Here is a 56,117-nt window from a genome sequence, read left to right on the forward strand (position 1 = left end):
TCATAGAACATTCCGCGGGAGTCCGCGGCAAGACACCCCTTTACCGCCATCTCTATGTTCAGGTGCTGGCGGCCATCGCCGCGGGCATCCTGCTCGGGCATTTCTATCCGGATATCGGCACGGAGCTCAAACCTCTCGGCGACGCCTTCATCAGGCTCGTGAAGATGATCATCGCGCCGGTGATCTTCCTGACGGTCGCGACGGGCATTGCCGGCATGACCGATCTCGCCAAGGTCGGCCGCGTCGCCGGCAAGGCGATGATGTACTTTCTCGCCTTTTCCACCCTCGCGCTCCTCGTCGGCCTCGTTGTCGCCAACATCGTGCAGCCGGGCGCCGGCATGCATATCGATCCGGCCTCGCTGGACGCCAAAGCGGTCGCGACCTATGCCGAAAAGGCGCATGAGCAGTCGATCACCGGCTTCCTGATGAACATAATCCCGACGACGCTCGTCGGCGCCTTCGCCGAGGGCGACATCCTGCAGGTCCTGTTCATCTCGGTGCTCTTCGGCCTTTCGCTGGCGACGGTCGGCAAGAAAGCCGAGCCCGTGGTCGATTTCCTGCAGGCGCTGACGCTTCCGATCTTCCGGCTCGTCGCGATCCTGATGAAGGCCGCGCCGATCGGCGCCTTCGGCGCCATGGCCTTCACCATCGGCAAATACGGCATCGCCTCGATCGCCAATCTCGCCATGCTGATCGGCACCTTCTACCTGACGTCGTTGCTCTTCGTCTTCGTCGTCCTCGGCGCGGTCGCACGCTATAACGGCTTCTCGATCCTCTCGCTCATCCGCTATATCAAGGAGGAGCTGCTGCTGGTGCTCGGGACCTCCTCTTCCGAGGCGGCTCTTCCAGGCCTCATGACCAAGATGGAAAGGGCCGGCTGCAAGCGTTCGGTCGTCGGCCTGGTCATTCCGACCGGCTATTCCTTCAACCTGGACGGCACCAACATCTACATGACGCTTGCGGCCCTCTTCATCGCCCAGGCAACCGATACGCCGCTTTCTTACGGCGACCAGATCCTGCTGCTACTCGTCGCGATGCTGAGCTCGAAAGGTGCGGCCGGCATCACCGGTGCAGGCTTCATTACGCTTGCCGCAACGCTTTCGGTGGTTCCATCCGTGCCGGTCGCCGGCATGGCGCTGATCCTCGGCATCGACCGCTTCATGTCGGAATGCCGAGCCCTGACCAACTTCGTCGGCAATGCAGTCGCGACGATCGTTGTGGCGAAGTGGGAAGGCGAGCTCGACCAGGTACAGCTGTCCGCGGCCCTCGGCGGCGAGGCGCAGGCCGAGACCATTCCGGCGCTCGTCCAGCCCGCCGAATAAGCTTGCCTCCCAAGGCGGGATCGCACTGCGGTGCGGTTGGCGCGGCCTGGTTCTCCAGGCCGCGCTTTTTTGCACGGTGGTGTGCGGCATTACCCCTCTCCGCGCTTTCCGGGAGGGTCCGCCGCCACGGCATGGCCAATCAAATCCCGTGCAGCACCTGCGTCGCCTTCACGGCCGCGGAGGCCCGGTTTTCGACGCCGAGCTTCACGTAGATCTGCTCGAGATGTTTAGTGACGGTGCGCGAGCTCAAGCCCAGGATCTCGCCGATGTCGCGGTTGGATTTTCCCTTGGCGATCCAGAGCAGCACCTCGGACTCCCGCTGGGTGAGCCGGAAGTGCTGGCGCAGCGTTTCGTCGTCGCTCATGCCGTTCTCGGCCGTCAGCCGGAAGAGGAACTCATTGGCGCCGATCGCGCCGAGATAGGAAATCTGCAGCCCTGTCTGAGCCGCATGCTGCAGCGTGAATGAGCCCTTCCTTTCGGCCGGGCTGTTCTCCCGCTCCCGCATCCATTCGCCAATGCGTCCGGCGACGAAGCCTAGACCCTCGTCGCTGCCGGTGGCAGCGTTGACGAGGCGGGTCGCCTGCGGCGTCGACCAGCGCACGGTTCCGTCGCCGCGCACGGCCAGCAGGTGCCGCCCGGCCGCGTCGAGCGCGACCCGGGCGCTCTGGGCAGAGCGCGCATTGGAAAGATGGACGCGGATGCGGGCACGCAACTCGTCGATGTTGATCGGCTTGGTGAGGTAATCGACACCGCCGGCTTCCAGCGCCCGCACCACATGCTCGGTCTCCGTCAGCCCGGTCATGAAGACCACGGGCACCTGGGCGACGGAAGCATTCGCCTTCAGCCGGCTGCAGGTCTCGAAACCATCCATGCCGGGCATGACTGCATCGAGAAGGATAATGTCCGGGGTGATGCGATCGGCGATGTTGAGCGCCGCGTTGCCGGAGGTGGCAATCAATACGGAGAAGCCCGACTGTTCCAGCGCTTCGGTCAAGAAGCCGAGCGCCTCCGGTGAATCGTCGACGAGGAGTACGATGTCGCGCGCGTTCGCTGCCTCAGGCACGGGCATTCGCCTCCCCGGCGAGCAGGCGTCTGAGGAAAGCGTCGTAGCCCGCAAGGTCGAACGCCAGGACATAGGCGCGCGCCGCCTCGGCGAAGGCTCGGTTATCGGGGTTCAGGGCGATCTCCGTCAATTTGGCTTCGATGCCCCTCACGTAGCCGATTTCGCCGAGCTCGATCAATTCCCTCACGTGATCATGGCCGGGGCTCGCCACCGCGGCAGTCCCGTCCTTGCCGGAAGTTTCCTTCGGGCCATCGTCGTAGATCCAATCGAGTTTCAGGTGGATCGCGAGCTTATCGGTGAGCTGGCGCAGGCCGAAGGGTTTGGCGAGCGTATCGTTGTGGCTGAAGGCGCCGGCGGCCGAGCCGTCGCCGATATTGGCCGAAAGCATGATCGCCGGCGCGCTCTGCCCGGCTTCCCTGAGCCGCGTCACCAGGTCCCAGCCGCTCATGCCGGGCATGGAGATGTCGATCAGGAACAGGTCCGGTTTGGCATGTCCGATGAGCGCCAGGCATTCCGTGCCGCTCGCCGCCGCAAGGACGGTAAAATCGAGCGGCGCCAGCACCTCACGCATCAGGTCGCGGTGTTCCGCATTGTCGTCGACGACGACGATCGACCGGCGTGGTCCGCGGTAGGACTTGATCTTTCGGACCGGGTCCTTGAGCGCGGCCGGCCGGTCGACGGCAGAGAGCATCAGCCGGACCTTGAAGGCCGTGCCCCTGTCCTTCTCGCTGATCACCGAGATTTCGCCGCCGAGCGTCTGGGTGAGCAGCCGCGTGATGGTCAGGCCGAGGCCGAGGCCCGGCATGCGATACTCCGCCTCGCCGCGCTGGAAGGGCTCGAAGATCTTCGGCAGGTCCTTCTCGCTGATGCCGCGGCCGCTGTCCTCGATGGTGAAGCTCGCCACCTGGCTGCGATAGGCCACGTCGAAGCGGATCCGGCCCCGTTCGGTGAACTTCAGGGCGTTCGAGAGCAGGTTGACCAGGATCTGCCGCAGGCGCTTGTCGTCGGTCCGGACATATTGCGGCAGCGAGGCCGCGCGATTGTGCTCGAAGACGATGCCCTTGGCCTGCGCCTGCGGGCGGAACATGTCGACGATCTGATCCAAAAAATCCTGAATGTTGACTTCGTTGGAATAGACCTGCAGCTTGCCGGCTTCGATCTTTGAAATATCGAGCAGACCGTCGATCAGACCGGAGAGATGGTCGGCGCTGCGCCTGATCGCCTTGATCGCGCCCTGTCGCGAGGGCGGTATCGTCTCGTCGCGTTCGAGGATCTGGGCGTAGCCGAGCACCGCATTGAGCGGCGTGCGCAGTTCGTGGCTCAGGCCCACCACGTAGCGGCTCTTCGCACGGTTGGCGGCTTCCGCTCTCTCTTTGGCGTCCTGCAGGGCCGCGTCGGTCTTCTTGTGGGCGGCGATCTCTTTCAGGAGAGCCGTATTCTGCCGGGAGGATTCCTCTTCCGCAACGACGCGGCTGTCATGGGCAAGCACGTAGAACCAGGACACGACGCCGGCGAGAATGGCGAAGACGAAAAAGACGATGGCGATGGTCCGCTCGACGACGGCGGCTGTCTCGGGAGAGGCGACCGTGGTCTGGTGAGCGATCATCGCCAGAATGACGCCGATGCCGGTAATCGAAACCACCGCCGAAATCGCATAGCGGCCGAGCCTTGTCGCGAGCTTTGCGACGATCGTTTCGGGCAGCACCGCCTTCGCCACGGTCGCCACCTGCGTGTTCAGCCGCGCCTTTGGCTTGCACATGTCGTGGCAGCGGCTGTCGAGCGAACAGCAGAGGGAGCAGATCGGCGCCGCATAGGCCGGGCACCAGGCCATGTCTTCCGGCTCGAACGGGTGTTCGCAGATCGAGCAGGTGATCTCGCTTTCGGAGAGCCAGCTCTTGCGCGGCTTACGGGCGAGATAGAATTTCCCTTCCGTCCACCAGGCGATCAGCGGCGAGACGACGAAGGCGGAGACGAGCGCGATATAGGGGGCGAGCGAGGCGGCGATTTCGCCCGTCGCGCCGAAATGCGCGACAAGTGCGAAGAGCGTCGACACGCCCATGGTGCCGAGACCGACGGGATTGATGTCGTAGAGATGGGCGCGCTTGAATTCGATACCGGGCGGGGCGAGCCCGAGGGGCTTGTTGACGAAGAGATCGGCCGAGATCGTCGAGAGCCAGGCCATGGCCACGATCGAAAAGATGCCGAGCGTCTCCTCGAGCAGGCGGTAGATGCCGAGCTCCATAAGGAGGAGCGCGATCGCCACGTTGAAGACCAGCCAGATGACGCGGCCCGGATGGCTGTGGGTGAGCCGCGAGAAGAAGTTCGACCAGGCGAGCGAGCCCGCATAGGCATTCATCACGTTTATCTTCAACTGCGACACGACGACGAAGGCGGCCATCAGCAGGAGTGCCGCCGTCTCGGAAGGGAAGATATAGCCGAAGGCCGTGTAATACATCTGCGCGGGATCGGCGGCCCGAGTCGAGGGCACGCCGGTGCTCAGTGCCAGCACGACGAGAAAGGAGCCGGCCAGCAGCTTCGGCGCCCCGACGACGACCCAGCCGGAGCCGGCGAGAAAGACGGCGATGCGGTGGTGGAGCTTGCGCTCACCGTCCGGCGGCAGGAAGCGCAGGAAATCCACCTGTTCGCCGATCTGCGCCATCAGCGCGAAGATGACGGCGGAGGCTGCGCCGAATTCGACGAGATCGAAGGGCGCGACGGTGCCGGGCGGGCCTGAAATGTGGTGAATGCCCGCATAGGCGAGCCACAGCCCGACCTTCTCCCAGTCCGCGAACGCGATGAAAGCGAAGGGCAGGATGTTCAGGACGATCCAGAAAGGCTGCGTGACGAGCTGGAACCGGCTGATCAGCCTGACGCCATGGGTGACGAGCGGTATCACCATCAGGGCGCTGACGATATAGCCGATCCAGGGCGGTATGCCGAGCGCGAGCTCCAGCGCGCCGGACATGATCGAGGCTTCGATCGCGAAGAGGATGAAGGTGAAGCTCGCATAGATGAGCGAGGTGATCGTCGAGCCGATATAGCCGAAGCTTGCGCCGCGCGTCAGAAGGTCGATGTCGACGCCGTGACGTATGGCATAGCGGCTGATCGGCAGGCCGACGACAAGGATCATCAGGCTCGCGACGAGGATCGCAACGATGGCGTTGGTGGTGCCGTAGGACATGGTAATGGCGCCGCCGATGGCTTCCAGCGCCAGGAAGGAGATGGCGCCGATCGCCGTCTGCGAAATGCGCGCGGAGGAAAAGCGCCGCGCGCTCTTGGCGGTGAAGCGCAGCGCATAGTCTTCGAGCGTCTGGTCGGCGACCCAGCGGTTATATTCTCGTCGAACGGGAATGATGCGCTGGCGTGCCGCCATGGTCCCTCGTCATCTCGCAATGCCGGCCGAATGCGCCAGCCGCTCATGTCGTAACACGGACAAGCGCGTCGGGAAATTGCTGCATTGCGGAAAAAGCATCGGTCGCTCAGATCGCCTTGGACCTTGCTGACGCTTGACAGCAGGATGCATCTCTGTAATAAACCGTCAAGTTAATTAACTTACTGGCTAACTAAATGGATCAGCTCAGCAGCACCCTTTCGGCATTGGCCGACCCCACTCGCCGCGCCATCATTGCGCGCCTCGCCGCGGGTGAGGCGACGGTGAACGAACTTGCTGCTCCGTTCGATATGAGCCTTCCGGCGGTTTCCAAGCATCTGAAGGTGTTGGAACGCGCAGGGCTGATATCCCGCGGCCGTAACGCCCAATGGCGGCCCTGCCGGCTGGAGGCGGCGCCGTTGAAGGACATCGCCGACTGGGTCGAGCGGTACCGCCACTTCTGGGAGGGCAGTTTCGACCGGCTCGACAACTATCTTCACGAACTGCAGCGCAACAAATCGGATCAGGACTGAACCGGGTTCGCCCGACCGCAAGGGAGAAGACCATGAATGCCCCGTCGACGAAGGAGCAAACCGGCCTCACCATCACGCGCATCTTCAACGCGCCAGCCCACGTCGTTTTCGAGGTCTGGACCACACCGGAACACCTGGCACGCTGGTGGGGGCCGAAAGACTTCACGGTACCCGCGATCACGACGGATTTTCGTGAAGGCGGCGCCTGGCGCGGCTGCATCCGCTCGCCCGAAGGCCAGGACTACTGGGCGCACGGCAGCTATCGCGAGATCGTCGCCCCGAGCCGTATCGTCCTCAGCTTCGCCTGGGAAGAGGAGGGCGCCATCGACACGCTGATCACGGTGACCCTCGAAGAGGTGGCGGACGGCACGCGTCTCACCTTCCACCAGGCGCCGTTCACGAGCGCCGAGAGCCGCGATTCTCATGCTGAGGGATGGAGCGAGTGCATGGACCGGCTCGTTTCCTATGTCGCTGCCCGGAAGGAGGAAATGCAATGAAGAAAAGCTATCACGGAAGCTGCCACTGCGGCGCGGTGCGTTTTTCCGCAGATATCGATCTTGCGCCGGAGGGAAAACGTTCCGCAGCGGCGCGACCGGGCGTGTGGTGGACGACGACCTTTCGCTGCAACTGTTCCTCATGCCTGAAGACGCGGTTCTGGAAGGTATTCGTCACGCCAGAGGATTTCTCCTTGCTGTCCGGCGAGGAGGCCTTGGCGGAATACCGCTTCGGCGAACGCATGATCCGCCACGTCTTCTGCCGGCACTGCGGCGTCCGCCCCTTTGCCAGCGCCGATTTCGAGATCATGGGCGGGCCGTTCCATGCGGTAAACATCGCCTGTCTCGACGACGCGACCGACGAGGAGCTGGCGAATGCCCCGATCGTCTACGAGGACGGGCGCCATGATGCATGGGACCGGGCACCCGCGGTGACGGGCTATCTGTGAGGAGCCGTGCCGCTCCTTCGCGTCTGCCGCGGCAGCGATTTGGATCCGCGGCAGAAAACTCCCGGGCAGTAAGCCCAGGCTTCCTTCTTCCCCCCGCCGCCTACGTAAAATGACGTATGTGCACTGCAGCGCGGCTGCCCGATGATCCCCGAGCAACGGCCACGGAGAACGGCCACTTGCATCGCGGCGATCAGAACAAGGGGGTTCAATCAAATGACTATCAAGGCACGCGTCACGGGCGCATTCCTCGCTGCCGTCCTTTCGACGACTGCGTTCAACGGCGCCTTCGCGGCGGAGGACACGATCAAGGTCGGCATCCTGCATTCGCTTTCGGGCACCATGGCGATCTCCGAGACGACGCTCAAGGATGCCATGCTGATGCTGATCGAGGAGCAGAACAAGAAGGGCGGCCTGCTAGGCAAAAAGCTCGAAGCGGTCGTCGTCGATCCGGCCTCGGACTGGCCGCTTTTCGCCGAAAAGGCGCGCGAGCTGATCTCCGTCGACAAGGTCTCCGCCGTCTTCGGCTGCTGGACGTCGGTGTCGCGCAAATCCGTGTTGCCGGTCTTCGAGGAGCTGAATTCCATCCTGTTCTATCCCGTCCAGTACGAGGGCGAGGAAAGCCAGCGCAACGTCTTTTATACGGGCGCCGCTCCCAATCAGCAGGCGATTCCCGCCGTCGACTATCTGATGGAGAACGAGGAAGTCGAGCGCTGGGTGCTCGCCGGGACCGACTATGTCTATCCGCGCACAACCAACAAGATTCTCGAGGCTTACCTGATTTCCAAGGGTGTTGCGCCCGAGGACATCATGATCAACTACACGCCCTTCGGCCATTCCGACTGGCAGACGATCGTCTCGGATATCAAGAAGTTCGGCTCTGCCGGCAAGAAGACGGCGGTCGTCTCGACCATCAACGGCGACGCCAATGTGCCGTTCTACAAGGAACTCGCAAATCAGGGGATCAAGGCCGAAGATATCCCGGTCGTCGCTTTCTCGGTCGGCGAAGAGGAGCTTGCCGGTCTCGATACCGGGCCGCTCGTCGGGCACCTCGCTGCCTGGAACTATTTTCAATCGGTCGACAACCCGGCCAATGCCGAGTTCATCGAAACCTGGAAAGCCTATACCAAGAATGACAAGCGGGTCACCAACGACCCGATGGAAGCCCACTATATCGGCTTCAACATGTGGCTGAAGGCAGTCGAAAAGGCCGGCACCACCGATACTGACGCCGTGCTCGACGCGATGGTCGGCGTCTCGGTGCCGAACCTGTCGGGTGGCTATTCGACGATGATGCCGAACCACCACATCACCAAGCCGGTGCTGATCGGCGAGATCCAGTCCGACGGCCAGTTCGAAACGGTCTGGGAAACGCCCGGCCTCGTCGTCGGCGACGAATGGTCGGACTACCTGCCGGACTCGAAGGACCTGATCTCCGATTGGCGCGCGCCCATGTCCTGCGGCAACTTCAACGTCGCCACGGGAAAATGCGGCGGCAAGGGTTCCTGATTTCATAACGAAAGACTTGCTCGGGGGAGCGGCCCGCGTCGGGCCACTCCCGCAACGCCGCTTTTCATAATGAACCGCTAGCTCGAAATACCTCCGTCCGAAAGCTTCCCTTCGGACGGAGGACCGCAAGAGCGAGAGACGAATGTACCGCATCATCCAAACCGTGCTGATTGCACTGTTCCTCGTCGTTGCGATGGCTCCGGGGCTTCGCGCGCAAGAGGGACTGCGCGATCTGGTGAACGCGCTCGGCGACGCAAAATTGTCCGACATGGACGACCGCATCGCGGCACTGGCAAAGACCGGAGAGCCCGAAGTCGTTGTGATCCTCGAGGCGCTCGGCGAAGGCAATCTCTATGCCCGCAAGGCGGACGGCCAGGTGTTCCTGACGAAAGAGATCGGATCGAAGCTGACGCTCACCGATCCGATCTCCGGCGACGGCGCGGGCGAAGCGCCGAAAGCGGCACTTTCGAAGATCAGGGTGAACAACAGCGTGCGGCGCGCCGTTCGAACCGCCCTCGGCAGCCTGACGCTCCTCAGTCCGGATCGCAATCAGCGCCTCAAGGCCGCGCAATCCGTCCTGCAATCGCCCGATGCCGACGCACTCGGCGCCGTCGAGAATGCGCTCGCCGCCGAGAAGGACGGAACCGTTCGCGCGGTTCTCGAACAGGCGCGCGCTGGGATGCTTCTTCTCACCGACCGGCCGGTCGAGGACAAGAAGGAGGCGGTGCGGCTGCTTGAGGAAAACGGCAGCCGTGACGCGCTGCCGATCCTTTCTGCCGCTCTCGGTTCCGCCGACGAGAGCCTGAAGCCCGACATAGAGGCTGCGCTCGCGAGCATCGAACAGGCGCAAGCCTTCTGGAATGCGGGTCAGAACATATGGTACGGCCTGTCGCTCGGCTCGGTGCTGCTGCTTGCGGCGATCGGGCTGGCGATCACCTTCGGCGTCATGGGCATCATCAACATGGCGCATGGCGAGATGGTGATGCTCGGCGCCTATACGACCTTCCTGGTCCAGGATGTCGTGCGCACCTCCGCTCCCGAACTGTTCGACTGGTCTTTGGCGATCGCGCTGCCGCTTGCCTTCCTGATCACCGGCTCCGTGGGTCTGGCGTTGGAACGCGGCGTCATCCGCTTCCTCTACGGACGCCCGCTCGAGACGTTGCTTGCCACCTGGGGGATATCGCTCATCCTGCAGCAGTCGGTGCGGACCATCTTCGGCCCCACAAACCGCGAGGTCGGCAATCCGTCCTGGATGTCCGGCGCCTTCGAGCTCGGCGGCCTGGCGATCACCTGGAACCGTCTCTGGATCATCGTCTTTGCGCTTGCCGTCTTTGCGGCACTTCTCTTTCTGCTCAAGAAGACGCCGATGGGACTGCAGATGCGGGCGGTGACGCAGAACCGGCGCATGGCCTCCTCCATGGGCATCCGTACGCCGTGGGTCGATGCGCTGACCTTCGCGCTCGGCTCCGGCATCGCCGGCATTGCCGGTGTGGCGCTTTCGCAGATCGACAACGTCTCGCCGAACCTCGGGCAGGGCTACATCATCGACAGCTTCATGGTCGTGGTCTTCGGCGGCGTCGGCAATCTCTGGGGCACGCTCGTCGGTGCCTTCTCGCTCGGCATTCTCAACAAATTCCTGGAGCCCTATGCCGGCGCCGTGCTCGGCAAGATCCTCGTGCTCGTGCTGATCGTCCTCTTCATCCAGAAGCGGCCGCGCGGGCTTTTCGCACTCAAGGGCAGGGCGGTGGAAGCATGATCACTTCGTTCCTCGTCAAATCGCTGGATCGGACGATCGTCGCCGCAGTAGCAGTCCTGCTGCTGCTTGCGGTGGTCGTCCCGGCACTCAATCTCATGACCGCGCCCGACCACCCGCTGCATGTGCCGACCTATCTGGTCTCGCTCTTCGGCAAGTACCTGACCTATGCGCTGCTCGCACTGGCGCTCGATCTCGTCTGGGGGTTCTGCGGCATTCTTTCGCTCGGGCATGCGGCCTTCTTCGCGCTCGGCGGCTACGCCATGGGCATGTATCTGATGCGTCAGATCGGAGCACGCGGCTCCTACGGCAATCCGCTGCTGCCGGACTTCATGGTGTTTCTCAACTGGAAGGAGCTGCCCTGGTTCTGGTACGGCTTCGACATGTTCTGGTTCGCCGCGCTGATGGTGGTGCTCGTACCGGGCCTCCTTGCCTTCGTCTTCGGCTGGTTCGCCTTCCGCTCGCGCGTCAACGGGGTCTATCTCTCGATCATCACGCAGGCGATGACCTATGCCCTGCTGCTTGCCTTCTTCCGCAACGACATGGGCTTCGGCGGCAATAACGGGCTGACCGACTTCAAGGATATTCTCGGCTTCAATATCCAGGCCGATGGCACCCGCGCTGCGCTCTTTGCTGCCTCCGCGCTGGCGCTCGCCGCGTCGGTCGTCGTCGCCTCGGGCATCGTGCGCTCGAAATTCGGAAAGGTGCTGGTGGCGCTGCGCGACGCGGAAAGCCGCACACGGTTCCTCGGCTATCGCGTAGAGCACATGAAGCTCTTCGCCTTCACCGTCTCGGCTATGATGGCGGGTATCGCCGGCGCGCTCTACGTGCCGCAGGTCGGCATCATCAACCCGGGAGAGTTCGCTCCGGCCAATTCGATCGAGGTGGTCATATGGACGGCGGTCGGCGGCCGCGGCACGCTGATCGGACCGATCCTCGGCGCGATCCTCGTGAACGGCGGGAAAAGCATCTTCACTGCCGCCTTCCCCGAATTCTGGCTCTTCGCGCTCGGCGGGCTCTTCGTCCTCGTCACGCTTTTCCTGCCGAAGGGCGTGGTCGGCACGGCGCAGGCCCTTCTCGCACGCCGGCGCGCATCCCGCGCGGCGGCCCGAAAGGAAAGCGAGAGCGAAAAAACGGCCAGCCTTGCGGCCGCCGAAACGATGGCCGCGGAGTGATCGTCATGACCGGAAAGAAACCCAGAAGCCTGCTTTATCTCGACGGCGTCTCCGTCTCTTTCGACGGGTTCAAGGCTCTGAACTCTCTCTCCTTCGTCGTCGAACCGGGTGAATTGCGCGCCATCATCGGTCCCAATGGCGCCGGCAAGACGACGATGATGGACATCATCACCGGCAAGACGCGGCCCGATGAGGGCGAGGTCTTCTTCAAGGGCGATATCGACCTTACGAAGAAGGACGAGGCGGCAATTGCCGAACTCGGCATCGGCCGCAAATTCCAGAAGCCGACGGTGTTCGAGAACCACACGGTCTGGGACAATCTGGAGCTGGCGTTGAACCGCAGCCGCGGCGTCTTCCCGACCCTGTTCTACCGGCTGACGGCAGAGGACAAGAGCCGTATCGAGGAGATTCTTTCGACGGTGCGGCTCACGGTCCGCCGGGACGATCTCGCCGCCAATCTTTCTCACGGCCAAAAACAGTGGCTGGAGATCGGCATGCTGCTCGCCCAGGAGCCGGAACTTCTGCTCGTGGACGAGCCGGTGGCGGGCATGACCGATGCGGAGACGGCGGAAACGGCGATCCTCCTTAAGGAAATCGCCAAAACGCGGTCGGTGGTCGTCGTCGAGCACGATATGGGCTTCATCCGCGATCTCGGCGTCAAGGTCACCTGCCTTGCGGAAGGCTCGGTGCTGGCGGAAGGGTCGATCGATTTCGTCAGCAACGATCCGAAGGTGATCGAAAACTATCTCGGCCGGTGAGCGGGAGGAGTTGAACCAATGTTGAACGTGGAGAACGTCGACCTGCATTACGGCGCCGCTCAGGCGCTCCGCAACGTTTCCTGCAAGGCGGAGATGGGGAAGATCACCTGCGTGCTCGGTCGCAACGGCGTCGGCAAGTCGAGCCTGCTTCGGGCCGTTGCCGGCCAGCACAGGGTGACGAGCGGCTCGATCTCTTTCAACGGCACGCCTCTTGACGGCATGGCGCCCTTCCGGCGCGCCAGGCACGGCGTAGGCTACGTGCCCCAGGGGCGGGAGATTTTTCCTCTGCTGACGGTGAAGGAGAATCTCGAGACCGGTTTCGCCCCTTTGCAGCGGGCCCAACGCTCGATCCCCGACGACATCTTCAGCCTGTTTCCGGTGCTTCAGACGATGCTTGGCCGGCGCGGCGGCGATCTTTCCGGCGGTCAGCAGCAGCAGCTCGCGATCGCCCGCGCTCTCGTCACGCGCCCCAGAATCCTGGTGCTGGACGAGCCGACCGAAGGCATCCAGCCATCGATCATCAAGGATATCGGCCGCGCGATCAAATATTTGCGCGACTCGACCGGCATGGCCATCCTGCTCGTGGAGCAATATCTCGATTTCTGCCGCGAGCTTGCGGACTACGTCTATATCATGGACCGTGGAGCTTTCGTGCACGAGGGGCCGCCGGAGACGCTCGACACGGCGCAAGCGCGCCGTCATCTAACCGTTTGAACCCGATCGGGGCGGGCGGACTGTTTTCCACAGGACTGCAGAATAGCCAATTATCAAAAGGGGTTATGCCGGATACGGGATATCGGTCTCGCGTGGAACGGAAAGAAAAATCCACTTCTTTTGTGGATTGCATTTGCCCGCTCGAGCGCTTTGACCCATACTGCGCATGCATACTGAATGATTGCTCCTGCATGACCTTTCGATCGGAACCGACTGAAAGGCTACACCATGCAGCAGCTCGAAGTGTCACGGCGCGTTCCATGTCTCTGAACGACGCATGGTGCCGTGGCGAGTCTCGAAATCAGATCTCGCTGACAGAATTGGCCATTTCGTGTTTCCGGCCTATCCAATCGGAGGAGACCCTAATGACGAATTTCCTGCCCGCCCTTCATGAAGGGCACGCCCCCATTACGCTCCAGACGCTCTTCAAGGATGCTCTCGAAGCCTATGACGATTGGGAGGAGGGCATGCCCGAACCCACCGTTTCCTTCGAAGGCAAGGTGCTGGCGGTCAGTGCCGTTTTCGAATGGATGAGACCCTGCACGGATCTCATGCCGGCCAATATGATCGGCATTGTCACCGACCGGCTGACGAAGCCCTGGAGCGGCGCCGGGCCGATGGACGCGATGACCTTCTCGACCGCCGCCCGCGTCATGTCCGTCCTCGTGCGGCGGCGTCTGAGGCGCTTCGGCCGCGGCTCCATCGAGGCCTTCGCCGAGCGTTTCAGCCAGCCGGTGCATTCGGCGCACGAAGGCTGTGTGCCGCCCATGGCCGAGGTTTGAGGCGACCGTCAGGGGTTCAGCCGGCACCCTTCAATCCTCTGTCATGAAGGTGCGATAGGGCGTCGCAGATGACGACGCTCCAGCAAATCGCCTTTCATGCCGGCTGTTCTCTGGCGACGGTCTCACGCGTCTTGCGGGGGGAGGGACCGGCGAGCGGCGAAATGGTGCGCCGGGTGCGCCGGGCAGCCGCCGAACTCGGCTACCGGCCGGCGCCTCCCGCGGGCGCAAACGGCGGGCGTAGCCGCCCGGTCGTCGGTGTGCTGGTGCCCAGCGTGACGAACCCTGTCTTCGCTGCGTCGCTGGCCGGCATACAACACCGCATGCAGACTGCCGCCCACGGCGTTCTGATCACCCAGTCGAACTACGATCCTTCGGCGGAAGCCCGAGCCGTCGCCGCCCTGCTGGAGCAGCGCCCGACCGGCCTGATCCTTACCCTGTGCAATGCCGAGACGAGCGACGCGCTCTCGGCCGCCCTGCCGCCGACGATCCTGCTCAACAATCGTCCCGTCCCGCGCTTTCCAGCCGCCGTGACCGTCGACAATTACCGGGCCGGATACGAGATCACCAAGCACATCCTCGCGCATCGTCATTGCCGTATTCTGTTCGTCTCCGGCTATTTCGCCTCGTCCGACCGCGCCCGTCTGCGCTACGAGGGTCATTGCGCGGCGATGCGGGACGGCGGGTATTGTGCGCTTCCCTCCCTCGAGGTCCCCTTCGTCGACGGCTATGAACATCTGGACCTTTCCGGCGCGATGGAAAGATATGAGCCGACGGCAATCATCGCGTCCAACGACCTGCTGGCGCTTGGGGTGATCGGGGCACTCCGGCGGGAGGGTCTGTCGGTCCCCGAAAACGTCTCCGTCGCCGGATTCGACGGGATCGCGATTGGCCGGTTGATGAAGCCGTCGCTCACGACTGCGGCAATGCCGGATACCGATATGGGCGTGGCGGCGGCTGCCATGCTGCTCGACATTGCCGAAAACAGCATGCAATACCGCCACCTTTGCCTCGACCACCGGCTCTATCCCGGCGAGACCGTGAGAATGGCGGTCTCAGGAATCTAGAGCGGGATGAGGAAAAGTGCGTGCGGCTCCCCGCATTCCGCGTCTCGACTTACTGGAATCGACCACCTTCATGATCTCGGGCCGACCCACCTGAAATCATCGTTATTACTGGTTCTTCACGAAGGCAGCATGCCACTTGGCGAGCACCGACACCGCTTCCTCTATGACGGACGGAGGGGTGCCGGGCAGGAACTCGATCCTTGGCGCTTTTCCGTCGCGCTTCAGCCGCGCGAAAACGCGGCCCGTGGCATCCTTCAGTTCCTCCGGCTTTGCCGGCTCGGGTTTGTCGCTTTGCGACAGGCGTTTGAAGACAAGCTGAAAGCGCTGGTCTGAATCGGCGGCCCGGAAGCGCGGTGAGGAGATTTCCTCTTGGGCTCTGGCGCGCGCCTCTTGCCCTTCGAGCAGCGCGCCGATGGCCATCCAGCGCTCGCGCCCGGCCTTCGGCGCCGGGCCGATCGCGCGGGCGACTTCGTGCGGCACGCCGTCCGCCACCTGCAGGAGACGCGAGAGTTCGCTCTTCTGCACCGCAAGCGCATCGCCGATCACCTTGCGCTCGAAACCGCGCGCTGCGAGCGCGGCGGCGAACAGCGCGCGTTCGATGAAGGAAAGATTGCGCCTTTCGGCGTTCTCCTTGCCTTGCGCAAGCACGAGTTCGTCATCGCTCAGCGGCCGGACGATTGCCTTCACCTGGAGCTCTAATCGGCGAACCGCCTTCAGGCGGCGATGGCCGTAGGCGGTCTGGTAATGGCCCTGCTTTTCCGGGTGCGGGCGCACGAGGATCGGCGATTGCTGACCGTTCTCGCGAATGCTCTCGACGAGCGCGAGGAAATCCGGATCGTCTGTCTCGCCGTCGCTCAGCCGATCCTCGACGAAGGAGCTTTCGACAAGCGCTGGATCGAGCGAAACGACGCGTTCGCCCTGGGTCAATGCCTCCCTGAGCGCCCGCGCTTCTTCGGCTTCACGGGTGATGCTGCCGAGAGAAAGCCCCATGGCCCTCACTGCGCCAGAAGCCGCACGAGGCACGTCGAGAGGGGCGGATGGCTTCGCGTTGACAGGTGTCAACTCACGGGGCGTCGCTTCGGCGGGGGCTTGCGGACTGGCGGCAGGCGCACCTCCCGAAAACAGCGCCCGCAATTCATTCTTCCGGTTATTGCCAGCCATGACTTAGCGCCCCCAGGCCGCGTGAATGAGAGCCTCGATCTCGCCGTTCACGGCATTCAGCGACTCGATCGCCCGGTCATAGGTCGCCCGGGTAAAATTCTCCCGGCCTACCTCGTAGAGCGTCTGCTTGGTGAGACCCGCATCGGAGATCGCGGTCGACTTCACCATCGCCGAGGTCAGCACCCGGTCGCCGAAGAGCGAGCGCATGAAGCCGACGATCTGCGCCTGCGGTCCGTCATTCGGCTCGAAGCGGGTGACGAGGTAACGCAGGAAGTCGAAATTCAGCTCGCCGCCGGCCTCCCGCACGACACTCAGGAGGTCCGAGGTCATGTAGAGGAACTGGTTCATCGAGGCGACGTCGAGCATCTGCGGATGCACGGTGACGATGACCGAGGTCGAAGCGCAGAGAGCCGAAAGCGTGAGATAGCCGAGCTGCGGCGGGCAGTCGATGACGACGACGTCGTAATCGCCGGCGACGCCTGCGAGTGCCGCCTGCACTCGGGCGAAGAAGAGCGGCCCGGCATCGGCGCCGCTCTGCCGCGCGCTGAGCGCCTGCGGCGTCGTGTGCTCGAACTCCTGCAGTTCCAGGTTGCCCGGCACCAGGTCGAGTCCGTCGAAATAGGTCTTGCGGATGATGTCCTTCAGCGGCCGAGCCTCGGCATCGTAACGGATCGCGCCATAGAGCGTGTCGTTGCCGGTCAGGTCCAGTTCCGGCTGGTAGCCGAACAGCGCAGAAAGCGACGCCTGCGGGTCGAGATCGACCGCGAGCACACGGTGGCCGGTCAGAGCGAGATATTGTGCGAGATGGATCGAGGAGGTCGTCTTGCCGGATCCGCCCTTGAAATTGGTGACCGAAATGACCTGCAGATGCTCGTTCTTCACGGCATCGCGCCATTTGAGATAGCCGCGGGCCTTGGTGCCGTTGCCCTTGGCGATCGCCTGTTCGGCCAGATGCCGGCGCAGCGCGTTGATGTCCGACAGCGAATAGGAGCGTCGGCCGCCGGCGCCGGTGTCGGGCTGCGGCCCTTCGCCAGCCAGGGACAACTGGCGCAGGTATCCGTCGGAAACGCCGATGAGTTTGGCGGCCTCGCCGGAGGTGAAGCTTCTGAGCGTCTTCATTGCAGTGGGCGCAAAGAGCCGGTCGCGCATCGCTTTCAGCTGTTCGGAGAGCGCTCGGGCATCCGCGGCGATCGCCTCGTCTGCCGGTCTGCGCACAGTCCCGCCGGTCGCGCTTGCCGCCTCCGATGCCGTCATCATATCCATGGTCAAATCCCTCGTGCCCGCATGGCGCGCTGCCGCCGTGCAGATGCGCCTGGCGCATTCTCTAACAGAGCAATCACTGAGCTACGCCGAAATGCGGAATATGCGGTCTATTCCGTTAGAGGAATGATTCATCCTCTGATTCGCGTCAACCCATTTTCGGACCGCTCTTCCGGCGAGGCGATATTCCGAAGATTGAAGCTTTCATGGAGAAACTGAAAAACAACTGAGAAAGCCTGTTACCTAACTGACATGGGAGCCCCTTAAAGAGAGCGCCAAAGCGGCGCTGAGCGGGGCACGGCCTCTCATGCGAGCCGCCACACTCGCCGGAGGTCACCTTATGAAGATCGTTCAGATCAGCGACACCCACTTCAGCCCGTCAAAATCCCATTTCAACGACAACTGGGATCCGGTGGTTCGCTGGATCGAAACGGCCGGCGCCGACCTCGTCGTGCATACGGGCGACCTCACGGTCGACGGCGCGGACCAGGAGGAGGACATCGCCTTCGCGATGGACCTCGTCCGCAAGCTGCCGGTGCCGGTGCTGATCGTGCCCGGCAATCACGATGTCGGCCATTTGCCGGACTCCGATCAGCCGGTCAACGCAGCTCGGCTCGCTCGCTGGCGCAGGCTCGTCGGCCCGGATTTCTGGTTCGCCGACTACGCCGACTGGCGGCTCATCGGTCTCGACAGCCTTCTTTTCGGCTTCGAAGACGCGGAAGAGGAGAGGCAGTTCCGCTGGCTGGAAGAGGCGCTTAAGGACCGCGATGGCCGCCGCGTCGCGATCTTCGCCCATAAGCCGCTCTTCGTCGACGATCCGGCGGAAGGCGATACCGGCTATTGGAGCGTGCGGCCGAAGCCGAGGCAGCGGCTTTACGAGCTGATGGCGCAGAACGGCGTCGTGCTCCATGCGAGCGGTCATCTTCACTGGGCCTGGCAGGGCCATCACGCGGGCACCGAGCTCGTATGGGCGCCGCCGACCTCCTTCATCATCGACAAGCTGGAGCGGGAAATGCCGGGCGAGCGCCTCGTGGGGGCCGTTGTTCACCACTTCGGCGAGGGGCGCGTCGACAGCGAGGTCGTCGCGGTGCCCGGGCTGAAGCCGTACGTCCTCGACCACGTCGTGGAAGAGGTCTACCCGCAAGCCGCAAGGAAGCTCGTGGGAGCGGTGCAATGAGCATTCTTTCGCTTCGCGGCATCACCAAATCCTTCACCGGCAATGCGATCCTCAAAGGCGTGAGCCTCGAAGCGGAAGAGGGCGAATTCATCGCGCTCGTCGGACCTTCCGGCTGCGGCAAGAGCACGCTCCTGCGCATCGTCGCGGGGCTGGAGCATGCGGATGGCGGCGAAATCGTCATCGGCGGACGCGAGGTCTCCCCGCTCGCTGCTGCCGATCGCAACGTCGCCATGGTGTTCCAGTCCTATGCCCTTTATCCGCATCTGACCGCCGGCCAGAACATCGCGGTTCCGCTTGCCATGCGGCGGCTTTCGGGCGCTCAGCGGTTACCCTTCGTCGGGAATATTCTTCCCGGCCAGCATCAGATCCGGGCCGACATCCAGCGGCAGGTCCGGGAGATGGCCTCCTCTCTCAAGATCGACCATCTGCTCGACCGCAAGCCCGGCCAGATGTCGGGCGGCCAGCGCCAGCGCGTAGCACTTGCCCGCGCCATGGTCCGCCGTCCGAGCGTCTTCCTGATGGACGAGCCGCTCTCCAATCTGGATGCGAACCTGCGCGTCCATGCCCGCGGCGAAATCGTCGAGCTGCACCGGCGCGCCGGTGTGCCGACGCTCTATGTCACGCACGACCAGTCCGAGGCGCTGTCGATGGCCGATCGGGTGGCGGTGATGATCGGCGGCAAGCTCCTGCAACTAGCATCGCCCAAGGAGATCTACGACGATCCCGCCCATATCGAGGTTGCCCGCTTCCTTGGTCAGCCGCGCATCAACATTATCGAAACGCGGATGGATGCGTCCGGCACGGTGCGCTTCGGAGCGCTTACGCTTGCCGGTGAAAGCCCGGCTTCGGGCGAGGCGCCCATTATGCTTGGTGTGCGCCCCGAATTCGTCCGTTTGAACGGAAATCCGGACGGGATACTCAAGGCGCGCGTCGAGCGGACGGAATTTCTCGGTTCCGAAGTGATCGTGCATGCGCGTCTCAGCGCCATCAGTGAAACGATCGTCGCGAGGATCAGCCCGTCCGAAGCCGCGCCGCTCACCGTCGGCATGCCGGTTTCCGTCGAGATCGACCCGGACCGGGCGATGCTGTTTGCCGCCTCGGGCGAGCGGCTGCGGGCGCAAACGGTCGCCTTCGCCCCGACGTTGGAGAAGGCCCATGGCTAAAGCGGAAAGCCTTGGGAATATCGAGAGCATCGGGTCACGCCCGGCACATGGGGCAGGTCCGTCCGCGCGCCGAACGCTATCGACGCCCATCGCGGCTGCCGACCGGCGCGAGGCGCGGATCGCCTGGCTGCTTGCCGCCCCCGCGATCGTGCTTCTGTTTCTGTTCATCCTGCTCCCGACCTTTGCGGTCGTGCTTCTCGGCTTCACTGATTTCGAGCTCGGCTACGGCAGCTTCCGTTTTGTGGGCTTCGAGAACTACGCGGAACTGATCGGCGACCGTACCTTCCGCCGCTCGCTCCGGAACACGGCCGTCTACACGGCGATCGTCACGCCTGTTTCGATCGCGCTGGCACTCGCGATCGCACTCCTGATCGAAGCGGAGACCCGCGCAAAGGCGTTCTTCCGGACGGTCTATTTCCTTCCTGTGGCCTCTCTGCTGGTCGCCATGGCGACGGTCTGGCAATTCCTGTTCCATCCCTCCATCGGGCCGATCAATACCTTTCTCGCCGGACTGGGCATCCCCGGCCCGAACTGGCTCGGTGCCTCCGGCACCGTGCTCTACGGGCTCTCTATCATCGGCATCTGGCAGTCGGTGGGCTTCAACATGGTGCTGTTCCTTGCCGGACTGACGGCGATACCGCGTGAGCTCTATGCCGCCGCGGAGGTGGACGGCGCGAAATCCCGGCTCGACCGGTTCCGGCTCGTCACCTGGCCGATGCTCGCGCCGACGACGCTCTTCGTCACCACCATCAGCATCATCAATTCCGTCAAGGTCTTCGAGACGGTGAAGACGCTCACCGAAGGCGGGCCGAACAAGGCGTCCGAGGTGCTGCTCTTCACCATCTACCAGGAGGGCTTCGTCTATCTCCGGGTCGGCTATGCCTCGGCGATGACGGTCGTCTTTCTCGCGATCCTCGTCGTCCTCATGTTCCTGCAATACCGCGTTCTCGACCGGAAGGTGCACTACGCATGACCGCGAATCTTTCCTTCGACCGCATCCTGCGGTTCACGCTCCTGTCGCTCGGTGGGCTCACCTTCCTCGCGCCCTACATCTTCATGATCTCCACGGCCGGCAAGGCGCAGAGCGAAATCTTTTCCTCCTCGCTCTCGCTGATTCCTCAGCAATGGTCCTATGTCGAGAATTTCACCAAGGCGCTGTCGCGTGTTTCGATGCCGACCCTGCTCATGAACGGCGTGATCGTCTGCGCGATGATCTTCGTCGTTCAGGTCGTGGTCGCCATTCCCTGCGCCTACGCAATGGCGAAACTCAAATTCCGCGCCGCACGGCTGATGATGGTGCTGGTGATGCTCGGGCTCCTGGTGCCGATCCATGCGACCGCGCTGCCGCTCTATGTCGCCTTCGATCGGTTGGCCGTGCTCAACAGCTATACCGCACTCGTCGCGCCCTTTTCGATTTCGGTCTTCGCGATCTTCCTGTTCCTGCAGTTCTTCCGCGCCATTCCCGACGACCTGATCCATGCCGCGCGGCTCGACGGCATGTCGGAGATCGGCATCGTGGCGCGGGTCGTCGTGCCCAACGCGTGGCCGGCGATCACCGCCTTCGCGATCTTCTCGGTGGTGGCGCACTGGAACGACCTGTTCTGGCCGCTGGTGGTCGTCACCAATCAGCACTACGCCACGCCGCCGCTCGGTCTTCTCTATTTCCGCGCCGCGGAAGCCGGCGACGATTACGGCGCGCTGATGGCCGCCACGCTGATCATCACGCTTCCCCTCGTCGCCGCGTTCCTCGTCGCACAGAAGCGCTTCGTCGAGGGCATAACCATGACCGGTCTCAAGGGCTGACCGGTCCAACCAGGAGAACCTCATGAAACACTTCAGGCAACTTCTCGCCGCCGCGGCGGTATCGATGACCCTTGCAGTTCCGGCGCAGGCCGAAACCGTGCTGACGGTCCATTATCCGATGCCGGGCTTCTTCAAGGATGTGATGGATACGATCTCGAAGAAGTTCATGGAGGAAAATCCGGACATCAAGATCGCCTTCGCCAATCCTTCCGCAACTTACGAGGAAGGCATCCAGACGATCATGCGCCAGGCCGGCACGGCCGAAATGCCCGATATCACCTTCATTGGGCTTAACCGCCTGCGCATGCTCAACGAGCGCGACGTTCCGGTCGATCTCGGACCCTTCATCGGCAAAGACGGCAACATGGCCGAACAGGGCTTCTCGGAGAACATCCTGAAGCTCGCCCAGGTCGGCGGCAAGCAGGTGGGCCTTGCCTTCGCGACCTCCAATCCGATCATGTATTACAATGCCGACCTCGTGCGCAAAGCGGGCGGGGACCCGGATAGTCCTCCGAAGACCTGGGATGAGGTGATAGAGCTCGGCGGCAAGATCAAGGCGCTGGGGGATGGCGTCGAGGGCATCGATTTCCGCTGGCAGGGTGACGACTGGATGTTCTCCGCGCTTCTCTTCGGCGCCGGCGGCCGCATGCTCACCGAGGACGAGAGCAAAGTTGCCTTCAATGGCGAGGAAGGTCGCAAGGCGATCGAAGTCCTCGACCGCATGGTCAAGGAAGGCGGCCTGCCGGTGCTCGCCAAACAGGCCGGCGAACAGGCCTTCGTCGCTGGAAAGATCGGCTTCGCCTTCCAGACGACCGGTGCGTTGCGCAACACGATCAAGAATGTCGGCGACAAGTTCGGCGCCCATTCCGCGGATCGACCCTGTAAACGGCAAGCTGCCGACCGGCGGCAATGCGGTCGTGATCCTGACGCGCGACGCCGACAAGCAGAGTGCGGCGTGGAAGTTCGCCAAGTTCGCTGCCGGTCCCTATGGCGCCTCGGTCGTCGTTCCGGGTACCGGCTATGTGCCGAACAACGAGCTTGCGGCGAAGTCGCCGGAATATCTCGCGAACTTCTACAAGGAAAACCCGCTCTTCCGCGCCGGTCTCGAACAGATGCCCGTGATGATCCCGTGGTATGCCTTCCCCGGTACGAACGGCGTCAAGGTCACGCAGACGATCGTCGAGAACCTGTCGCGCGTCGTCGAACAGTCGGCGACGCCCGAAGAGGCGCTGAACGACGCGGCCGCGGAAGTGGAAAGCCTGCTGCCGCGCAGCTGAGCTATCCGGGTGTCCCCGCCTGCGGAGCGTTCTGCGCAGGCGGGATGCCGCGCAGGGATGGGCGAATCATCAGGTCCCCCTGAATGGCTGTGCCACGGCGCGGTGCGCGGCTTCCCGCGCGCTTGGCGAAAGCATTTCCTGGCTCCGAATTGCTTCAGGTGTGGAAGATTTCCGGACTGGGGGCTCCGGCTTTATAATCATGGATCGGCGAGCGCTTTCCTTCGGTCCAGAGACCCGGAAGGACGTGCCCCACGACTTGTTCATGTACGGCTGCTTTGCGGCACGTCGCGAAGAAAGGCATAAGCTATGACCGATAATTCTGCACTTCAGAGCTCGATGGCTTTTCTCGGCCGCCTGCTTCTCTCCGGCATATTCCTCACTTCGGGTTTCGGGAAACTCGCCGATCCCTCCGGCACAATCGGCTACATCGCGTCTGCTGGTCTGCCCCTACCTTCGGCCGCCTACGTCGTCGCCCTTGTCGTGGAAATCGGCGTTGGCATCCTGCTCGTCATCGGTTACCGGGCCAGGTGGATGGCACTGGTTCTGGCAGCCTTTACGCTCGCGTCGGCGGTCGGCTTTCACGCCAACTTCGCCGACCAGAACCAGATGATCCACTTCATGAAGAATCTCGCGATCGCCGGCGGCTTCCTGCAGATCGCCGCCTTCGGGGCGGGCGCGTTCAGTCTGGACCGACGGGCCGGCCGCATCTGAGGGGGCTCTACGTCTGGTGCTTGCCCCACCTTTCGCAAGGCGTTTGCGGAGGTTTGTGGCTTTCCAATGGATCAATTAGCCGTGGTCAGGCTCCGGTGACGACGGGCGCTAAACGCAGTTGGCCAAGAAGCTCCTGAAATTGCAATTCAGGGAAATCTTCACACTCAGGTTGTGGCAAAAGCCGCGCTTCGGCTTCCGCATATTGGACGAGAAAATACTCCAAATGTGAATGAAATTGATCAGCTTCGGGACGCGGCGGGAAAGCGCTGAAAACAGGCGGCGCCAATGAGGGATGAAGGGCAAATGGGGAGCCTTGCCGCAACTTGGCGCCCATCCGGCGAGGCGCCCGGAAGTAAGTTGTTAACCTTCATTTCCTATTCCCTAGGGCAGCCCCATCGATGATGAATTTCGAGTTTTCAGGCCATGCGCATTCCCCGGACAAATTTCTCGACTGCAGCTTTGTACGACCCACATCAGGCGGATGATTTCGAGAATCCGCATCCGGTTGCGCAAGGTGGCGCCCATGTTCCGGCGCCTGAGCCGGCTGCTCACGACCATCTGTTCGAGGCACCGGAAGCGCCGCGACGCGGGCCCGGCCATCGGGAGGAGGAGGCAGTCTATACGGCGCGCGCCGCCCGGCTCTACGGTCATGGGTCCGCCTATGCTCCGGCAGAGGTTACGGTCTCGACGCGCGATCCGCTTCCCACGCTTGCCGAGATCACGGGTCTTTCCGGCGAGCCCGGTTGGGAGAGCCATTTCTTCCTGTCGCCGAACGTGCGCTTCACGCGCACGCCCGAGCGCGAATTCATGAAGCGCCGTCCGCCGGCAACCGAGGAGACCGAGCCCGACGCCGACGAAGCCGCGGCGGAAACGCCCGGGGCCGAGGCCGTGACGGAGAGCATGCCGGTCGAGCCCGCGCCGCCCGTCGTCGAACCGGAACTTCCGTCCTATAGCCCGTCCGAGCTGCTGCGCGTGCTGACGCAGCAGCTTCCTTCCTGGAGCGCTGCACGTTCGCCGGTGCCGGAAGCGAGCATCGCCGAAACGGAAGCTGTCGATAGCCCGGCCGTGGTGGGGGAAGACCGCGCCATTGCTGAAACGCCATCTGCCCTGCCGGTAACGGACGAAGCGCCTGTGGTTCCGCAAGCACTGCCTGTCGCGAACCTTGCGCCCCGGAATGCCGGAGTGGAGCCGGACGTGCCCCATCAAGCAGATGCGCGCCTGGCCTATCTTTCCGATTTTGCGTTTTTCGAGTTCATGCCGCTCGAAGCGGCGGCTGTTCCGCCGACTGTCGCGGAACCTGTGAAGGAAGTCGCGGCCGTTCCAGCGCCGATCGCAGCCGCGCCGGAGATCTCGCCACCAAAGATCGTCGCCGCAACGCCTGTCGAGATCCGGCCGCAGCCACCCACGGCGATAAGCGCGCTGTTCCGGGTGGTGGAATGCCGGCGGCCCGAGCCCGCCGCTGCCGAACCGGTCCCGGCCGCGCCGCAGGATTTTGCCGCTGAGCCGGCCGCCGCGGAGGCTGCCGCCCCCGTTATAGCCGACGCACCCGCTCCGGCACCGGCCGAACCCGTCGCGCCCGCCATCGTGCCCGCAAGCCAACCGGCTCCCGAAGCGCCGGTGACCAAGGCGGCGATCACCATGCCGGCCGTCATACAGCGCTCGTCGCCGTCTCTGCCCCCGGTCGGCGCGACCGAGCGGCTGCAGGGAGGAGACGCCTACGCATTTCCGTCGAAGGAACTTCTGCAGGAGCCGCCGCAAGGCCAGGGCTTCTTCATGACGCAGGAGCAGCTCGAGCAAAATGCCGGACTGCTCGAAAGCGTGCTCGAGGACTTCGGCGTCAAGGGCGAAATCATCCATGTACGACCCGGCCCGGTCGTCACGCTTTACGAATTCGAGCCCGCGCCGGGGGTCAAGTCCTCCCGCGTCATCGGTTTGGCCGACGATATCGCCCGGTCGATGTCGGCGCTCTCCGCCCGCGTCGCTGTGGTGCCAGGGCGCAACGTCATCGGCATCGAACTGCCGAATGCGACGCGCGAGACCGTCTACTTCCGCGAGCTGATCGAATCCGGCGATTTCCAGAAGACCGGTTGCAAGCTGGCGCTTTGCCTCGGCAAGACGATCGGCGGCGAACCGGTGATCGCCGAGCTCGCAAAAATGCCGCATCTGCTCGTCGCCGGCACCACCGGCTCGGGCAAGTCGGTCGCGATCAACACCATGATCCTGTCGCTCCTCTACCGGCTGAAGCCCGAGGAATGCCGGCTGATCATGGTCGATCCGAAGATGCTCGAACTCTCCGTCTATGACGGCATCCCGCATCTGCTGACGCCTGTCGTCACCGATCCGAAGAAGGCGGTGATGGCGCTCAAATGGGCGGTGCGCGAGATGGAGGACCGCTATCGCAAGATGTCGCGGCTCGGCGTCCGCAACATCGACGGCTACAATCAACGTGCCGCGACTGCGCGGGAGAAGGGTGAGCCGATCATAGCGACAGTCCAGACCGGCTTCGAAAAGGGCACCGGCGAACCGCTCTTCGAGCAGCAGGAAATGGATCTGTCGCCAATGCCCTATATCGTCGTCATCGTCGACGAGATGGCCGACCTGATGATGGTCGCCGGCAAGGAGATCGAAGGGGCGATCCAGCGGCTGGCGCAGATGGCGCGTGCCGCCGGCATCCACCTGATCATGGCGACGCAGCGCCCCTCCGTCGACGTCATCACCGGCACGATCAAGGCGAACTTCCCCACCCGCATCTCCTTCCAGGTGACGTCGAAGATCGACAGCCGCACCATCCTCGGCGAGCAGGGAGCCGAGCAGCTCCTAGGCCAGGGCGACATGCTGCACATGGCCGGGGGCGGCCGCATCGCCCGCGTTCACGGCCCCTTCGTCTCCGACAACGAGGTCGAGCAGGTGGTCGCCCACCTCAAGACGCAGGGCCGCCCGGAATATCTCGAGACGGTGACGGCGGACGAAGAGGAAGAGGAGCCGGAAGAAGATCAGGGCGCCGTGTTCGACAAGAGCGCGATTGCCGCCGAAGACGGCAATGAACTCTACGACCAGGCGGTGAAAGTGGTGCTGCGGGACAAGAAGTGCTCGACCTCCTATATTCAGCGCCGCCTCGGCATCGGGTACAACCGCGCCGCGTCCCTGGTCGAACGGATGGAGAAGGACGGCCTGGTCGGTCCGGCGAACCACGTCGGTAAACGCGAGATCATCTACGGCAACCGCGACAGCGCGCCGAAGCCGGACAGCGACGATTTGGACTGAGATATCGGTCGCTCTGCTCCCTCCGGCCTGCGGGCGAGAGGGAGCTAAAGCACTTCCGGGAAAAGTGTGCGACGGTTTTCCGTCCGGAAGTGCGTTAGATCAAACGGTTAGAGCACTTCAGTGTTTCCATGAAACACTGAGGTGCTCTATGGATCACGGCCGCACTGTGATGTGGCCCTTCATGTTGGGATGATAGCGGCAGATATAATCGAAGCTGCCCGGCTCCTGCAGCAGCAGGCGGGCGGATTTTCTCGCCGCCAGAATCACGTCTGCGCCGCCTTTGACGGTCGCCGTATGGACGAGCGCATCCCTGTTGATCCACTCGATCTCGTCGCCCACCTTTGCCTCGATCTCCGCGGGCGAATAGACGAGGCGATCGATCGTCACCTCGATGGTTTCCGCCTGCGAAGGAGCGGCGACGGCGGCCGCTCCCATCGACAGTGCGGCAATCGCCGCTCGCGATGTGAACATCGTCGCGCTCACTTCAATTCGGCCGCGACGTGTTCGGCATGCTGCTCATGCCCCTGGAACAGCTTCAGCCCGGTCTCGAGCAGCGATTTGAGCTCGGCATTTTGAGCCGACGGGATCAGCAGCGTTTCCAACGCGCCGTTGACCTGCTTGTGATAGGCGATCTCGTGCTCGATATAGGCCCTGTCGAATTCTGCGCCCTTAAGCTCCGCCAGTTCCTGGCGCTTCGTCTCGGCCGCTTGCGAGAGTGACTTGCTCGTGTCGTTGTCTTCGGGCGTGACGTTGAGCTTTTTGACGAGATCCAGGGCTTGCTTGTTCACCGAGTCGTGGTCGCGCAGCATGCTCTCGGCGAATTCGACGACGGTCCTGTTCTTTGACGTGGCTATCGCCTGTTTGGCGGCCTCTATGTCGATGACACCGGCGGTATAGGCGATATGGGCGATCTGCGGATCGGTCGGCTTGTCGTTGCCGAACGCCCCGCTGGCGCCGAGAAGGAGGGCGGCTACGGCCGCTGCGGTCGTCAGGCGGATGGTCATGGGATGTTCCTTTCCTCGAAGATCAAAGCGCGGTTTGAATGACATGCTTTGGATGCTTCGCGGCGCGAACCGTTCCCGCTATTTTTCTTTTGCTTCCCGGTGCTGAGACGAGATGCGGACAAGAACGGTCTCGGTCAGGCGCTCGCAGCGCCTTCCCGCGAAAGGAAACGCATCGAGCAGAACGGGGCCGATCTGCCGTTCCAATCGATCCTTGAGGATGCGGCGCGCCCGGTGCAGCCTCGTGCGTGCCGTTTCCGGCTTGAGATCGAGGAGGGCGGCCGCCTCTTCGTTGCCGAGTCCTTCGATGACGCGCAGCACGAAGACGCTTCGGTAGGCATCCGGCAGATCGTCCGTCAATCTTTCGACGAGATCGAGGATTTGGCGCTGTGCCATCGTCTTCTCCGGATCGCTGATGCCTGCATTGAGGGGAAAGGCGATAATCTCCGCCTCTTGCGATTGCCGCATGTCCTTGGCCGATTTCGTCTCGCGGCGTCTTTTTCGCAGGCGGCCGAGCGCCTCGTTGATCACGATGCGGGCGAGCCAGGTCGTGATCGCAGCGTCGCCGCGAAACCGGTGAAAATGCGTGAAGGCGCGGACATAGGCCTCCTGCAGCGCGTCTTCCGCATCGCCGCTGTCGCGCAGGATGCTTCGGGCAATCCGGTAGAGCTTGCGGTTGTGCGCCTGCATGATCGCGCGGAAACGGGCGAGATCCTGCGGGGAGGGCGGCGCATTCACGCCAAGGTCGGGTTCAGCGATAGGCATGGTCGGGCTCCTTCCGACATATTGGATGCCCTGTCTCCGGAAATGTTCCCAGCAATGCTTTCGCACATTTTTGGATATTATCAGTGAATGAGGAAGGTGGCTTCTTCTGTAAGGAGAGCGAGACCCGATCCGGATCGGCGCTTCGCCTGAAAAGAGAAAGCCCGGCGCGGGAGGAGGTGCGCCGGGCTTTCGATCCTGACCGGCAACTGGGAGGAGGAGGAGGGTTGCCGATCCCGCGATGGAACCGGGAGGAGGAGTGTTCCATCGACAGTCCTATAGTAATGCTGCAGTGCAGCATCTTCAAGATCGAAAATGAAATTTTTTCCAGCCGATAAAATCTGTGCGGCCATCAGTGCGGTGGCGAGGACGCTTGCCTTTGCCGCCATGTGCGCCAGATTCGAAACGCAAAGGAGGATAGGTGCCATGATGGAGGACCGCAGGGCCGCTTTGGTCAGGATCACCGGGCGGGTACAGGGTGTCTCTTTTCGCGCCTGGACTTATGACGAGGCCGAGCGGCTGGGTCTCGATGGCTGGGTACGCAACGAAAGCGACGGCTCGGTGACCGCACTTATCGCCGGGCCGGATGATGCCGTCGGCACCATGCTGGACCGTTTCTGGAAAGGGCCGCCGGGGGCCTCCGTTACCGATGTGGCGAGCGAAGAGGCTTCGGCCGTTCACGCCCCGGCGGGCTTTCGCATCACGCGATGACTACACCCGCTCCAGCGCCACCGCGATGCCCTGTCCGACGCCGATGCACATGGTGGAGAGTGATGCGCGGCCACCCGTCTCGGCAAGCTCCAGCGCCGCAGTTCCGGTGATGCGCGCACCCGACATGCCGAGCGGGTGACCGAGCGCGATGGCGCCGCCGTTGCGGTTGACGCGGGGATCGTCATCGGCGATGCCGAGCGCCCGCAGAACTGCGAGCCCCTGGCTGGCGAAGGCCTCGTTGAGCTCGATGACATCGAACTGATCCTGGCGCATAGCGAGGCGTGCCATGAGCTTCTGCGAGGCGGGCGCGGGGCCCATGCCCATGATCCTCGGCGGCACGCCGGCCGACGTGCCGCCGAGGATGCGGGCGATGGGTCTCAGGCGGTTCTTCTTGGCAGCCTCTTCGGAGGCGATGATCAGTGCAGCCGCACCGTCGTTGACACCGGACGCGTTGCCCGCGGTGACGGTGCCGCCCTCCCGGAAGGGTGCCTTGAGCCTCGCGAGCGCTTCGATCGTCGTGGCGCGCGGATGCTCGTCTCGGTCGATCACAACCGGCTCGCCCTTTCTCTGGGGGATGGTGACGGCGACGATCTCCCTGGCGAAGCGTCCGTTCGCCTGCGCGGCCGCCGCCTTTGCCTGGCTGCGTAGAGCGAACGCGTCCTGGTCCTCGCGCGAGACCTTGTAGTCTTCGGCGACGTTCTCGCCGGTCTCCGGCATGGAATCGACGCCATATTGCACCTTCATCAGCGGGTTGACGAAGCGCCAGCCGATCGTCGTGTCATGAATCTCGGCGTGGCGCGAAAAGGCGCCCTCGGCCTTCGGCAGCACGAAAGGCGCCCTCGACATGGATTCGACGCCGCCGGCGATCATCAGCTCCGCCTCGCCGGATTTGATCGCCCGCGCTGCCGCAATCACGGCATCCATGCCGGAGCCGCAGAGTCGGTTGATCGTCGTGCCGGGAACGCCGGTGGGGAGACCGGCAAGGAGCAGCGACATGCGGGCGACGTTGCGGTTGTCCTCGCCCGCCTGGTTGGCGCAGCCGAAGATGACGTCGTCGACCGCTTCCCAGTCGACCGATACGTTGCGGTCCATCAGCGCCTTCAGCGGAATGGCGCCGAGGTCGTCGGCGCGCACTGAAGCAAGCGAGCCGCCGAAGCGGCCGATCGGTGTGCGGATATAATCGCAGATATAAGCCTCGCGCATCACGCAGCCTCCTTTCCCGGGCCCTCATGAGCCTTTCGGGTGCGGGCGTTGATGTCGCGCAGCACCGAGAGCTCGGTCTGAGTGGGTGCCGGTGTTTCGACGACGGTTCCCGCGAACTTGATCGCCCAGCCGCAATTCCCGGCGATCTGATCCCGGGCGACGCCGGGGTGGATGGAGGTCACGGTCAGTTCCTTCGTCTCCAGATCCGGCTCCAGAATGCAGAGATCCGTGATGACGCGGGTCGGGCCGCTGGTCGTCAGCCCAAGCCGCTCACGATGATTGCCGCCTTCGCCGTGTCCCATGGAGGTGACGAAGGGCAGCGTCTCCACGAAGCCGCGCTTCGTCAGCGCCATGGTGATGAAGATGCGGCCGCAATTGGAGGCGATTTCCGGCGCACCGCCGCCTCCCGGCAGGCGCACCTTGGGATGGTCATAGGGGCCGACGACGGTGGTGTTGAGGTTGGCAAAACGGTCGATCTGCGCGCCGCCCAGAAAGCCCGTTGTTATCCGGCCGCCCTGAAGCCAGTAGCGGAACATTTCCGGCACCGAGACGGTGAAGAGCGCGGTATCGCAGAGCTCCCCGTCGCCGATCGAAAGCGGCAGCACGTCGGGCTTCGTGCCGACCGTGCCGCTCTCGTAGATCAGCGTGATATCAGGTGCATGCGTCAGCCGGGCCACATTGCAGGCTGCAGACGGCGCGCCGATGCCGACGAAGCAGACATCGTCGTTGGAGAGCGCCCGAGCCGCCGCGATCGTCATCATCTCGGTCGGGGTGAAATCCGTCATTGTCGCCTCCCTTCAAGCAACTTTGGCGGAGGTCTTCGCGGCGTGGTGGGCGAAGTCCTCAGGTTTCGCATCAAGGACGTTCTCCTTGATCCATGCGCTGAACGTCTCGCGGTCGCGGGCAATCTCGTCCCAGCGGATGTAGAAGGCGTTTGAGCGCGGATAATAGCCATGGGCATAGGACGGAAATGCGCCGCCCGGTACCTCAGCGACGGCCGTCACAGCCCAGCCAGGCAGCACCACGGAGTTGGGCGAGGGCGGGGCGAGTTCGCCGACGATCTCCTCGACCGTCACGATCGAGCGCCTGGCGGCGAGCACCGCTTCCTTCTGCACTCCGATGATCCCCTCGATCAGCACGTTGCCCTTGCGGTCGGCACGCTGGGCATGGATGATCGTCACGTCCGGGCGGATTGCCGGCACGGCAGCGAGCATCTCGCCGGTAAACGGGCAGGCGATGCTTCTGATATTAAGGTTCACCTTCGGCAGGTCGGCGCCGACATAGCCGCGGAAGGTCGCAAACGGCAGGTTCGCGGCCCCCGCCTCATAGGCATTCGCCATGGCCGCATGCGAATGTTCCTCGATCTCGATCGGCCGCGGCCACTGGTTCTCCACCGCATCCCGGAAGCGGTGCAGCGAGCCGACGCCCGGATTGCCGCCCCAGGAGAACTTCATGCCGCGTGCCGCGCCGACGCCGATCAACTGGTCGTAGAGGATGTCCGGCGTCATGCGCACGAGGAACAAGTCCTTCCGGCCCTGGCGGATCACCTCGTGTCCTGCGGCATAGGGGATCAGGTGCGTAAAGCCTTCCATGGCAACCGTATCGCCGTCCCGGACATTTTCGGCCACCGCCTCGGCAAGAGACATAATCTTCGCCATCGCTTTCCTCCTCTGATTTCGCAAGGTCGGCGGCCGAGCCTTCACACGGCATCCCCGTCAAAGCGATCGCTAAGAAATAAGCGCCCGTCCCGCCCAGGCGTCAATATTTTTTGTGCGGCATTTGATTTTTGTTCGTATATCGCACATAAATAGCTACTGTTAAGAGCAGGAGGGCACCGCCATGCGGGAAACGGACTTCGTCAGCGGCTTTGCACGTGGCCTGAGGGTGATCGAAGCTTTCGGCGAGGCTCAGCCGCGTCTTTCCATCGCAGATGCCGCAAGGATAACCGGGCTGGACAGAGCGGCGGTCAGGCGCTCGCTGCTGACGCTCTCGGAACTCGGCTATGCCGACTACGACGGCAAGTTCTTCACGCTCACGCCGAAGATCCTGCGGCTCGGCCACGCCTATCTCTCGGCAACGCCGCTGCCGACGATCGTCCAGCCTTATCTCGACCAGCTCTCGGAAAAGGCCGGGCAGAGCGCTTCTGCCTCTGTTCTCGACGGGACCGAGATCGTCTACGTGGCGCGCGCCTCACAGCGCCGGGTGATGTCGATCAATCTGATGCCGGGCTCGCGTCTTCCCGCCTACTGCGCTTCGATGGGAAGGGTGCTGCTTGCATCACTGTCCGAGGCCGAGGCACGCGGCATTCTCGGACGTTCCGAATTGAGGGCAAACACGCCGCGCACCAGAACCGACCCGGAAGAGCTGATGACCGAATTGCGGCGGGTTCGCGATGAGGGCTATGCGATTATCGACCAGGAGCTGGAGCTTGGCCTCTGCTCGATCGCGGTACCGATCGCCAATGATCGCGGACAGGTAGTCGCTGCCTTGAACATCGGCGCACCGGCCGCCCACGTGCCGGCCTGCGAGATGGCAGAGCGCTATTTGCCGCTGCTTAGGGAGACGCAAGCCGCGCTGCGGCTTGTGCTGCGGTAGCGCATCTCCGGCCGAAGGATTCCTGCGGCCCGACGACTCGGGCTCGCTGGATTCCCGCGGCGAGCATAGGCGCCGCCGCACCGCCATCGACAGGCTCCGCGCGCCCTTCTTCCGCCCTCTCAATAGCCTCGCGCTGCGCCGGCGCCGATGCGGCTGTCCGCGGCGCCGTTATAGCGGGCGCCGCCGCCGGCCTCGATCTCGGCGATGTTCTCGCCGCCGACGAGGATGCCAGCTGCCTTGCCCCAGATCGTCCAATTCTTGTCGACCTGGACGTCATGGCCCATGGCGGACAGCAGCTTGCGCGTATCGGGCGAAAGCGCATAGGGCTCCATGAAGACTTTGTCCGGAAGCCACTGATGGTGGATGCGCGGCGCGTCGACGGCCTCCTGAATGTTCATGCCGTGGTCGATCACGTTGATGATCGCTTCCAGCGTGATGGTGATGATGCGGGCACCGCCGGGGCTGCCGATGACCATGAAAGGCTTGCCATCCCTGGAGATGATCGTCGGGCTCATCGATGAGAGCGGCGTTTTGCCGGGCTCGATCGCATTCGCCTCGCCCTGTACGAGACCGTAGAGATTGGGCGTACCCGGCTTGGCGGTGAAATCGTCCATCTCGTTGTTGAGCAGAATACCGGTGCCGGGCGCGACGACGCCGGCGCCGAAGGAGCCGTTCAGCGTGTAAGTGACCGCGACCGCATTGCCCTCGTCGTCGATGATGGAGTAATGGGTCGTCTCCCTGCTTTCGGTAAAGCCCGCCGGCATCAGCTCCTGGGATGTTCCGGCCTTGAAGGGGTCGATCTTGGCGCGGATTTCCTTCGCGTAGTTCTTGTCGACGAGCTTTGCGACCGGGTTCTCGACGAAGGCGGGATCGCCGAGCGCCGTGTTGCGGTCGACATAGGCATGGCGCATCGCCTCGATCATCGCATGCACCGTCTCGGCCGAGCCGTAACCGAGATAGGAGAGCGGATAGCCCTCGAGGATGTTGAGAATTTCGCAGATGATCAATCCGCCGGACGATGGCGGCGGCGAGGAGACGATGTCATAGCCGCGATAGCTGCACTTGACCGGCTCGAGCTCGCGGACCTGATAGCGCTCGAAGTCCTCCCTGGCGAGGATGCCGCCCTTATCCGTGCTCGCCTTGACGATCGCGTCCGCGATCGAACCTTTGTAGAAGGCGTCGGTGCCTTTCTCGGCAATGCTGGAAAGCGACGCGGCGAGATCGGTCTGGACCAGCCGGTCACCGGCTGCAAAAGGCCTGCCGTCCGGCTTCAGGAAGATCGCGGCGGCGGCCGGGTCCCGGGCGAGCCGCTCCGTCTCGCCGTCAAAAGACGCGATGTCGCCCTCTTCGAGCACGAAGCCTTCGCGAGCGAGCTCGATCGCCGGTGCGATCAGCTCCTGCAGCGGTCTTGTGCCGTAACGGCTGCGGGCGAACTCGAACCCCATGACCGGTCCGGGCACGCCGACGGCGAGATAGCCCTCGGTGCTCAATCCCTTGACGAGATTGCCATTGTCGTCGAGATACATGGTCTTGGTGGCGGCAAGAGGCGCGCGCTCGCGAAAATCGAGGAAGGTCGTCTTGCCGTCCTTGAAGCGGATGGTCATGAAACCGCCGCCGCCGATATTTCCGGCCGTCGGATAGACGACGGCGAGGGCATATCCGACCGCGACCGCCGCATCGATCGCATTGCCGCCCTTCCTCAGGACCTCGACGCCGATATCGGATGCAAGATGCTGAGCGGTCACGACCATGCCGTGCTCGGCCTTGACCGGCTCGGGCGAGGCCGCCAGGGCCTGCCGCGGTGCGAAGGCACTCAGCGCGACGATCAGGGTAATCGATAGGGACTTCAGACAGGGACTGCGCATGCTTTCCTCCCGGACAGGAATGGTGGTTCGGCGCGCGGGTGCGGATCACCCTTCAACCGTGGACTGTAGCATTAAAGATCATCGGTTGCAGTCGAAGTTGGTGCATGCCCGCTCAATCGCCGGAATAGCGTTCCTCGAGCCACGGGTCGCCACGCATGTGATAGCCGTTCCGCTCCCAGAAGCCGGCGGAATCGGCTGCGCGGAAATCGATACGCTGGAGCCATTTGGCGCTTTTCCAGAAATAGAGATGCGGAACCACCAGGCGCATCGGCCCGCCATGGGCACGCATGATGGGTGCCCCTTCCCAGCCGGTGGCGAGGATCGCGTCCTCGGCGGCGAAGTCGGCGAGGGGCAGATTGGTGGTGTAGCCGTCATAGCTCGTCAGCATGACATAGGCCGCCTCGGGCCTCGGCACCACGCGATCGAGAAGGTCGCGCGTGGATACACCGTGCCACCTGTTGTCGTAGCGCGACCAGGTCGTCACGCAATGGATGTCCGATAGGCTGTCGCTTTGAGGCAGCTTCTGAAAAGCGTTCCAGTCGAGCGAGAGCGGGTTCTCGACGAGGCCGGTCACCTCGAGGCGCCACGTCTCATGCGTCAGATGCGGCTGCTGACCGAGATCGAGAACCGGCCAGTCCCTGACGAGATGCTGCCCGGGTGGCAGGCGGTCCGTCTCCGGACGGGCAATGCGGCCGGTAAGAAATTTGCCGTCGGCCGCCCAGCGGCGCTTCGTGGAAGTCAATTTGGTTTCCGGCGCCTGTGTTTCGTCGGCCACGACTGCTCTCCATCCATAGGCATGAACGGGAATTAGACGTCTCCCGAATGTCCACGTCAAGGCGAATACGGGTCACGACGACTGCGAGTTGAGACGGCCGCGGCGTGATCAACTTCAGGCGCCAAGCCTTTCCCGTTCGGCAGTCCGCCAGGCGCGTGGCGTCATGCCGGTCCGGCGCAGGAAGAAGCGCGAGAAATAGGCCGGATCGGCAAAACCCAGGCGGAAGCCGATCTCCTGTACGCTGCCGCGGGTGAACAGAAGTTGCCGCCTCGCTTCGTCGACGAGTTTCCCGGCGATGACCTCGTGCACGCTCCGGCCGGTTGCCGCCCGGACGATACGGTTGAGGTGAGTGGGCGAGAGGCCGAGCGCATGGGCATAGAAGGAGGCTGGCCGGTGCGCGAGATAATGTTGCTGCAGGAGCGCGTCGAAGCGCTCCATCCTTCTTTCGTTCTCCGTCTCGGCTACACCCTTTCCGCCGCCGACGCTTTCCGCGAGCCGTGCAGTCAAGCCGAGGGCGGTCGTCAGATAACCGTCGAGCAGGCCGGTGCGGTGGCTGAGCCGCGTTTCCCATTCGGCGGCGAGACGGCGTAGCGTCTCGCCGACATAACGGCCGTCTTCGCTTCCGCCGAGCGGCGTCAGGCGTGGCGCCGCCGTCCAGGGTCCGAGGCGGCTTCTTCCGCCCGGTGTAATCGGCAGATGCGAAGCGAGCACGGTGAAGACGAAGCCGTCGACGTCCGGCGAGAAGCGGAAACCATGGCTGACCGCAGGCGGGATGGTGATGACCGCCGGCGGCGATATCGGCGCTACCGTCGCCTCAAAAACGGCATCTCCCGATCCCCCGGCGATGTACAATATCTGAAAGAAATTCTCGTGCCGATGCAGACCGATCTCCCAGCGATAGAGGCTGCTGCGTGCATGGATGGTCTCGCAATGCAGCCAGAAATCGGGCCTCTCGCCGGTTTCCTCGCCGTAAAGCTCGTAGGTCGGGACGGTTCGCTTCATTCGTCGTACTCTCACCAGATGTCCGAAAAGTGCAATTTCCTGGTGGAAATGTCCATTGAGACAGGGCGCGCCAGCGCGCAGAATCTCCGGTGGGAAGCGGGAGGACAATCATGCGGACTCAGGTCGTCATTATCGGCTCCGGACCTTCCGGGCTCCTGCTCGGGCAAATGCTCACCAGAGCCGGAATCGCCAATGTGATCCTCGATCGCGCGAGCAAGGATCACATTCTCGGCCGTGTGCGCGCCGGCGTCCTGGAGGAGGGTACGGTGCGGCTCATGGAGAAGGCGGGCAGCGGCGCCCGAATGCATGCCGATGGCCTGCCGCATGATGGTTTCTCGCTCGCCTTCGATGGGCGCGACCATCGCATCGACCTCTTCGGCCTGACCGGCGGCAGGCGGGTGATGATCTACGGCCAGACGGAGCTTACCCGCGACCTGATGGATCATCGCGAGAGGGCCGGAGCGCTCTCGATTTACGAAGCGGCGAATGTGATGCCGCAGGATTTCGACGGGCGGACGCCGCATGTCGCCTATGAAAAGGACGGGATTGCGCACCGCATCGACTGCGACTTCGTTGCCGGTTGCGACGGTTTTCACGGAGTGAGCCGTCGTTGCCTGCCGGAACGGGCGGTCCGCAATTTTGAGAAGGTCTATCCGTTTGGCTGGCTCGGCATCCTTGCCGACGTGCCGCCGGTCGACCACGAGCTGGTCTACGCCAACCACCCGCGCGGCTTCGCGCTCTGCTCGATGCGCTCGCACACGCGCAGCCGCTACTACATCCAGTGCCCCCTCGAGGAGAAGATCGAGGGCTGGGACGATCAGCGCTTCTGGGACGAATTGCGCCGCCGTCTGCCCGCCCACCACGCCGAGCGGGTGGTGACGGGACCCTCCTTCGAAAAGTCGATCGCGCCGCTGCGCTCCTTCGTCGCCGAGCCGATGCGGTTCAACCGGCTGTTCCTGGTGGGTGACGCCGCTCATATCGTTCCGCCGACCGGCGCTAAAGGTCTGAACCTTGCTGTGAGCGACGTGCACTATCTGTTCGAGGGATTGCTCGAGCACTATCAGGACCGTTCGAATGCCGGCATCGACGCCTACTCCGCCCGTGCGCTCGCCCGCGTCTGGAAAGCGGTCCGCTTCTCCTGGTGGATGACGATGATGCTGCACCGCTTTCCGGAGACCAGCGATTTCGACCAGAGAATCCAGGAGGCGGAACTCGACTATCTCACCCACTCGCGCGCGGCGGCCACCGCGCTTGCGGAGAACTATGTGGGGTTGCCGTTTTGAGGCACCACGCGAAAGCCTCGGCCAAGGCTTGCGCGCGAGTAGCGGCTCTGCTCGACTGCCGCCCGTGAGGGATTGCTGCCAGGAGAGGGTGCTATGGGGCTTACGCTACGCCAGATCGAGGTGATCCGCGCGGTGATGATCGCCGGCACGATCGCCGGGGCGGCACGCCTGATGAACGTTGCCCAGCCGGGCGTCAGCCGGACGATGAAGCACATCGAAAGCGCGCTTGGGATAAAGCTCTTCGTCAAGAAGGCGGGGCGCTACGTGCCGACCGACGAAGCGCGTGGCATCTTCGCCCAGCTCCAGGAAGTCCATCGCAAGGTCGACGACCTGCAATTCTCGATCGGCCAGTTGGAACGCGGACGCGGTGTGGAACTCGCACTCGGCTCGGTGCCGAGCATCGCGAACGCGATGGTCCCGCAGGCGATTGCCACACTTATGCGGCGCTATCCCGACATCCGCATCAATTTCGATATTCTGAAGATCGAGGAGGCGATCGACTATCTCCTGCTCGGCAAGGGAGAGTTGGTCGCCATGAGCTATCATCTCTCCCATCCCTCGATCACCTTCGAGCCCCTGTCGAAGGGGCACCTCGTCTGCATTGCCGCCAAAGAGCATCCGATTGCCGGCAGGTCCAGTATCTCCGCCCGCGAGATCGCCGAGCATCCGCTCATAGGCATCGACCCGCGCGATCCCTACGGGGCGATCATGGCAGGCATATTCGAGAGGGAAAATCTCGAATATCACATCCCCATAAGAGCGCGATTCGGCACGACGGTGTGTGCGCTGGTCAGGCGGAATCTCGGTATCGCGGTCATCGATGCGTTCACCGTGGGCGACATGACCGGCCAGGGGTTGGCGATCATTCCGATCAGCGAGGATACGGAATTCCAGACCTATGTCGCCTACCGCGCCGATGCCGCGCTCTCCAGCTATGCCGAACGGCTGGTGACGACGTTGCGGCGCGTGATGGACGATTCGATAAGTCGTTCGCGCGGCGGATATGTCTGATAACTAAATGATATGGAGGATGGAGAAAACGGTATTTGCGTTATAGACGGAAGTCGACAATCATTCCTCGTCCAGCCGTGGATTCGGCATTGACCGCGGGCGGGGAGAACCTTCCGGTCACCTGGAAACCAATCGGATCATCTCTTGGGAGGAATACATGCTAAAGCAACTAAAGGGGGCGGTTGCCGCTCTCGTGCTTCTTGCTGGCGGTGCAGCGGCCGCCGATTACCCTGAACAGGACATACAGGGCGTCATCCAGTGGGGCGCAGGAGGCAGCACAGACCTCGTCATGCGTGCGGTTGCCCCGCATGCCGAAAAGGTCCTCGGACGCAGTATCGTGATGACTAACAAGACCGGCGGCGTCGGCGCCATCGCAACGCAGTTCGTCGCTTCACGGCCGTCCGATGGCTACACGCTGCTGATGGGTGCGGAGAATCCGCAGCTCTACAAGGTGATGGGTCTCTCCCAGACCGATTACGCCGATTTCTATCCGGTCAACGTGCTGGCGCGCGGCATACCCGTGCTGGTCGCCAACAACGACGCGCCGTTCAGCACGATCAAGGAGCTCGTCGAGTACGTACAGGCTAATCCCGGAAAGGTGAAGATGGGCTCGACCGGCCCGGGCGGTCTGCCGTCCGTCGTCGGCGGCATGCTCTCGACACAGCTCGACTTCAAGGTGACCGCCGTTCCCTTCGACGGGGACGGTCCGGCCCTGACGGCCATGCAGGGCGGCGCGGTGGATTTCATGCCGGCCGTTCTCGGTGCTGCCGTCGAACATGTGAAGGCCGGCCGCATCAAGATACTCGGCATCTTCGACAAGGAAGCAAATCCGGTATTGCCCGATGCCAAGCCGATTGTCGAAGACTACCCGCAATTCGAGAAGTTCATGCCGTGGGGTCCGTTCTTCGGCGTCTTCGTCAAGCGCGACACGCCCGACAACGTCAAGGCGAAGCTGGTCGAAGCCTTCAAAACCGGTGCAGAATCGGCCGAATTCCAGAAGCTTCTGGCGGATCGCGGCTATGTTTCGATGAGCATCTCCGGCGAGGAGGCCGATGCCTTCCTGAAGAAATGGCAGTCGACCACCGCATGGGTGGTCTATGATGCAGGGATCGCCAAGACGTCGCCGGAAGAGTTCGGCATTCCGAAGCCCTGACGGCTAATTGGAACCGGCCGGTCCGGCGGTGGGCCGGCCAGAAGCCATGGAGCGGCGAGGGGAGGAGATCCACGCATGCAAGCTCAAAATCAATCGAGGCGCCCTGGAGAGCTGGTCTTTAACGTGCTCCTGCTCGCATTCAGCCTCTTCATGTTCCTCGAGGCCTACCGTATTTCGGGCTTTACCTCGCTGAGTTCCGCCGGCGCCTTTCCCATGGCCATGTCGGCCCTCATGGCTGCGACCTCGGCCATTTCGCTGGCGCGCTGCGTCCGGCGTAGTTCGCCGCAGGGGGGCTTTGCGCTTTTCCGCAGGGAGGTCATGCCGCCGATCGTCGTCACCTTCGCGCTCTTCATTCTCGGCTATTCACTGCTTCTCGAGCCGCTCGGCTTCGTGCTTTCCTCCTTCATCTTCCTGCTGATTTCCTCCTGGTTCCTGGAGGGGGGGCGTTTGAAGAAGGCGCTTCTCCTGTCGACCGTTTCGATCGTCTGCGTCTACGTCGTCTTCCGGCTGATCTTCCAGGTCGTGCTTCCGGAGGGTCTCTTGCCGGAGCGCAGCATCCTGGCGGCGATCGGCAGCCTGACGGGCGGAGGAAACTGAACCATGGACGCTCTCGCCTATCTCTTTTCCTCCTGGCTCCAGCCGGAACTCTTGGCACTGACAGCGCTGGGGACCTTTGCCGGCATCTATATCGGCGCCATTCCCGGCCTCTCCGTCACCATGGCGGTTTCGATCCTGATCTCCTTCACCTTCAGCTGGGAGGTCAATCCGGCGCTGGCGCTGATGAACGGCATCTTCATGGGCGGCGTTTACGGCGGCTCGCGCACCGCAATCCTGCTCAACATCCCCGGCGCTCCTGCGGCGATCGCCACTGCGCTCGACGGATATCCGCTCGCAAAGAAGGGGGAGGCCGGCACCGCCATCGGGCTTTCCACGGTCATGTCCTTCTTCGGCGGCTTGCTCGGCATCCTTGTCCTGGCCGTTGCCGCACCCACCGTGAGCGAATTCGCCATCCTCTTCCAGCCGCGCGACTATATGCTGCTCGCGATCATGGGCATTCTTCTGGTTGGCTCGCTTTCGGGCGAGAGCCTTGCCAAGGGCATATTTGCCGGCACGCTCGGCATGCTGCTCGGCACCGTGGGTCTCGATCCGATGACGGCGGAGCAACGCTTCACCTTCGGTTCCGTGCAACTCATGAACGGCATTTCTCCGGTCGCGCTCATGATCGGTCTCTTCGGCGTATCGGAAGCGCTGTTGCAACTGCACAACCTTCATGCGCCCGCCATCAAGCAGAAGGTCGACAAGATCGTGCCTTCGCTTGCAGACGTTCGGAAATACCTCCCGCTCAGCCTCCAGACCTCTGCGATCGGCGTCATCATCGGCGCGCTCCCGGGCACGGGCGGCGATATCGCGGCGCTGATGGCCTACGATCACGCCAAGCGGGTTACGAAGGACCCGGAAGTGCCGTTCGGGGAAGGTGCGAAGGAGGGGCTGGTCGGACCGGAAACCGCCAACAACGCGGCCGTCGGCGGGGCCTATATCCCAATGCTGACCCTCGGCATTCCGGGCGATGCGGTGACCGCTATCATCATCGGCGCTCTCTTCATCCACGGGCTCAATCCCGGGCCGCTGCTGATGATCGAAAAGCCGGACATCTTCTGGTTCACGGTCGGGAACCTGGTGCTTGCCAACATATTCATGCTCGTGTTCGGCCTGACCGGAATCCGGATCTTCACGCGCATCGTGGAATGCCCGAAGTCGATCCTGTTCCCGCTCATTCTTCTGCTCAGCGTCGTCGGCGCCTTCTCGATCAACAATTCCATCGCGGACGTGTGGTGGATGCTGGGGTTCGGCGTCTTCGGCTATCTCCTTAAGCTCTATGGATATCAGGTGGGGCCGATCGTGCTCGGCATCATCCTCAGCAGGCTGATGGACGACAACTGGCGTCGGGCCATCATCTCCGAGCAGGATAGCGTTCCGGCGTTCCTCAACGGCGTGGTCACGAGTCCGCTGTCGCTCGGCTTGCTGCTGGTGATCCTCTTCGTGCTCGTCGGCCAGACGCCCCTGTGGAAGGCTTTCAGGAGCCGGCATGGCGATCCGGCGGATACGGGGCTCGGCACATCCCTGAACGGAAAGGAATGACCGATGGCGAAGCCCATCCGTCTCGGCCTGATCGGCGACAACATCGCCAATTCGCAGTCGCCGCGTCTGCATGTGCTGGCCGGCCGGCTTTGCGGGTTGGACGTTCGCTACGAACGGCTCGTGCCGGCGGCGATCGGCGAGCCTTTCGAGACCGTGTTTGCCCGCTGCCGCGCGGAGGGCTTTCGCGGCATCAACATCACCTATCCCTACAAGGAACAGGTGATGCGCTTCCTTTCGGTTCCGGATCGCGCGATCGCGGCGATCGGCGCTTGCAACACGGCGCTGTTCACGAATGAACCGCCGATCGGCCACAATACCGATTATACGGGCTTCATGAGCGCTTTTCGCGCGGCTTTCGGGGCCGCGAACCCGGGCAGGGTGGCCATGGCTGGGGCGGGAGGCGTCGGCAAGGCCGTGGCCTTCGGTCTTGCCGGGCTCGGCTGCGAAAAGCTGACGATCTATGACACCTCGCCGGAGCGGGTCTATCCTCTCGTGGCCTCCCTGCGAGATTCCGGCTTTGCGATGAAGGCCGAGATTGCGACCTCGATGGAAAAAGCGGTGGAAGATGCCGACGGGTTGGTGAACTCCACGCCTCTCGGCATGACCGGCAATCCCGGCAGCGCCATTGCAAAACACCTCGTCGCCGGCCGCCGCTGGGCCTTCGACGCCGTCTACACGCCGGTCGAGACGGAATTTCTGTCGTATTGCCGCTCGGCCGGGCTTGTCGTCATCAGCGGATACGAACTCTTCTTTCATCAGGGTGTCCACGCTTTCCGGCTGTTCACCGGCGCCGAAGTCGACGCCGCGGCGCTCAGGCGCGGCCTGGCAGAGGGCGAGGCCAGCGAGAGGATGTCGGCATGAAGACCTCGATTGCGACCGTTTCGATCAGCGGTACTCTTTCCGAGAAGCTCGCCGCCGTTGCTGCGTCAGGGTTCGACGGAGTGGAGATATTCGAGAACGATTTCCTGACCTTCGACGGTTCGCCGGCCGAGGTCGGCCGCATGGTTCGCGACCACGGGCTGGAGGTGACGCTTTTTCAGCCGTTTCGCGATTTCGAAGGCCTGCCGGAACCGCACCGTTCACGCGCTTTCGACCGGGCGGAGCGCAAGTTCGACGTGATGCAGGAGCTTGGAACGGAACTGATGCTCGTCTGCTCCAGCATTTCGCCACTTGCATTGGGCGGCATCGACCGCGCCGCCGATGATCTCAGCGAGCTGGGCGAGAGAGCGGCCAGGCGTGGCTTGCGCGTTGGGTACGAGGCGCTTGCCTGGGGCCGGCATGTCAACGACCACCGGGATGCATGGGAGATCGTGCGGCGGGCCGACCACCCGAATATCGGGCTGATCCTCGACAGTTTTCACACCCTTTCGCGCAATATAGATCTGCGGTCGATCCGCTCCATTCCAGGGGACCGCATCTTCATCGTTCAGCTCGCTGACGCGCCGCGGATCGACATGGATCTTCTGTATCTGAGCCGCCATTTCCGCAACATGCCCGGCGAGGGCGATCTTCCGATCGTCGAATTCATGTCGGCTGTCGCCGCGACCGGCTATGACGGCGCCATATCGCTCGAGATCTTCAACGACCAGTTCCGGGGCGGGTCGCCCAGGGCAATCGCGGAGGACGGGCATCGTTCGCTCGTTTACCTGATGGATCGGGTGAAGCGGCGCGAACCGGTTGTGAAGAGCGTGGAGGTCATGCCCGACCGAGTGGAGGTGCTGGGCATCGAATTCGTGGAGTTCACGGCCGATCGGTCGGAGGCGGAGGCACTCGGCTTGCTTATGCAGACCATGGGTTTTCACGCCGTCGCCTCGCATCGCGAAAAATCCGTGGCTCTGTGGCGCCAGGGTCGCGATGATGGAGGCGTAAACATCGTCATCAACACCGAGCAGAAGGGCTTCGCTCATTCGAGCTATTTGGTGCACGGCGCATCGGCCTATGCGATCGGCCTCAAAGTGCCCGATGCCTCGGCCGCCATCGAGCGCTCGCGTGCACTCGGCGCCGAAATATTCCTGCCCGAGGCGGGCGAAGGCGAGGGGGCGATGGCCGCAATCCGCGGCATCGGTGGCGGCCTGATTTATTTCCTCGACGAGACCGACGACGTCTGGTCGCGCGAATTCGTACCGTTGAGGGATGGGCCTCAGGGATCATCGCCTCTCGTCGCCATCGACCATGTGGCGCAATCCATGAAAGGGGAGGAGCTCCCGAGCTGGCTGCTTTTCTACACGTCGATCCTCAATGCCGACAAGTTGGCGCAGGTCGACATCGTCGATCCTGCCGGCCTGATCCGCAGTCAGGTCGTGGAGAATGCGAGCGGGACGCTTCGGCTGACGTTGAACGGGGCCGACAACCACCGCACGCTGGCCGGCCACTTCATCGCAGAGAGTTTCGGCTCGGGTGTTCAGCATGTGGCCTTCCGCACCGATGATATCTTTGCGGCCGCCGAACGCATGCGCCGCAGCGGCTTCCGCCCATTGGCAATCTCACGCAACTACTATGACGACATCGAGGTCCGGTTCGGGCTCGAGCCTGACTTCGTCGACCGGCTGAGGGACGAGAACATCCTCTATGACCGCGATGAGGACGGCGAGTATTTCCAGATCTATGGCCCGACCTATGGAGAGGGCTTTTTCTTCGAAATCGTCGAGCGGCGCGCCGGCTATCGCGGCTATGGTGCAACCAACGCGCCCTTCCGCATCGCCGCTCAGAAACGCTCGCTTCGGCCCGCCGGAATGCCGGCCCTTTAGGGCTCTGTATGTGAAATAGGCCGCCTCTGGCCTGCCGGCCGGCGAGAGGGGGCGGCAACTTTTCCTGATTGCTGCGCCGCCGTCTTTGCGCCCGCAGCCATCGCCGCCTCGCGCAGCGTCTGCATCAGGATCGAAAGCGGCAGCGAGGGGATCGCGTCGGTGCGCATGGTGAGGCCGACGGGTCCCCTGGTCTCGCTCGTGTCGACCGGCAGCGCCGCCAATACGCCATCCGCGATATCCGTGGCGACGACGCCCGCCGATATGATCCAGATGGCGTCGCTCGAGCGCACGAAGGCCCGGCCGAAGGAATCCGAGACGGTCTCGATCTGGTTCGGCAGGCCGGCAATGCCGTTGGCGATCAGAAAATGCTCGACGAAAGGCCGGATGATCGAAGCGCGGGTGGGCATCAGGACCGGGTAGTCGCTCAGATGGGCGAAAACCGACCGCCCGCCGGAGGTGAGCGGGTGGCCGGAGCGCACCGCGAAGACCACTTGTTCCGAGTAGAGGTGCTCGAAGGAAAAGCCGGTCATCTTGTCGGGGGCTGCAAGTCTGCCGACGACCAGGTCGAGATCGCCAACGCGCAACTGTTCGAGAAGCACTGCGTTTTCCCCGGTGACTATCTTGATGCGTGCGCCGGTGTTTTCCTTCAGGAACAGCGCGATGGCGCCGGGCATGATGCGGGTCGAGACGGTCGGAAGCGCGCCCACGCGGATCGGCGGACCATCGCCGGACCGCTCCTGCGACACGGAGTCGAGGCCCTGCTTGAGCGCCGTCAGCGCGGCGCCCGCGTGGCGCAGGAAGACCTCGCCGTAGCGGGTGATCTTGATGCCGCGGCCCTCGCGCTCGACCATGGCGACACCTAGAACCTCTTCGAGTTCCCGGATCGTCTTGGTGACCGCCGGCTGGGTGACATGCAGGAGTTCGGCCGCCTTCACCACGCTCTTCTGGCGTGCGACCTCGACAAATGTCTGCAGATGGCGAAACTTGACGCGAGCGTCGATCACGGGATCGTATAACCTTCTGGTTAAGGAAAGGCCACGAAATATCATTTTACCTAACCAGATGAAACATCCAATTTGGTGAGCGAGGAGATCTGCCGTGCAATTCACCCGCATCAACGACGTCACGATCCATTATCGCGTGGTTGGCACGGTCACGCAAAAGCCCGCGCTCGTCTTCATCAACTCGCTCGGCACGGATTTCCGTATCTGGCGCGATATCGTCCTCCGGCTGGCCGGCGATTTCGCCATCATACTTTATGACAAGCGTGGTCACGGGCTGTCCGATATCGGCCAGGTTCCCTATTCCATCGAGGATCATGCGACCGATCTCGCCGGTCTCCTCGATCGCCTTTCCGTGAAACAGGCGTTCGTTTGCGGTCTTTCGGTCGGTGGTCTCATCGCGCAATCGCTCTATGTGCGCCGTCCGGACCTCGTGCGGGCGCTCGTGCTTTGCGACACCGCGCACAAGATTGGCGCCGCCGAGTTCTGGGATGCCCGCATCGCGGCGATCGAGGCGCATGGCATCGAGGCGATCGCCGATGGCGTACTCGAACGCTGGTTCACGCCGGCCTTTCGGCGGCCCGAAAACCTCGCCTTCAGCGGATACCGAAACATGCTGGTCCGCCAGCCTGTGCCGGGTTATGTCGGCACCTGCGCCGCAATCCGCGACGCCGATTTCACGGAAGCCGCAGGCAGGATAGCGGTTCCGGTGCTCTGCGTCGTCGGCGACCAGGACGGTTCGACGCCGCCGGACCTGGTCCGCTCGACGGCCGAACTCATTCCGGGCGCGCGGTTCGAGGTCATCCGCCGGGCGGGACATATCCCCTGCGTCGAGCAGCCGGAGGCTCTGACGTCGGTGCTGAGGCGCTTCTTTCGATCCGTATTGCCTGGAGACAAACCATGAGCGATGCTTCTGCGCCTTCCGAGCGCTACCGACAGGGAATGGCGACGCGCCGCGCCGTTCTCGGCGACAGCCATGTCGACCGGGCACAATCGGCGTCCACCGAATTCGACAGTCCCTTCCAGCAACTGATCACCGAAGCCGCCTGGGGGCATGTCTGGTCGCGCCCCGGTTGGACCAAGCGGGAGCGGTCGATCGTCACCATCGCGCTGCTCGCCGCCCTCGGGCAGGACGAAGAGGTGGCCATGCATGTCCGCGCCACTGCCAATACCGGGGCGACGCGCGAAGATGTTTGCGAGGCACTCCTGCATGTGGCCATCTATGCTGGGGTTCCCGCAGCCAATCACGCGATCAAGATCGTCAAGCAGGTATATGCGGAAATGGATGCCGGCAGGACGGCGTGACGGCTGCGTGGTGCCTTTGATCGTAGCCGACTGAGAGACAAGAGCATGCAGCAAATCAAAGCGCTGCAGCGAATTTCGCGCCTCTGATGAGACACCCGGCGCCACAGATCAAGATGAGGGAGGAGCGACAATGTCCCACAATCAGAACGGCAAGGTCGAAACGGGCGCCTTTTTTGCCCGCGACCGTGCCTGGCACCCGCCGGCCTTCGCGCCGGGGTACAAGACCTCCGTGCTGCGCTCGCCGCAGAAGGCGCTGCTCTCGCTCGACGGCACCATATCGGAGATCACCGGCCCGGTCTTCGGCCATTCGATGCTCGGCGACCTCGACAACGACCTGATCCATAATTTCGCCGGTCCCGGTGAAAGCGCAATCGGCGAACGCATCATCGTCCATGGCCGCGTGCTCGACGAACGCGGCCGCCCGGTTCGAGGTGCTCTTGTCGAGTTCTGGCAGGCGAATGCCGGCGGGCGCTACCGTCACAAGAAGGAAAGCTATCTGGCGCCGCTCGATCCGAATTTCGGCGGATGCGGCAGAACGATTGCCGACGAGGACGGCCGTTACTGGTTCCGCACGGTCAAGCCCGGAGCCTATCCCTGGCCGAACGGGGTCAACGACTGGCGGCCGGCCCATATTCATTTCTCGATCTTCGGCCACGGTTTCGCCCAGCGCCTGATTACGCAGATGTATTTCGAAGGCGATCCGATGATCTGGAAATGTCCAATCGTCGGCACGATTCCGGACCGCCGGGCAATCGAGCAGCTGATCGCGGCTCTCGATTGGGGCAACACGGTGCCGATGGATGCGCGCGCCTACAAGTTCGACATCGTGCTGCGCGGCCGCCGCTCGACCTTCTTCGAAAACCGGCCGGAAGGGAATTGAGGAGGCACCGATGGTACAGGATCTCAGCATTCTCAAGGAAACCGCTTCGCAGACGGCCGGGCCCTATGTCCATATCGGCCTGACTCCGAATTTCTGCGGGATCGGCGGCGTCTATGAAAGCGATCTCGGCGCTTCGATGGTCAACGACAAGACGCTCGGGCAGCGCATCACCGTATCGGGCCGCGTGATCGACGGTGCCGGAATGCCGCTCAGGGACGCGCTTCTCGAAATCTGGCAGGCGGACGCTGCCGGACTCTATAATTCGCCGTCGGAGCTGCGCGGTGTGGCGGATCCGAACTTTGCCGGCTGGGGACGTTCACCGACGAGCGCCGAAGACGGCGTCTTCACCTTCGAGACGGTGAAGCCGGGCCGCGTTCCATTCCGCGGCGGTCGGTTGATGGCGCCCCACATCAGCTTCTGGATCGTTGCGCGCGGCATCAATATCGGTCTCCACACCCGCATGTATTTCCCCGACGAGGCGCCGGCGAACGCCGAGGATCCGCTGCTTTCCCGCATCGAGCACCGCCGCCGGGCCGAGACGCTTGTCGCGGCGGGCCGGGCGCCTAATTATGTCTTCGACATTCATCTCCAGGGCGAGAAGGAAACGGTCTTCCTGGATATATGATCGTTCGGCAGCCCGCTCCCCGCGTTGCCGCATGCGTTTGAGGCTTCCTTCGAATCGAAGGGCGCGAGAGCTGGAGATGCGGCATGACCTATTCGGCCTTCGACCACCCCTATCTTTCCGGCCTTCTCGGAGACGAGGCCGTGGCGGCGGAATTCTCCGTGGCCGCCGATGTGCGCGCAATGCTGGCCTTCGAGGCGGCCCTTGCGCGCGCGGAGGCGCGCCATGGCGTCATCCCCGAAGCGGCCGCCGATCGCATTACCGAGGCATGTCGTGGCTTCTCTCCGGACGTCAGCGCAATGCGCCGCGCAACTTCCACGGACGGCGTGGTCGTACCCGAACTCGTGCGGCAATTGCGCCGGGCGGTCGGGGAAGAGGCGGCGGAACACGTCCATTTCGGCGCGACGAGCCAGGATGTCATCGATACCAGCCTCATGCTGAGGCTGAAGGCGATCGCCGAACTTTTCTCCGGCCGCCTCGGTACGGTGGTGACGGCGCTGGAGGAGTGCGACCGGCAATGGGGCGAGCGCCCGCTGACCGCCCATACGCGAATGCAGGCGGCAATCCCGATCACGGTCACCGATCGCCTGCGGAGCTGGATCGAGCCGCTGCTCGACCATCAGGACAGGCTCGACGCCACCGAACTCGACCTTTTCGCCGTGCAGTTCGGCGGAGCCGCCGGTACGCTGGAAAAGCTCAAGGGCAAGGCCGACATCGTCCGCGCGACGCTTGCGGAGGAACTCGCGCTGGTCGACTGTCCGCAATGGCACAATCAGCGCGCGGCGATTGCCGATTTCGCCCATCTGCTGTCGCTCGTCACCGGAAGTCTCGGCAAATTCGGCCAGGACGTGGCGCTGATGGCGCAGGCGGGCGACGAGGTCGTACTTGCCGGCGGCGGCGCATCCTCGGCCATGCCGCACAAGCAGAACCCGGTCGCCGCGGAGGTGCTCGTGGCGCTTGCGCGCTTTAACGCGACCCAGGTTTCCGCCATCCACCAGTCGCTGGTGCACGAACAGGAACGTTCGGGCTCCGCCTGGACGCTCGAATGGCTGATCGTACCGCAAATGGTCGGCGCGACGGCGGCCGCATTGAGGCTCTCCGCCGAGCTCGCCGGCAATATCCGGCGGATGGGGCGGGTATGAGATTGGTGGTATTCTTCGCAACCCATTTGCGGCAAGGCTTGAGCAGGGTCAGGCGCGTTCGCTTGTCCCTGCCGCCCCGCCTGGCAGAGAAGGTGCCGGCAGGCGAATGAGGGGCGAATTCGGAAATCGAGTGCACCGTGCTCACGCCTCGACCAGCAGGGCGACCGGGAAATCGCGGAGAATGTCTGCCACGGCAAGAAGAGGCCGGGTTTCGATGACTTTGCCCGTGGGAAGATTGCGCATGCGCTTGAGTTCGCAATTCTCGGGCCAGGCGAGAAAGGTGTTGCGCCACAGTTCCGGACGGATGGCCAGGCGGCCGTCCACCGTCTGGCCAAAGACAAGCCGCGGCACCACCGTGAGCGCAAAGCCGTGCTTGCTGCGACGCATGAAGGCTGCGGCATGGCGTGAGCCCGGGCCTTCGACGGGCACGGCGCGATACTCGCCTTCTGCAAGACACGCCGCGCCGCGCCCCCGGCGATAGGTCAGTCCCATCGAGATCAAAGTCTGCTTGCAGTTTTCGAAATCGCTGATCGCCGGCGCTTCGGGCAGACTTGGAAGAGAGGCATGCGGTGAAAAACCGCGGCGGTTGTCGGGATCGACGAGGGAAAGGTCGACCCGTTCGCTGCCCTGATAGATATCGGGAATGCCGGGCGCGGTGAGCTTCACCAGCGTTTGCGAGAGGCTGTTGATCAGGCCGGCATGGATGAACGGTCCGGACGTTTTCTCGAAATCGCCGAGGAAAGACCGGTTCTGCCAGTCCAGGAGATCGCCGAGGAAGGCCTTGATCGCTGCTTCATAGCGCTCGTTCGGATCGTCCCAGCTCGTCCTGAGCTTTGCCTCCCGCAGCGCCTTCACGGCGAAATCGACCATCCGCTCGCGCAGAAAAATCAGGTCGTCTTCGTCACCAGGAGACGTGATGGGCCAGGCACCGAGCAGGCTCTGATAGAGGAATTGCTCGACCGAAGCGTCCGGTTTCTCACCGGCTGGGAGTCGGCCCATGCTTTCCGCATTCATCCCGTGCCAGCGGTCCGTCGCTGCGGCCCAGACTTCCGGCGCCTCGCTGACGACGTGGAGGCGGGCGCGCGCATCCTCCCCCCGCTTGGTGTCGTGCGTGGAGGTTGCCGACAGGCCGTGCGGCATCTGGCTTGCGCGATCCTGCATCATCGCATGGAAGCGGACGACGCCGCCGGGCGCCCAGAAAGGCGAGGCACCGACCTCGTTCGCCGCAAGATAATCGCCCCTCCGATAGAAGAAGGTGTCTTCGACCGCTTTGGCCATCACCGCGCCGCTCAGTTGCTGGAAGCGCGTGCGGAATGCGGACCGCAGCTTGCCGTCCGCCGAGTCGGTCGGCGCCCTGAGTGCGGAAACGATCGCTGCGATCTCGGCGCCGACGTCGGGTGAGCGCGCCGCTGCCTTCGCTGCGATCCCGTCGAGGAGGCGGCTGTCGTGCGCTCCGGGCCCCTGGTCGCCGACATAGGTCCGATAGACGGGCAGTGCCGCCGCCAGCTGGCGAATGGCCTCACCGGTCCGCTCGTCCTGATCCGGAGCCCCATCGCCTGTGAAGCCAGCGGCCAGTCCGGTCAGCCGCCGGACTTCCGTATTGAAATTGCGGCCCAGGACCTGAAGCTTGCATCCCATGACCGCCTCTTCGGCCGCAGATCGCCTCTCCTCGCTTGAAAGCCACGAAGACGGAGTGTCGTCGGAAAGAAGATCCGCGAGGGCCGATATGAACTCGTAGCCGGTAGCCCCGTCGACCGGCCAGTCGGACGGCAGCGTTTCGTTCTCGCCGAGTATTTTCTCGACGAGGATATAGGTGCCGTCGCCGGCCTCCCGGCGGAGCCGGTCGAGATAGCCCCTGGGATCGGCCAGGCCGTCGATGTGGTCGATCCTGAGCCCATCGATCAGGCCTTCCCGGACGAGGGCGAGCGCAAGCCGGTGGGTATCGGTGAAGACCGCGTCATCTTCGACGCGCATGCCGACGAGGCCGGCGACCTCGAAGAACCGCCGGTAGCTGAGCTTGTCCCGGGCCGTCCGCCAGCTCATCAGCCGCCAGGATTGCCTTCGATGCAGCCGGTCGAGCTGCAGCGTGTCTGCGGAGAACCGGGCGAGGGATTGGTCGAGTTCGGCAGCGAGCGATGGCGTCCCGACGACAGAGGCAAGTTCCGCGTGGAACTGTGCGGCGGTTTTCCATTCTGCCGTGCCGGCGACAGCCGCGATCCTTTCGAGCGCAGCATTGCCGATGCGCGGGATCGCCGCATAGCTGGCGGGATTGAGCGGATAGAGAGCCTGGTAATATCGAAACGCCAGGCAGCGGTGCTCGTGGTCGTATGCGAGGCGCAGATTGCCGGCTGCGACCTCTTCCTCAAACGACCGCCCGAGGAAGGGGAGCGTGAGCGGCTCCCGCCAGTCGATGTCGAAATAGTCGGCAAATTCGCTAAGGCGGCCCCATTCGATCACGCTGTGCCACCAGTCATTCTCGAGATGCGCGGCCATGTGGTTCGGGACGATGTCCAGCACGAGACCGAGTCCTTCGGCCTTCAGCGCATGAGCGAGCCGGACCAGTCCATCGTAGCCGCCAAGCGCCGGGTCGATCTCGTTGTAGTCGACGATGTCGTAGCCATGGGTTGACCCCCGGACCGCGGTGAAAAGGGGCGAGGCGTAGAGGTGAGATATGCCGAGCCCGACTAGGTGCGGGATCAACTCCACGGCTTTTGCGAAGTCCATCCCGTTGCGGAACTGGAGACGGTAGGTTGCGTCGGGCAGATGCATGGCGGTCTTGCGCTTGTCTGCCGGTAACCCCGGGGCCGGTGCTTTGTTCCCCGAGGGACGCCTCCGAAGCAAAGTCTTCTTGTTCGCGCATCGGGAATAGAATGGCGTTCCTTTAATCTACTAAATTTATAGATTTTGATTAATGCCACGGAAGCACGGATCTCACGGGGAGCTAAAGCGATGCCGCAGACACGAGTGGTAGGGATTTCAGGCAATATCACGCGTCCGTCCAAGACACGCGCATTCGTGGACCATATCGTCCACCGGCTGGCGGTCGATGCCGGCGCTTCGGCGCAGACCTTCGATATCGAGGATTTCGGGGCGTCCCTGCTCCCTGCGAGAACGCTCGACGAACTCGCGCCGGAAGCGCGCTACGTCGTCGGCCAGATGCTAGCAGCGGACGTTCTGGTGGCGGGGTCGCCGACTTTCAAGGGAAGCTATACCGGCCTCTTCAAACACGTCTTCGACCTGCTCGATCCCTCTTCGCTCCGCGGCAAGCCCGTCATCCTCGCCGCGACCGGGGGCGGGGAACGCCACTCGCTGATGGTGGAGCATCAGTTGCGGCCACTGTTCGGCTTCTTCGAGGCATTGGCGATGCCGAGCGCGATCTACGCCTCGGACAAGGACTTTGCCGACGGCGCTCTCGCCTCGGAGGCAATCCATGCCCGCGTCGGAAGGGCGATCGGCGAGGCGCGGCAGGCGCTGGCTCGGACCGCCGGGGCGAGCCTTGCGGCGGCCTAATGCGAGTACCAGGACAACTATGCAGGCAAATTCAACGGAGGCAGCAATGACCAGACAGATCAAGCTTGGAGCCTTTCTCCCCGGCGGCGGCCAGCATATTGCCGCCTGGCGGCACCCGGACGCTCCGGCAGACGGTGCCACGAATTTCGAATTCCACAGAAGGCTCGCCGAGACCGCGGAGCGTGGCCTGTTCGACGCCTATTTCCTCGCCGACAATCTCTCCGTCGGGCTTGGCGGCCGCGAAGGCGGCAATGCGAAGATAGCCGGCTTCGAGCCTGTCACTCTCTTTGCAGCACTCGCGCCGCTGACGACCCATCTGGGCTTCATCGCCACGGCATCGACGACCTATGAGGAGCCCTACACGCTCGCCCGCAAGTTCGCCTCGCTCGACCTGCTTTCCAACGGGAGGGCAGGCTGGAACGTGGTCACCTCCGCCGGCGACGAGACGGCGCGCAACTTCAACAGAGAAACGCAGCCGAGCCACGCCGAGCGATACGAACGCGCGCACGAGCACGTCGAGACCGTCAAGGCTCTATGGGACAGCTGGGAAGATGACGCCTTCATCCGTGACAAGGCGACCGGCCGCTTCTTCGATGCCGGCCGGGTTCACGACATCGACCACAAGGGCAAGCATTTCAGCGTAAAAGGACCGCTGAACGCGCCGCGCCCCGTACAGGGGCACCCGGTCGTGGTGCAGGCGGGGCAATCCGAGGACGGACGCAGGCTTGCGGCGGCCGGCGCCGAGGTGATCTTCACCGCCCATCAGAACCTTGGTTCGGCGCAGGAATTCTACCGTGACATCAAGGCACGGGTGAAGCGCGCCGGGCGCAACCCCGACCACGTGCTGATCATGCCGGGGGTGGCCCCCTTTGCCGGTCGGACCGAAGAGGAGGCGCGTTCCAAATACGAAGAGCTGAATGCGCTGATCGTACCGGAGGACGGCGTGGCGCTCTTGAACGGCCTGACCGGCGGCACGCTCGACCTGACGGGATATCCGCTCGATGGGCCCTTGCCCGTCAGCGACGAGACGGAGGGGATGAAAAGCCGGCAGGCGCTGATCCGGAAGATCGCGGACGAGCATGGCTTTACCATCCGCCAACTCTACCAGTGGATCGCAACCGCACGCGGTCACTACACCGTTGTCGGCAGCGCCGAACAGATCGCCGATCAGCTCGAGGAGTGGTTCCTGAGCGAAGCCGCCGACGGGTTCAACATCCTGCCGCCGTGGCTTCCGGGTGCGCTCGACGATTTTGTCGATCTGGTCATCCCCATATTGCAGCGACGCGGCCTGTTCCGCACCGCCTACGAGGGTCGGACGCTGCGGGAGAATCTCGGTCTTCCCCGTCCGGCGAACCCGTGGACTTTGGCGCGCGCGACCGTTCAGGCGGCCGAGTAAGAGGGGAGACGCGAAAATGAGCTTGCAGGAACTCGACAGGGCGATCGTCCACGAAGGCGGCAGCGTCAGCGCAAAAGCGGACGAGTATCTACGCAGGTCGGGCGCCGTCGCCGGCAGCTGGCTGTCGCGCTACGGACTGCTCATCGCCTTTCTTGCGCTCTGGCAGGCGGCCAGCACCGCCGGCTGGATCAACCCGGCCGTGTTTCCGTCCGTCGGTGCCATCCTTTCCGCCCTGTGGACGGGAATTTCCGGTGGAGCCTTGCTCGACGACATCGCGATCAGCCTTCAGCGCTCCGGCACCGCCTTTGTCGGCGCGGTGATCCTGGCTATACCGCTCGGTCTCTTGATGGGGCAGATGCGTCCGATCGAGAACGCACTCGATCCCGTCCTCCAGCTTTTCCGCCAGACGTCCGCGCTCGCTCTCTATCCCGTTTTCATTCTGCTTCTCGGACTCGGCGAGGCGTCGAAAGTCTTCGTCATCTTTTGGGCGACGCTCTTTCCGCTGCTCCTGAGCACCATCGGCGGGGTGAAGGAAGTGGATTCCAAGCTGATCGAGATGGCGCGTGTCTATGGCGCGTCGCGTCTCACGGTGTTCCGTCGCGTGGTCCTCCCAGGCGCCGTTCCTTCGATCTTCGTCGGCCTGCGCTTGAGTGCAACGACTGCCCTGCTGTTGCTCATCGCATCCGAGATGATCGGGGCCAACAAGGGCATCGGCTTCCAGGTCATGAACGCCCAGTACAATTTCCAGATTCCCCTGATGTTCGCGGCGATCTTCATTCTCGCCGGGCTCGGGCTCGTCTCCAACTACGCGCTGGTCTTTGCGCAGCGCCGCCTCTGCCGCTGGAGCGACGTCTCGAACTAACGGTCCCGGCATTTCAAGCTTCAGATCACGGAAAAGGTGACACATGACGATTTCCATTCGCGCCCTCGCATTGGGCAGCCTCTTCTCACTCGGCCTTTCCAGCCTTACGGCAGCAGCGGCTGCGGAACCGGTGACGCTGCGGTTCCTTGCAAGCCAGGGAAGCCTGTCGCCGCACGAGCTCGCCTATGAACTCGGCTATTTCGATGGCCTCGGCATCAAGCTCGAGAATGTCGGTTACGCGGGAGGCGGACCCGCATCGCTCTTCGCGCTTGCCTCCGGCAGCGTCGACATCGGATCGGCGGCGACCGCAGCCGTCATCAACTCGATCGCCGGCGGAAACGACTTCGTCGCCG

The 56,117-nt window shown here is 63.4% G+C and carries 51 protein-coding genes and 1 pseudogene (2 of these 52 running past the window's edge); 36 read left to right on the plus strand and 16 right to left on the minus strand.

Translation table 11 applies throughout. The features are described 5' to 3' along the window. On the plus strand, window positions 1-1,322 hold the 3' portion of the coding sequence (locus SINAR_RS0106455) for a dicarboxylate/amino acid:cation symporter (protein ID WP_033057134.1). Its footprint begins 4 nt before the window's first position; only the last 1,322 of its 1,326 coding nucleotides appear in the window; its start codon lies off the left edge, out of view; the stop codon is at window positions 1,320-1,322. Window positions 1,323-1,461: 139 nt separating this feature from the next. Here the strand turns inward: SINAR_RS0106455 and SINAR_RS0106460 are convergent, their stop codons facing one another. Together SINAR_RS0106460 and SINAR_RS0106465 are read right to left on the minus strand one after the other, a co-directional pair. Beyond that, window positions 1,462-2,391, minus strand: coding sequence for a response regulator (locus SINAR_RS0106460; RefSeq protein WP_027998328.1), 930 nt, complete (start codon window positions 2,389-2,391; stop codon window positions 1,462-1,464). Continuing rightward, window positions 2,378-5,758, minus strand: a complete 3,381-nt coding sequence (locus SINAR_RS0106465; protein WP_027998329.1) for a hybrid sensor histidine kinase/response regulator — start codon at window positions 5,756-5,758, stop codon at window positions 2,378-2,380. Before SINAR_RS0106465 ends, SINAR_RS0106460 begins: the two co-directional genes overlap by 14 nt. A gap of 194 nt (window positions 5,759-5,952) precedes the next feature. Here SINAR_RS0106465 and SINAR_RS0106470 point away from each other — a divergent pair, with 194 nt between their 5' ends. From SINAR_RS0106470 to SINAR_RS0106515, 10 genes are all read left to right on the plus strand, one after another. Beyond that, a complete protein-coding gene (locus SINAR_RS0106470) occupies window positions 5,953-6,288 on the plus strand; it encodes an ArsR/SmtB family transcription factor (protein ID WP_027998330.1) in 336 nt (111 codons plus the stop codon). A gap of 32 nt (window positions 6,289-6,320) precedes the next feature. Beyond that, window positions 6,321-6,785 carry an SRPBCC family protein gene (locus SINAR_RS0106475; RefSeq protein ID WP_027998331.1) on the plus strand — a complete coding sequence of 155 codons (465 nt, stop codon included), beginning with the start codon at window positions 6,321-6,323 and terminating at the stop codon, window positions 6,783-6,785. Next, window positions 6,782-7,231, plus strand: a complete 450-nt coding sequence (locus SINAR_RS0106480) for a GFA family protein (RefSeq protein ID WP_027998332.1) — start codon at window positions 6,782-6,784, stop codon at window positions 7,229-7,231. The genes SINAR_RS0106475 and SINAR_RS0106480 overlap by 4 nt, the downstream gene beginning before the upstream one ends. Window positions 7,232-7,444: 213 nt before the next feature. After that, complete coding sequence (gene urtA / locus SINAR_RS0106485) at window positions 7,445-8,737, plus strand: urea ABC transporter substrate-binding protein (protein WP_027998333.1); 1,293 nt, start codon at window positions 7,445-7,447, stop codon at window positions 8,735-8,737. A 142-nt stretch (window positions 8,738-8,879) separates the two neighbouring features. Continuing rightward, a complete protein-coding gene (urtB, locus tag SINAR_RS0106490; protein WP_027998334.1) occupies window positions 8,880-10,493 on the plus strand; it encodes an urea ABC transporter permease subunit UrtB in 1,614 nt (537 codons plus the stop codon). Next, the gene (gene urtC, locus SINAR_RS0106495; RefSeq protein WP_027998335.1) at window positions 10,490-11,665 is read left to right on the plus strand and encodes an urea ABC transporter permease subunit UrtC; all 1,176 of its coding nucleotides are present in this window, start codon (window positions 10,490-10,492) and stop codon (window positions 11,663-11,665) included. Before urtB ends, urtC begins: the two co-directional genes overlap by 4 nt. 5 nt (window positions 11,666-11,670) lie before the next feature. Continuing rightward, a complete protein-coding gene (gene urtD, locus SINAR_RS0106500; protein ID WP_027998336.1) occupies window positions 11,671-12,423 on the plus strand; it encodes an urea ABC transporter ATP-binding protein UrtD in 753 nt (250 codons plus the stop codon). A gap of 18 nt (window positions 12,424-12,441) precedes the next feature. Then, window positions 12,442-13,137, plus strand: coding sequence for an urea ABC transporter ATP-binding subunit UrtE (gene urtE, locus SINAR_RS0106505; RefSeq protein ID WP_027998337.1), 696 nt, complete (start codon window positions 12,442-12,444; stop codon window positions 13,135-13,137). Window positions 13,138-13,502: 365 nt separating this feature from the next. After that, complete coding sequence (locus SINAR_RS0106510; protein ID WP_027998338.1) at window positions 13,503-13,919, plus strand: BRA0787 family protein; 417 nt, start codon at window positions 13,503-13,505, stop codon at window positions 13,917-13,919. A gap of 68 nt (window positions 13,920-13,987) precedes the next feature. Beyond that, on the plus strand, window positions 13,988-14,983 hold the full coding sequence (locus SINAR_RS0106515; protein ID WP_027998339.1) for a substrate-binding domain-containing protein: 996 nt from the start codon (window positions 13,988-13,990) through the stop codon (window positions 14,981-14,983). A gap of 105 nt (window positions 14,984-15,088) precedes the next feature. Here the strand turns inward: SINAR_RS0106515 and repB are convergent, their stop codons facing one another. Continuing rightward, a complete protein-coding gene (gene repB, locus SINAR_RS0106520; protein ID WP_027998340.1) occupies window positions 15,089-16,144 on the minus strand; it encodes a plasmid partitioning protein RepB in 1,056 nt (351 codons plus the stop codon). 3 nt (window positions 16,145-16,147) lie between these two features. After that, window positions 16,148-17,407, minus strand: coding sequence for a plasmid partitioning protein RepA (gene repA / locus SINAR_RS0106525; protein ID WP_027998341.1), 1,260 nt, complete (start codon window positions 17,405-17,407; stop codon window positions 16,148-16,150). Between the two features lie 337 nt (window positions 17,408-17,744). Between repA and SINAR_RS0106530 the strand changes: the two genes are divergently transcribed. From SINAR_RS0106530 to SINAR_RS0106555, 6 genes and pseudogenes are all read left to right on the plus strand, one after another. Beyond that, entirely contained in the window at window positions 17,745-18,581 is an 837-nt protein-coding gene (locus tag SINAR_RS0106530; RefSeq protein ID WP_027998342.1) for a metallophosphoesterase family protein, read from the plus strand. Further along, on the plus strand, window positions 18,578-19,744 hold the full coding sequence (locus tag SINAR_RS0106535; protein ID WP_027998343.1) for an ABC transporter ATP-binding protein: 1,167 nt from the start codon (window positions 18,578-18,580) through the stop codon (window positions 19,742-19,744). Before SINAR_RS0106530 ends, SINAR_RS0106535 begins: the two co-directional genes overlap by 4 nt. Further along, window positions 19,737-20,717 (plus strand): carbohydrate ABC transporter permease, encoded by a 981-nt coding sequence (locus tag SINAR_RS0106540; RefSeq protein WP_084617109.1) that lies wholly within the window; start codon window positions 19,737-19,739, stop codon window positions 20,715-20,717. The genes SINAR_RS0106535 and SINAR_RS0106540 overlap by 8 nt, the downstream gene beginning before the upstream one ends. Beyond that, window positions 20,714-21,547: a carbohydrate ABC transporter permease gene (locus SINAR_RS0106545; RefSeq protein WP_027998345.1), complete on the plus strand. Its 834-nt coding sequence runs from the start codon at window positions 20,714-20,716 to the stop codon at window positions 21,545-21,547. Before SINAR_RS0106540 ends, SINAR_RS0106545 begins: the two co-directional genes overlap by 4 nt. A gap of 22 nt (window positions 21,548-21,569) precedes the next feature. Beyond that, window positions 21,570-22,824, plus strand: a pseudogene (locus SINAR_RS01000000133095) (ABC transporter substrate-binding protein). A 306-nt stretch (window positions 22,825-23,130) separates the two neighbouring features. Further along, window positions 23,131-23,535: a DoxX family protein gene (locus SINAR_RS0106555; RefSeq protein ID WP_027998346.1), complete on the plus strand. Its 405-nt coding sequence runs from the start codon at window positions 23,131-23,133 to the stop codon at window positions 23,533-23,535. 85 nt (window positions 23,536-23,620) lie between these two features. On the opposite strand, the gene SINAR_RS1000000136465 is transcribed toward SINAR_RS0106555, so the two are convergent. Then, window positions 23,621-23,869: a hypothetical protein gene (locus SINAR_RS1000000136465; RefSeq protein WP_150851988.1), complete on the minus strand. Its 249-nt coding sequence runs from the start codon at window positions 23,867-23,869 to the stop codon at window positions 23,621-23,623. An 89-nt stretch (window positions 23,870-23,958) separates the two neighbouring features. On the opposite strand from SINAR_RS1000000136465, the gene SINAR_RS1000000136470 reads away from it, so the two are divergent. Beyond that, window positions 23,959-26,799, plus strand: coding sequence for a DNA translocase FtsK (locus SINAR_RS1000000136470; protein ID WP_027998348.1), 2,841 nt, complete (start codon window positions 23,959-23,961; stop codon window positions 26,797-26,799). Between the two features lie 153 nt (window positions 26,800-26,952). Here the strand turns inward: SINAR_RS1000000136470 and SINAR_RS0106570 are convergent, their stop codons facing one another. The 3 genes from SINAR_RS0106570 to SINAR_RS0106580 form a co-directional block, all read right to left on the minus strand. Further along, the gene (locus SINAR_RS0106570) at window positions 26,953-27,270 is read right to left on the minus strand and encodes a cupredoxin domain-containing protein (RefSeq protein WP_027998349.1); all 318 of its coding nucleotides are present in this window, start codon (window positions 27,268-27,270) and stop codon (window positions 26,953-26,955) included. 8 nt (window positions 27,271-27,278) lie between these two features. Then, window positions 27,279-27,803: a DUF4142 domain-containing protein gene (locus SINAR_RS0106575; RefSeq protein WP_027998350.1), complete on the minus strand. Its 525-nt coding sequence runs from the start codon at window positions 27,801-27,803 to the stop codon at window positions 27,279-27,281. 78 nt (window positions 27,804-27,881) lie between these two features. After that, window positions 27,882-28,565 carry an RNA polymerase sigma factor gene (locus SINAR_RS0106580; RefSeq protein ID WP_027998351.1) on the minus strand — a complete coding sequence of 228 codons (684 nt, stop codon included), beginning with the start codon at window positions 28,563-28,565 and terminating at the stop codon, window positions 27,882-27,884. A 423-nt stretch (window positions 28,566-28,988) separates the two neighbouring features. On the opposite strand from SINAR_RS0106580, the gene SINAR_RS0106590 reads away from it, so the two are divergent. Continuing rightward, entirely contained in the window at window positions 28,989-29,273 is a 285-nt protein-coding gene (locus SINAR_RS0106590; protein WP_027998353.1) for an acylphosphatase, read from the plus strand. On the opposite strand, the gene pcaF is transcribed toward SINAR_RS0106590, so the two are convergent. Genes pcaF through SINAR_RS0106605 form a run of 3 tightly spaced genes read right to left on the minus strand, consistent with a single transcriptional unit; the run spans window position 29,274 to window position 32,134 of the window. Continuing rightward, the gene (pcaF, locus tag SINAR_RS0106595; RefSeq protein WP_027998354.1) at window positions 29,274-30,476 is read right to left on the minus strand and encodes a 3-oxoadipyl-CoA thiolase; all 1,203 of its coding nucleotides are present in this window, start codon (window positions 30,474-30,476) and stop codon (window positions 29,274-29,276) included. Continuing rightward, window positions 30,476-31,261 carry a CoA-transferase subunit beta gene (locus SINAR_RS0106600; protein ID WP_027998355.1) on the minus strand — a complete coding sequence of 262 codons (786 nt, stop codon included), beginning with the start codon at window positions 31,259-31,261 and terminating at the stop codon, window positions 30,476-30,478. Before SINAR_RS0106600 ends, pcaF begins: the two co-directional genes overlap by 1 nt. 12 nt (window positions 31,262-31,273) lie before the next feature. Further along, window positions 31,274-32,134 (minus strand): CoA transferase subunit A, encoded by an 861-nt coding sequence (locus tag SINAR_RS0106605; RefSeq protein ID WP_027998356.1) that lies wholly within the window; start codon window positions 32,132-32,134, stop codon window positions 31,274-31,276. Window positions 32,135-32,315: 181 nt separating this feature from the next. Between SINAR_RS0106605 and SINAR_RS0106610 the strand changes: the two genes are divergently transcribed. Then, complete coding sequence (locus SINAR_RS0106610; RefSeq protein WP_027998357.1) at window positions 32,316-33,071, plus strand: IclR family transcriptional regulator; 756 nt, start codon at window positions 32,316-32,318, stop codon at window positions 33,069-33,071. A gap of 119 nt (window positions 33,072-33,190) precedes the next feature. Here SINAR_RS0106610 and ggt read toward each other — a convergent pair whose 3' ends face one another. The 3 genes from ggt to SINAR_RS0106625 form a co-directional block, all read right to left on the minus strand. Further along, entirely contained in the window at window positions 33,191-34,936 is a 1,746-nt protein-coding gene (ggt, locus tag SINAR_RS0106615) for a gamma-glutamyltransferase (protein ID WP_027998358.1), read from the minus strand. A gap of 112 nt (window positions 34,937-35,048) precedes the next feature. Next, window positions 35,049-35,711, minus strand: coding sequence for a sulfite oxidase-like oxidoreductase (locus SINAR_RS0106620; protein ID WP_027998359.1), 663 nt, complete (start codon window positions 35,709-35,711; stop codon window positions 35,049-35,051). A gap of 114 nt (window positions 35,712-35,825) precedes the next feature. Beyond that, window positions 35,826-36,713, minus strand: a complete 888-nt coding sequence (locus SINAR_RS0106625) for a helix-turn-helix domain-containing protein (RefSeq protein WP_027998360.1) — start codon at window positions 36,711-36,713, stop codon at window positions 35,826-35,828. Between the two features lie 110 nt (window positions 36,714-36,823). Between SINAR_RS0106625 and pobA the strand changes: the two genes are divergently transcribed. From pobA to SINAR_RS0106660, 7 genes are all read left to right on the plus strand, one after another. After that, window positions 36,824-37,996 carry a 4-hydroxybenzoate 3-monooxygenase gene (pobA, locus tag SINAR_RS0106630; protein ID WP_027998361.1) on the plus strand — a complete coding sequence of 391 codons (1,173 nt, stop codon included), beginning with the start codon at window positions 36,824-36,826 and terminating at the stop codon, window positions 37,994-37,996. Between the two features lie 93 nt (window positions 37,997-38,089). Beyond that, window positions 38,090-39,007, plus strand: coding sequence for a LysR family transcriptional regulator (locus SINAR_RS0106635; protein WP_027998362.1), 918 nt, complete (start codon window positions 38,090-38,092; stop codon window positions 39,005-39,007). Window positions 39,008-39,164: 157 nt separating this feature from the next. After that, the gene (locus tag SINAR_RS0106640) at window positions 39,165-40,160 is read left to right on the plus strand and encodes a tripartite tricarboxylate transporter substrate binding protein (protein WP_027998363.1); all 996 of its coding nucleotides are present in this window, start codon (window positions 39,165-39,167) and stop codon (window positions 40,158-40,160) included. A 75-nt stretch (window positions 40,161-40,235) separates the two neighbouring features. Then, window positions 40,236-40,757: a tripartite tricarboxylate transporter TctB family protein gene (locus SINAR_RS0106645; RefSeq protein WP_027998364.1), complete on the plus strand. Its 522-nt coding sequence runs from the start codon at window positions 40,236-40,238 to the stop codon at window positions 40,755-40,757. 3 nt (window positions 40,758-40,760) lie between these two features. Continuing rightward, the gene (locus SINAR_RS0106650; RefSeq protein ID WP_027998365.1) at window positions 40,761-42,299 is read left to right on the plus strand and encodes a tripartite tricarboxylate transporter permease; all 1,539 of its coding nucleotides are present in this window, start codon (window positions 40,761-40,763) and stop codon (window positions 42,297-42,299) included. 3 nt (window positions 42,300-42,302) lie between these two features. Then, window positions 42,303-43,160 (plus strand): shikimate dehydrogenase family protein, encoded by an 858-nt coding sequence (locus SINAR_RS0106655; protein ID WP_027998366.1) that lies wholly within the window; start codon window positions 42,303-42,305, stop codon window positions 43,158-43,160. Beyond that, a complete protein-coding gene (locus SINAR_RS0106660; protein WP_027998367.1) occupies window positions 43,157-45,046 on the plus strand; it encodes a bifunctional sugar phosphate isomerase/epimerase/4-hydroxyphenylpyruvate dioxygenase family protein in 1,890 nt (629 codons plus the stop codon). Before SINAR_RS0106655 ends, SINAR_RS0106660 begins: the two co-directional genes overlap by 4 nt. Here SINAR_RS0106660 and pcaQ read toward each other — a convergent pair. Continuing rightward, window positions 45,043-46,050 carry a pca operon transcription factor PcaQ gene (gene pcaQ, locus SINAR_RS01000000133100; protein WP_502362162.1) on the minus strand — a complete coding sequence of 336 codons (1,008 nt, stop codon included), beginning with the start codon at window positions 46,048-46,050 and terminating at the stop codon, window positions 45,043-45,045. The two genes, SINAR_RS0106660 and pcaQ, sit on opposite strands and share 4 nt — an antisense overlap. 94 nt (window positions 46,051-46,144) lie before the next feature. On the opposite strand from pcaQ, the gene pcaD reads away from it, so the two are divergent. The 5 genes from pcaD (at window position 46,145) to SINAR_RS0106690 (ending at window position 49,996) form a co-directional block, all read left to right on the plus strand. Further along, entirely contained in the window at window positions 46,145-46,951 is an 807-nt protein-coding gene (gene pcaD / locus SINAR_RS0106670; RefSeq protein ID WP_027998368.1) for a 3-oxoadipate enol-lactonase, read from the plus strand. After that, window positions 46,948-47,352: a 4-carboxymuconolactone decarboxylase gene (gene pcaC, locus SINAR_RS0106675; protein ID WP_027998369.1), complete on the plus strand. Its 405-nt coding sequence runs from the start codon at window positions 46,948-46,950 to the stop codon at window positions 47,350-47,352. Before pcaD ends, pcaC begins: the two co-directional genes overlap by 4 nt. Window positions 47,353-47,482: 130 nt before the next feature. Further along, window positions 47,483-48,232, plus strand: a complete 750-nt coding sequence (gene pcaH, locus SINAR_RS0106680; RefSeq protein WP_027998370.1) for a protocatechuate 3,4-dioxygenase subunit beta — start codon at window positions 47,483-47,485, stop codon at window positions 48,230-48,232. Between the two features lie 10 nt (window positions 48,233-48,242). Further along, the gene (gene pcaG, locus SINAR_RS0106685; protein ID WP_027998371.1) at window positions 48,243-48,857 is read left to right on the plus strand and encodes a protocatechuate 3,4-dioxygenase subunit alpha; all 615 of its coding nucleotides are present in this window, start codon (window positions 48,243-48,245) and stop codon (window positions 48,855-48,857) included. 83 nt (window positions 48,858-48,940) lie between these two features. Beyond that, entirely contained in the window at window positions 48,941-49,996 is a 1,056-nt protein-coding gene (locus tag SINAR_RS0106690) for a 3-carboxy-cis,cis-muconate cycloisomerase (protein ID WP_027998372.1), read from the plus strand. 141 nt (window positions 49,997-50,137) lie between these two features. Here the strand turns inward: SINAR_RS0106690 and SINAR_RS0106695 are convergent, their stop codons facing one another. Continuing rightward, window positions 50,138-52,765, minus strand: coding sequence for a malto-oligosyltrehalose synthase (locus tag SINAR_RS0106695; protein ID WP_027998373.1), 2,628 nt, complete (start codon window positions 52,763-52,765; stop codon window positions 50,138-50,140). A gap of 180 nt (window positions 52,766-52,945) precedes the next feature. Here SINAR_RS0106695 and msuE point away from each other — a divergent pair, with 180 nt between their 5' ends. The 4 genes in view from msuE to SINAR_RS0106715 are tightly spaced (at most 46 nt apart) and all read left to right on the plus strand, a layout consistent with a single transcriptional unit that may run on beyond the window. Continuing rightward, window positions 52,946-53,506: an FMN reductase gene (gene msuE / locus SINAR_RS0106700; RefSeq protein ID WP_027998374.1), complete on the plus strand. Its 561-nt coding sequence runs from the start codon at window positions 52,946-52,948 to the stop codon at window positions 53,504-53,506. Window positions 53,507-53,552: 46 nt separating this feature from the next. After that, window positions 53,553-54,902 (plus strand): LLM class flavin-dependent oxidoreductase, encoded by a 1,350-nt coding sequence (locus SINAR_RS0106705; protein WP_027998375.1) that lies wholly within the window; start codon window positions 53,553-53,555, stop codon window positions 54,900-54,902. A 16-nt stretch (window positions 54,903-54,918) separates the two neighbouring features. Further along, window positions 54,919-55,764, plus strand: coding sequence for an ABC transporter permease (locus SINAR_RS0106710; protein WP_027998376.1), 846 nt, complete (start codon window positions 54,919-54,921; stop codon window positions 55,762-55,764). A gap of 43 nt (window positions 55,765-55,807) precedes the next feature. Beyond that, window positions 55,808-56,117, plus strand: the 5' portion of a protein-coding gene (locus tag SINAR_RS0106715) for an ABC transporter substrate-binding protein (protein ID WP_027998377.1). 683 nt of this gene lie beyond the right edge of the window; only the first 310 of its 993 coding nucleotides appear in the window; it begins with the start codon at window positions 55,808-55,810; its stop codon lies beyond the right edge, outside the window.

This window comes from Sinorhizobium arboris LMG 14919 (assembly GCF_000427465.1).
Classification (GTDB): domain Bacteria; phylum Pseudomonadota; class Alphaproteobacteria; order Rhizobiales; family Rhizobiaceae; genus Sinorhizobium; species Sinorhizobium arboris.

Bases quoted from the DNA above. Each gene is read 5' to 3' on its own strand.
- SINAR_RS1000000136470 (WP_027998348.1), top strand. From the start codon at position 23,959: ATGCGCATTCCCCGGACAAATTTCTCGACTGCAGCTTTGTACGACCCA.
- SINAR_RS0106470 (WP_027998330.1), top strand. From the start codon at position 5,953: ATGGATCAGCTCAGCAGCACCCTTTCGGCATTGGCCGACCCCACTCGC.
- SINAR_RS0106465 (WP_027998329.1), bottom strand. From the start codon at position 5,758: ATGGCGGCACGCCAGCGCATCATTCCCGTTCGACGAGAATATAACCGC.
- SINAR_RS0106510 (WP_027998338.1), top strand. From the start codon at position 13,503: ATGACGAATTTCCTGCCCGCCCTTCATGAAGGGCACGCCCCCATTACG.
- urtC (WP_027998335.1), top strand. From the start codon at position 10,490: ATGATCACTTCGTTCCTCGTCAAATCGCTGGATCGGACGATCGTCGCC.
- SINAR_RS0106625 (WP_027998360.1), bottom strand. From the start codon at position 36,713: ATGAAGCGAACCGTCCCGACCTACGAGCTTTACGGCGAGGAAACCGGC.
- SINAR_RS0106540 (WP_084617109.1), top strand. From the start codon at position 19,737: ATGGCTAAAGCGGAAAGCCTTGGGAATATCGAGAGCATCGGGTCACGC.
- SINAR_RS0106460 (WP_027998328.1), bottom strand. From the start codon at position 2,391: ATGCCCGTGCCTGAGGCAGCGAACGCGCGCGACATCGTACTCCTCGTC.
- SINAR_RS0106530 (WP_027998342.1), top strand. From the start codon at position 17,745: ATGAAGATCGTTCAGATCAGCGACACCCACTTCAGCCCGTCAAAATCC.
- repB (WP_027998340.1), bottom strand. From the start codon at position 16,144: ATGGCTGGCAATAACCGGAAGAATGAATTGCGGGCGCTGTTTTCGGGA.
- SINAR_RS0106645 (WP_027998364.1), top strand. From the start codon at position 40,236: ATGCAAGCTCAAAATCAATCGAGGCGCCCTGGAGAGCTGGTCTTTAAC.
- SINAR_RS0106575 (WP_027998350.1), bottom strand. From the start codon at position 27,803: ATGACCATCCGCCTGACGACCGCAGCGGCCGTAGCCGCCCTCCTTCTC.
- SINAR_RS0106660 (WP_027998367.1), top strand. From the start codon at position 43,157: ATGAAGACCTCGATTGCGACCGTTTCGATCAGCGGTACTCTTTCCGAG.
- ggt (WP_027998358.1), bottom strand. From the start codon at position 34,936: ATGCGCAGTCCCTGTCTGAAGTCCCTATCGATTACCCTGATCGTCGCG.
- SINAR_RS0106555 (WP_027998346.1), top strand. From the start codon at position 23,131: ATGACCGATAATTCTGCACTTCAGAGCTCGATGGCTTTTCTCGGCCGC.
- SINAR_RS0106580 (WP_027998351.1), bottom strand. From the start codon at position 28,565: ATGCCTATCGCTGAACCCGACCTTGGCGTGAATGCGCCGCCCTCCCCG.
- SINAR_RS0106535 (WP_027998343.1), top strand. From the start codon at position 18,578: ATGAGCATTCTTTCGCTTCGCGGCATCACCAAATCCTTCACCGGCAAT.
- urtB (WP_027998334.1), top strand. From the start codon at position 8,880: ATGTACCGCATCATCCAAACCGTGCTGATTGCACTGTTCCTCGTCGTT.
- SINAR_RS0106690 (WP_027998372.1), top strand. From the start codon at position 48,941: ATGACCTATTCGGCCTTCGACCACCCCTATCTTTCCGGCCTTCTCGGA.
- SINAR_RS0106640 (WP_027998363.1), top strand. From the start codon at position 39,165: ATGCTAAAGCAACTAAAGGGGGCGGTTGCCGCTCTCGTGCTTCTTGCT.
- SINAR_RS0106480 (WP_027998332.1), top strand. From the start codon at position 6,782: ATGAAGAAAAGCTATCACGGAAGCTGCCACTGCGGCGCGGTGCGTTTT.
- SINAR_RS0106650 (WP_027998365.1), top strand. From the start codon at position 40,761: ATGGACGCTCTCGCCTATCTCTTTTCCTCCTGGCTCCAGCCGGAACTC.
- SINAR_RS0106655 (WP_027998366.1), top strand. From the start codon at position 42,303: ATGGCGAAGCCCATCCGTCTCGGCCTGATCGGCGACAACATCGCCAAT.
- SINAR_RS0106515 (WP_027998339.1), top strand. From the start codon at position 13,988: ATGACGACGCTCCAGCAAATCGCCTTTCATGCCGGCTGTTCTCTGGCG.
- SINAR_RS0106590 (WP_027998353.1), top strand. From the start codon at position 28,989: ATGATGGAGGACCGCAGGGCCGCTTTGGTCAGGATCACCGGGCGGGTA.
- urtE (WP_027998337.1), top strand. From the start codon at position 12,442: ATGTTGAACGTGGAGAACGTCGACCTGCATTACGGCGCCGCTCAGGCG.
- SINAR_RS0106695 (WP_027998373.1), bottom strand. From the start codon at position 52,765: ATGCATCTGCCCGACGCAACCTACCGTCTCCAGTTCCGCAACGGGATG.
- pcaC (WP_027998369.1), top strand. From the start codon at position 46,948: ATGAGCGATGCTTCTGCGCCTTCCGAGCGCTACCGACAGGGAATGGCG.
- msuE (WP_027998374.1), top strand. From the start codon at position 52,946: ATGCCGCAGACACGAGTGGTAGGGATTTCAGGCAATATCACGCGTCCG.
- pcaF (WP_027998354.1), bottom strand. From the start codon at position 30,476: ATGCGCGAGGCTTATATCTGCGATTATATCCGCACACCGATCGGCCGC.
- SINAR_RS0106710 (WP_027998376.1), top strand. From the start codon at position 54,919: ATGAGCTTGCAGGAACTCGACAGGGCGATCGTCCACGAAGGCGGCAGC.
- repA (WP_027998341.1), bottom strand. From the start codon at position 17,407: ATGGATATGATGACGGCATCGGAGGCGGCAAGCGCGACCGGCGGGACT.
- pcaG (WP_027998371.1), top strand. From the start codon at position 48,243: ATGGTACAGGATCTCAGCATTCTCAAGGAAACCGCTTCGCAGACGGCC.
- urtA (WP_027998333.1), top strand. From the start codon at position 7,445: ATGACTATCAAGGCACGCGTCACGGGCGCATTCCTCGCTGCCGTCCTT.
- SINAR_RS0106605 (WP_027998356.1), bottom strand. From the start codon at position 32,134: ATGGCGAAGATTATGTCTCTTGCCGAGGCGGTGGCCGAAAATGTCCGG.
- SINAR_RS0106545 (WP_027998345.1), top strand. From the start codon at position 20,714: ATGACCGCGAATCTTTCCTTCGACCGCATCCTGCGGTTCACGCTCCTG.
- urtD (WP_027998336.1), top strand. From the start codon at position 11,671: ATGACCGGAAAGAAACCCAGAAGCCTGCTTTATCTCGACGGCGTCTCC.
- SINAR_RS0106600 (WP_027998355.1), bottom strand. From the start codon at position 31,261: ATGACGGATTTCACCCCGACCGAGATGATGACGATCGCGGCGGCTCGG.
- SINAR_RS0106705 (WP_027998375.1), top strand. From the start codon at position 53,553: ATGACCAGACAGATCAAGCTTGGAGCCTTTCTCCCCGGCGGCGGCCAG.
- pcaH (WP_027998370.1), top strand. From the start codon at position 47,483: ATGTCCCACAATCAGAACGGCAAGGTCGAAACGGGCGCCTTTTTTGCC.
- SINAR_RS0106475 (WP_027998331.1), top strand. From the start codon at position 6,321: ATGAATGCCCCGTCGACGAAGGAGCAAACCGGCCTCACCATCACGCGC.
- SINAR_RS0106610 (WP_027998357.1), top strand. From the start codon at position 32,316: ATGCGGGAAACGGACTTCGTCAGCGGCTTTGCACGTGGCCTGAGGGTG.
- SINAR_RS1000000136465 (WP_150851988.1), bottom strand. From the start codon at position 23,869: ATGGGCGCCAAGTTGCGGCAAGGCTCCCCATTTGCCCTTCATCCCTCA.
- SINAR_RS0106635 (WP_027998362.1), top strand. From the start codon at position 38,090: ATGGGGCTTACGCTACGCCAGATCGAGGTGATCCGCGCGGTGATGATC.
- SINAR_RS0106570 (WP_027998349.1), bottom strand. From the start codon at position 27,270: ATGTTCACATCGCGAGCGGCGATTGCCGCACTGTCGATGGGAGCGGCC.
- pobA (WP_027998361.1), top strand. From the start codon at position 36,824: ATGCGGACTCAGGTCGTCATTATCGGCTCCGGACCTTCCGGGCTCCTG.